The following is a 57,671-nucleotide window of genomic DNA, read 5'->3' as shown; positions in this document are numbered from 1 at the left end:
CTAACCAGGTTGCCGCCAATGTGAATCTGTCTGCCTGTCGACAGGACCAAATCCCCATTCTCAGACGCTGTACCGGCGGTGGTACTGTTTTACTCGGTCCAGGGTGTTTCATCTATTCTTTGTTTCTACGAATCACTGCTGACCAGCATCTCATCGGCATTGAAGCGACGACCAGAGAAATCTTAGAACAGATTTGTGTTTCGTTAAACAAGCGGAAACCTAATCCTAAAATTGAAGTTCAGGGTATCAGTGATTTAACTGTTCAAGGACAAAAATTTTCTGGCAATTCTCAACGCTGGTTGACTACCACGCTTTTACATCATGGCACGATTCTCTATGACTTTGATCTTGATCGTATTCCCCGCTACCTGATCAGCCCGGAGCGAGAACCAGAGTATCGATCTGGGCGCGATCACCTTGAGTTCGTTATAAACTACCCCCATAGCCTGCCAGAACTGAAAGAGGCTTTCATTGAAACCTGGAATGCCACTGCACCGGAACCTGAACTCCCCTTAGACAAGATCAATCAGTTGGTCGTAGAAAAATATGCGACGGAGAAATGGAATCTCCGCCGCTAATCTAAGCCTATTGATGACCAGACCATTAGACATTCAAGTTAATGCTTTTTGAGCTGGATGTTCTTTATCTTCAGAAATGGGGTCCGCAAAGTGATCTTCGATCACCCTCATCTTCTTCCAATGCCCTGCCTGAAATCGAATTAGATATCCCAGTCCCAGTACGCCTATATAAGAAGTACAAGCAGCCCAACTGTAAAATAGTTTTTCGTCTGAATACATCCAGATGAAAAATGTAGGAATGACCATGATTCCCCAGCCGGTCACAAGTGAATAATACAAGCAGAAGCGGGTATCTCCGGCTCCTCGAATTGCGGAACCAAAAATCACAGCCATCGCATCGAAAAATGAAAACAAAGCGGCAAATCGTAACAAGACAATGACCATCTTCTTGACTTCCAAAAACTCATCCGTGACCACTTTCGGTTCGTAAGGTCTTAGTAGTAACTCGGGTAACCCGACATAGATGACTGCGAAAAGCAACATATATGCCGCTGAAACCGCATAGGCTTTCCATGTCGTGGTCACCGCCAATTGAGGCCTGCGTTCACCAATTCTCGTCCCCACTAACGTCATCACAGCTGTCCCGACCCCCATCATGGGGATAAACGCTAAGGAGTTGAGATTAAAGGCAATAGTGGTAGCCGCCAGTTCGGTCTTTCCAATTCGACCAACTAATACGATGAATAATGTGAAACCAACGACATCGACAAAGTAGAGCATCCCATTCGGAAATCCATAGCGAATCAATCGTTTAAATAAGTCTTGATTCCAGCGACAATTATTAAATAACCCATATTCTTTTGCTTCATGATTTACAAAGATGATTACCGCGTAAAAAATGACCGTGCAAACATTTGCTAAAACAGTAGCAATGGCAGCTCCCTTGATTCCCATCTCGGGAATCGGGCCTGCACCAAAAATCAACCAGTAATCCAGAACGATGTTGACTGACACACTGGCCAGATTCACCCACATCACAACCATGGTCTTACTGCGTCCTGTATAAAAACAGGAAAGGACTGTTGAAACTAATGCAGGACCTGAAGCCAGACACAAGATGGAAAAATAATCGACTTCCAACTTCTGAACGGCTTCAACATGACCAATCCAATGGAAGAACGTTCCAGCAAATGGGATTCCCAGTAATAAAATCCCCCCCCAGATCAGAGCCATATACAACCCCTGCCAGACAGATTCCGAAACGCGCTGCTTCTGACCTGCTCCTTCATACTGAGCAACAAACGTATTTACATACGTTGCTTTGCCCATCGCAATCGACATAGCCGTCCATTGAATCATCCCTGCAGGCAATGCTGCAGCCACAGCGTCAGTAGACCACCAGGTTAAGAAAATCCGGTCCACCACATGCATAATGGAAAGTGAGCCGCAACTCAAAACCAGGGGAACAGCAACATTAGCCAATTCGCGCAGACTTCCTGGCCGCACAAGCGAATCTTGAGTATTGAGGGAAGGGTCTCCCATTACACTGATCCAATCAATGGTTTAAAGAAGCCCGAATACAATCGGAGGGATTGCAAAGAAGAAATACCGAAGCCGGGAATTTAAGCTTGCAGCATATCACATTCCGCAGGAAATACCTCTCCCATGACACATTCGATGAACAATTAGTTCGCAATAAAATAACAAATGATTCCAACGACAGGTTCGTAAAAAGTGCTCATATCAACACGTACCGAAATCTCGTCTGGACCTGAACCCCATTTCCTAGTTTAATTCGCGTTTTCCATCGCAAAACCACTCTGAAAGTGTACGCGAGAGGATTCGATACTGGAATGAGACAAAGACCATAAACCATTTATTAAAATAGACTTAACGCACACAATCTTCCTCAGATACCCGAGTAGACACTGTGAATCACATAACCAGAATCTTATCTTATGCATGGCCCTTCCGCAGACGTTTGGTCGTGTCTTTCTTTTTTGCCCTCCTGGTTGCCCTGTTATGGGGTGCCAATCTCTCCGTCACGTTCCTTGTTGTCAAAGTCTTGTTGCAGGGCGAAAGTCTAAGCGGTTACGTACAAAAAGAAATCAGCCTCACTGAAGAACTCATTCAGGAGAAACAAGACGCACTTAAAGATATCTCCCGTGCAATTCATTCACAAAATTTGGAGGCTCAACCAGACAACTCCGCAGAAGGCGAGATCACTCAAACAGATCTGGCAGCAGCACCGGTCAATCTGCTTAGTGACCAATCTCGGCAACAAAGAAAGCTAAGTAATGCCTCACGTAAGTTATTAGCCCTCAAGTGGATTCAATCTACAATTATCACGCGCATTCCAGACGACCAGTTTGATACGTTCGCACTCATTCTGGGACTTTTGTTACTGACAACCCTCGTTAAAGGTCTCTGTATTTTCACACAAGATGTATTGGTGGGGGGCGTCGTAGAATTAGTGACGATGTCAGTCCGAAAGGAATGCTTTCGCAAAGTTCTTGATTTGGATTATCAAAGCATATCCGATGAGGGAACCGCCTCGCTCATGTCACGCTTCACGTTTGATATGCAACAACTCTCTCAAGGTTTGACATTGATGGGAGGAAAAATCATTCGGGAACCTCTCAAAGCGCTGGCCTGTATGATCTTCGCCTTTATGGTCAACTGGCGTTTGACACTTCTTTCATTTGTATTTGCTCCCCTGATCGCAATTGTCTTCTATAAAATTGGAAAGACCTTGAAACATGCTAGCCAGAAAATGATGGAAAGCATGTCTCGGATCTATAAAACGCTTGAGGAGTCCTTTGAAAGTTCAAAAGTGATCATCGCGTTTAACGGCGCCCGAAAACACCGCAGTCGGTTTCATCATGAGAATAAAGAGTATTTCAAAAAAGCATTAAGTATTGTCCGCATTGATTCATTAACGAGCCCGACAACAGAAATGTTGGGATTGATGGCTATTTTTATAGCCTTAATTCCCGGTTCCTATCTTGTATTGCGTGGCAAAACCGAGATCTGGGGGATTCAACTGGCTTCGGCCCCCATGGATATTGCGACTCTCTCAATGATGTACGCTTTGCTCGCTGGAATCTCTGATCCTGCTCGAAAAATGTCATCGGTCTATTCAAAACTGAAAAAAACCATTGCTGCTGCGGAACGCATCTTCTCGGTCATTGACCGCGAAACACTGGTAAAGGAAGCTGATGCACCTCAACGTTTTCCTCAGAAACTGGAATCGGTCCATTTCAAAAAGATCGACTTCACTTATGCACAACGTAAAGAGTCGACAAGAAATAATGAACCGATCCTCGATGGTGTGAATCTGGAAATTTCCGCGGGAGAAGTCGTACTGGTTGTCGGTGAAAACGGTTCTGGAAAATCGACGTTAGTCAACTTGCTGCCTCGCTTTTATGATCCCGATAAGGGCAGTGTTTTTATTAACGAAATTGACGCCCGTGATATTCGGTTAAGGGATCTTAGAAACCATATCGGTGTCGTCTCACAGGAAACGATGTTGTTTGATGATTCCATTCTGGAAAATATTCGTTACGGTCGGCCAAATGCAACACGTCTTGAAATAGAAGCTGTTGCCAGAAAAGCGCATGTATTACAGTTCGCCGAGCAGCTTCCCGGTGGTTTGCAATATGATGTCGGTGAACGAGGACAGGAATTATCAGGTGGGCAAAGGCAACGCATTGCTTTGGCACGTGCGATTCTACGAAATCCTGAAATTCTGATTCTCGATGAAGCAACATCAGCCATTGACTCACAAAGTGAAATTCTGATTCACAAAGCGTTAAAAGAATTCGCCCCCGGGCGAACCGTATTCATCATTACACACTCTGTCGGTCAAAGCCTGCTTGAATTCGCAACACGAATTGTTGTGATGGATTCCGGGAAAGTAGTTGCCACTGGTCCTCATCACACTCTCGTAGAAACCTGTCCTCAATATCAAAATCTGTTGAGCGCACAAGTTCGACAACGCTCTGCCTAGAGATCCACTTGAAGGGAGAGAGAAGTTTTAGTCTTCATTCCCTGCTGTCGTTTCGTATAGAGAAATTAGATTGAAGTTCTCGACTCTATAGTCTTTAAAAGGTATCATGATCTTAACGTAAAATGACGCTACTTATTTCATAACCTGTCTTCCCTTACACTCTTATAGAAACAGGAAATAAAAATGCTCAAATCAACACTCTCCGCTTTTCTGATTATCCTTTTTGTTGTCTGCTGGATAAGAATTGACTCATTTTTCCCACCCGAAGCACATGCCGATACACAAACATCACCAAGTGACAGCAATGAACAGGATCGAAGGTTTCTTGAGCAATATCATGAAAAGCAATTTGATCTGGAAGATCGACTTCATAAAGCAAGACAAGCAAAAAATGAACGAGAAGTTGAAAAGGCAGAACGACAATTACAAAAACTCCACCGACAAATTCGTGAACACCACCGCGATCACTCTCATGATGCACATCGAGACCGAGAGCAGCAGATTGATCAACACAAACATCGCATCCAGAAAATGCATCTCGCAGCGGAGCACTTAGAAGAGGCAGGCTTGAGCAAACTGGCAGATCAGGTACATCGACAAGCCAAACAGCAGGAAATCCATCTGCGAGAACAGATTGAACGTGCAATGCACCATGAACATAGATCGATTTCACATCACGAAACACACGAATTACTGCATCAGTTAAGAAATGAAGTTCGAGAATTGAAAATCGAAGTACAGGAGCTCAAAGAAGTTATTTCGGATAGATCTTCAGATTCCGAAGAGTGAACTGGGACTTCAACTCAGTCATTTTTTTAAATAAATTGAGTAAAAACCACCATTTGCAACGTATATAAACATATCGTAAAATAGTTGCTTTATGCCTCAATTCCTTTGTTTTGATGACTGAGCTGAAACTCCACAACTTCGAAAACTCCATCTATGACAAATCCATTTTCGATTAAATGCCCGCATTGCACTGCGTCTTTTAAAATTAAAAATAAGTCTGCTTTTGGAAAAAAGGTGAAATGCCCTAAGTGTGAGGCTCCTTTTGTGATTCAAAAGCAATCCTCAGATCAATCAACACGTCCCAAGACAAAATTAAAAAAAGTAATCCCGGAAGAGAATTTCTTTGAGGACGAATCAAACTCGTCTATTGACATGTTCAATGACGATTTTGAGGACTGGGAAGATGACTTGAGTGGCGGTTCCGTAGTCAAACCAGGTGCGAAAAAAAAGAACAAAACACCAAAGAAGAAAAAGAAATCGCCATCTGATTATTCTTTAAAAAAGTATGGATTGACTCCCTTTATCGCTGTTACGTCTATAGGATTAATCCTGTTAAACCTGTTTCTCTTTCTGATGCAGAGCCATTTTTTAATGTTGGCTTTTATGCTGACATGTATTGTTGCTATTGGCTATGTCTTTGCTGGTGGTCTGGGGTTACTGATCGAAGCCGGCAAAGAAAGTGGCACCGAACTAATTCTCTGCCTGATTGTTCCTCTATACAACGTGTATTTTGCAATCTCCCGTATTGAACAAACCAAGCAGTCACTGGCAACGTTTGTGACAGGAGCATTCTTATTGCTCATTTCTTTCACCCTGACATTTGGAAGCTTAATTAGTATTTCCTCAAGCCGAAGTCCCAGTTTTACTGCTCCCGATGCTGCCGAATTCAATGAAACCTCTCAATCTAGTCCAACATCGATTAGCGACATCAACAGTCAACTAAGTAGTGACTCTCGAGGCCAATTTCCCAAGACCAGGCAACCAAACTCTCCGACTCGTTCTTCAAATCAAACACAGCGCTCCAAATTCGATCTATCTCAGATAAAACCAATGTTAATGAGTTGGCCAGCAGAAGGCGCCTCAGGCTTTAGCGTTTATAGAGAGAGAAAAACAGCGTCTATCGGCAAAGTCTATGAGGCACAAAATTCGAGAAGCTTCGAAGGAGAATCTCCAGCTGGTGCCAATATGAAATTCAGGGTATATCTGCCACCAGATATTAATCCGGCATCACCGGTCCCTTGTATTCTAGTGCCTCCAGCCGGATCAAATCTGCTTACTGGAATGGAGATCGACCCTCCAGATTTAATACCAAACCCGGAACACGAACCCTACCTCAAAGCCGGATTCGCTGTGATTACCTTTTCTCTGGACGGCCACTTGTGGAGACGTGAACAATCGACAAATTTCGAAGTAAAAAACGCTCATAGCGATTTCAGGAAAAGTAAAGCAGGACTGGTTAATTGTGTACACGCGTTTTTGGAAACTCAGGCTGTAATTCCGGGAATTGATAAAAACAACGTCTTTATCGCAGGTCATAGTTCAGCGGGAACACTCTCGCTGTTATTCGCAGAGCATTACCCTCAAATCAAAGGCTGTCTGGCTTATGCCGCTTCAGTTGATCTTAAAAAATCTATGGCAGAATATCTGCCTACAATAAAAGCGGTCATTCCAGATGTGGAAGACTTCCTCAGACTCAGTTCACCTCAATCGCATATTAGTAATCTTACCTGCCCCGTATTTATATTTCATTCACGTGAAGATCCTGTTACGTCTTTTACAAATTCACAGAATTTTGCCTCACAATTAAAAACACAAGGAACTGAAGTCGAATTCGTAGCAGGAAATGGTAACGATCACTACCAGACCATGATTGACGAAGGTCTTCCAAAGGGAATTGAATGGATTAAAAAACAAATCGCAAAGTCGAGCTCCTCACAGACTGATACACAAATGGCTGCCAGCAAAGGACAGAACCAAACAGCCCTTCAAAATGCAAAAAATCTGATCGATGTCACCAGACGAAAAGCCACTTTTAAAGTAAACGGTTTTGATGAATTCTATGAAAAAACACTGAAAGAGAAGCCTGACTTTTGGAAAAGTTCAATTGTCGACAAGATTCAGCTTGGACTAGGAGAAATTGTTCCCGGTCATGCAAGAGGCTCAGCGAATCTGAATCTGGAACAGATGACTCTTAGTTTTGAGTTTACTGGGGACCTGCCTTCAGATATTCCCCAAAAATTTGCAGATAACATCTTTGCCAAATCCATCATATTGGCTGAAGAAGCCCCTAAAATTGAAGAAGCCAGTAGTAATCCTAACTCTCGAATCATGGATTCTAATTATCTTACGTTTCGCATCAGAACATTAAATCGTCTCAGGTTCAACAAAAACTCTTCGCCTAAAGTCGCGGAAGTCAATCTTCAACAAATTAATCGCTATGTTCCTAATTCATTGATCATCAATTATGCTGACAAGTGGATCTATATCAAGTTGAAAGGTTTAGGAGATAAATCTGAAGTCGAACGAGCAGCAGTCAATGCATTCTCGACTGCTGGCCTATTTGTGTCTCCTAAAAAATTTGACCTTTCTCCAGCAGACCTAGCAATGCATCGGGCTTCAAACTCCCCAAACACCGCATCAGGAAAGAGGACGACAGAAAAGACTTCTACGAACGATCCGCAATCAGATAAGAAACAGAAATACGTGATTCACTATGGTGTTTACAGCGGCAAGTCCATCAAAGAATCTGTCAAACGAAGTTTAAAAGGATTTGTGTGGGTAGATCAGAAATCGATTCAGTTCAATCCCGATGCCAAAGAAATTTCATTTATCAACAGGAGTCCTGTGGATGATGGTGCACTGGAACGCGCATTAACGCGCAATAAATTTTACCAGCTCAATATCACTAAAGAGGCAATTCCGGAAGTAGAACCAACACCAAAGAAAGAAGAAACGAAAGCCGGGACGTAAGAAACTCGTTTTTCTTAGTTCACCTTCACCCTCTGATCAGGATGTTCCTACAATCTGGGAAATGTCGATCAGATGCAATTGTCGTCCTTCATTCTTGTGTGGGCTATCGATGCACACATAACGTGAGTCGGGGCTGAATCGAGGGTGTGTATCAACGCGCCATTCACCGGTATAAACTTTCGGCGAGGGAAAATGCCCGAGATCAATTCGCTTGCCTTTTTCCACATGATACAAGTGGGGTGTCTGAATGCGATCTTTTCCTTTAGGATAGGTATCGTTCAAGATCCACTCGTTGCCGGGGAGATAAGTTAAATGTCCGCCGCTATCGAGAACCCCTTTTCCGATTTCCTCAAGTTTAGATTGAGTGACATCACGCACCAGAAAATCACCCCAGGAACGACTCTCGGGAGTTGCTTTGGACTGAGCAAGAATATGAGAGGGATCTCGCCAGATAAAATGCGAAACAAAGCCATTGTCGATCACAACTCGTACATCACTACCATCAGGTCTGGCAGTAATCATCCGGGAGAGTCGTTTTCCATTCGGATACTGCCAACGGTGCAGAGTAATAAATCGAGAACCATCGGGGCTGAAGAGTAAATGGTTAAAATAATGTTTGATGCCCTTTTGCTGTTTCGGAATGGTCCCCATTCTGGAAATCTCATCTAAAGAAAGAATCATTTTCGTTTTTCCCGTTTCAAGATCGACATGAAAAATCCCGGAATCCTTGGGAGCCAGATCTTTAAAATGAGGATCAGGAAAACCGGGATAGCCATAACCGGGGCGCACATCCTGAATTCTGCGAAAATCAGGAGTCACCGCAGTCTTGCCATCAGGGCTTACCGAATAAATGGGCGAAGGTATGGTACGCCCCTTGCCCGATTTGACATCCAGAATACGACTGACAAACTGACCATCTTCACGATCATTCCATATTATTTCGGAATCAGAGCCAGGTAACCATTGCAGCATGCATCCCTGCTGCCAGGCCCAGGCGGAGGATTCTCCCAGTTCAATCCAGCGGTCTTGATCCTGTAGATCAACCATCCCGATTTTGATGACATCATCTGCCCTTGGTGAGCGATGTTCGAATGCGACTTCCATTCCCAGCACATAACGGCTACTCGGATCAAACTGTAACTTATCATAATACCCAAACCAGTGGTGGCGTGGTCCCCTGGTGATGACACGCGTTGGTGGGAACTTGGCAGCTTTTGCAAATGCAGGATGAGACAGAGCAACTGCTCCTACACCACTTAGTAATTGAGCTAAAAAATCGCGACGATCGTATTGTAGGTTATGCATGACTCGGTTTCTCGGTAGTAAGAATGACACAATTTGAAAAGAACCTGCCGACTCTTCTCTTTCTTGATTCCAGAGTAGAAAAATGATAATGGAAAATCAACCAGTAATTGCTATGAGGTCATCAACGACTCAAATTGATCCTTGAAGAGAGTTTTACTCGTCTTCATCAGGAGCCATTAATGAGTCATTTCTTCGAATCTGAAAACAGGTCTGTTATAATTTAACAGCATTCTGTGGTACTCAGCTTGATTATTCTGATTCCGCGAATATAACAAGATACGGGCAAACTTATTTCTTTGGGTACTCTCTCAAAACAGAAGCCCCTTATTAATCAGATACCTGAATGCACTGGTATTAACACAAGCAGGCTCAACAAACCTCATGAACAAACCCCTCATTCCCGACAATCCAGCAAAACTACTAGACTCAAACGTGCCCATTACTGATGTAGACGTGCAGAACATTCTTTCCGAAATTGGTTTTACAGACCAGGAACGAGCACTGATCCGCTTAAGGGAAATGTGCTCAACTGATCGCATTCGCACAGAATTAAAACTGATCCTCCCTACTCTCTTGCAATCTCTTTCTGATGCAGCCACTCCCGATGGTTCATTAATTAACTTTGAACGTTTTGTCAACAGTGTCTCCAATCCGGAAGCAATGCTCAGCTTTCTGACAGAAAATCCGCGTGCTGTCGAAATACTGGTAAAGTTATTTGTGGGTAGTCAGTTTTTATCAGAAATCCTTTTAAAAAATCCGGATTATCTGGAGCGACTGACCAGTTACAATCGCATTGCTGAGTTTAAGAGCCAACAGCAGTTCTATTCAGAAGCAATGACTGCGGTGCGATTGGAATCCAAATCAACGGCAGAAAAATTCGATGTACTCCGACGGTTCCAACGCTGGGAACTGTTGCGAATTGGAGCCTGTGACACATTTGGTTTGATGGATCTGAAAAACATCACTGTTCAACTCTCTTTGCTCGCCGACGGTTTGGTCCAAACCTGCCTGACAATTATTTCAGAAGAACTGGAGTTGCCAGTAGATGATTTTGCAGTCCTGGCGTTTGGGAAGCTGGGAGGCGAAGAGTTAAATTATAGCTCGGATATTGATCTCGTATTTATTGCAGGAGCGAACTCGACTCAATACTGGCAACTGGGGCAGCGTCTCATTAAATCACTGATGGAATCAACGTCTGAAGGATTTCTGTATCGTGTGGATATGCGTTTGCGTCCCTGGGGTCGATCAGGTGCCCTCGTCACGACAGTTGATGCTTATGTTGATTACTTTGCTAAACATGGACGTCTCTGGGAAAAACAGGCGATGTTAAAAGCACGCATCATTGCTGGAAATCAGAAACTGGGTATTGAATTCTTTCGTCGGATTGAACCACAAATCTATAACTGTGATCAGGAAGCGGTTAGAAAAAATGTACTGGAGATGAAACAACGTATTGAGAAAGAACTCAAAAAGAAGGGGAAAAACTGGGGCGAAGTCAAATCCGGAAAAGGATCAATCCGGGATGTCGAGTTTACCACTCAATATTTGCAAATGTCCAATGGTGCAGATTATCCTGCTGTTCGCAGTATCAATACGTTAGATGGCCTCGTAAGACTGGTTGATCATGGATTAATTCAAGCAGATGAATATCAACACTTAACCAGCGGTTATGTGTTTTTCCGAAAAATCGAGCACGCTCTTCAGTTGATGCATTATAACCAGGAACACCTTATGCCAACTGATGAACGCGAACTGGCATACCTCGCCCGACGACTCGATTTTCGTGATGGTCAACAACTGGTTCAATTCTATGAACAGCATCGCAAAGCAGTGAGAAAAATATACAAAAAATACATCTATGACCCAGTTGTACCCCACTCAGAAAATGACTCGGCTGACTCAGAACAAGAAAACCATCTGATCGAAATGATGTCTGCTTCCTATTCTAAAGTGTTTAACGAAATAGAAATCGAAAAACACAGTAAGATGGCCAAGAAACTGGGTGATTCCAACATAGTAGAAATTGAAACGGAAAACTTACCTGAGTCACAGATCCGACTCACGATGGTTGGATTTGATCAAATTGGAGACTTATCTTTAATTTGCGGTCTTCTGTTTGTATATGGTTTTGATATTCAAAAAGGCCATCTGTTTACGAATCAGAAAGTCAGATCCGTTGTGGCCTCACAAGGTAGATCCGCAAAAGTCTCTGAAAAATCGAAAAACCCTCGTAAGTTTGTCATTGTACTTGACGTCAAATCACCAGCCGTAGCTACAGAGCCAACCGTTTGGGTAAACTATAAAAATGATTTATCGGAACTGTTAAATAAAGTTGAGTCGGGAAAAAAACGAGAAGCAGTAGGTGAACTCGCAAAGCGGGTCGCAGGTGCGTTACGCGATCTATCACATGCCAGCCAGGTTCTTTATCCCGTCGAGATTGAATTAGATAATGAGTCAGACAGCAGATACACCATTTTACGAATTCAATCCGAAGACACCATTGGATTCCTTTACGAACTCACCAATGCACTTTCCATGAGCGGTTTCGACATTGTGCGAATGGTCATTGATTCAGAGGGGGCGAAAGTCAGTGACTTACTTTACGTAACTGATGAAAAAGGAGAGAAAATTAACTCAGAGGAACAACAACAGGGCTTACGAGCCGCTGTCGTGTTAATCAAACATTTCACTCACTTATTACCACGATCTCCCAATCCGGAATCTGCCTTATTACATTTTAGAGAATTTCTGGAACAGCTTTTCAAGCAACCGAACTGGGTCGAAGAAATCTCGTCACTCGAACGTACGAGCGTTCTCAGTGCGTTAGCAAAACTGCTCGGTGTAAGTGATTTTCTATGGGAAGATTTTCTGCGATTGCAACATTCTAATCTGTTCCCGGTTGTGGCCAATGTGGAAGAATTACAAAATCGCCTCTCCATAGAAGATCTGAGAGCCGAACTTGCCAGTGAATTGGAACAAGCAAATTCCCGCGAAGAGCTATCGGAAAAATTGAACGCCTTCAAAGATCGGGCAATGTTGCGCAAGGATATGAGACATATTTTAGGTCACATTTCTGAATTTGGGCAATTTTCCGAAGAACTGACAGACGTAGCAGAAGTTGTTGTTCAGGGAGCTTATGAAATCTGTGATCAACAACTCCAAGAACGATATGGAATTCCCAACTTAGAATCAGGCGAACCCTGTTCCCTTTCTATTTGTGCTTTAGGAAAATGTGGAGGTCGTGAGCTCGGCTTTGCTTCAGATATCGAACTCATGTTTATCTATGAAGGCTCCGGTCAAACAACAGGCCCCGAGGTGATTACTAATAATGAATTCTATCTAAAACTAGTCGAAAAGTTCACCAAGATGATTAAAGCACGTAGCGAAGGAATTTTTCAAATTGACCTGCGACTTCGTCCTTACGGACAAGCCGGTAGCTTGGCCGTTTCTGCGGAAGCATTTCAGAGTTATTTTTCCTATGGAGGGGCAAGCTGGCCGTATGAGCGACAGGCTCTCGTTAAGTTGCGTCCAATTGCAGCTGACGAAGAATTCGGAAATCGTGTCGTTAGAATGCGTGATGCAATCCTGTATTCAGGAAAACCATTTGATGTAGCGGCTATGTTGGCCATGCGCGAAAAGCAGATCCAACAATTGGTAAAAGGGGGCACAATCAACGCTAAACTCGGCGATGGAGGCCTTGTCGATTGCGAATATCTCATTCAGGGGCTGCAAATCACCTATGGACACCGTAATCCGATGCTACGCACAACGAATACATTGGAAGGGATTACGGCTTTAAAGGAACTGGGATTAATCAGCCCGGATGATTTTCAAAACTTACGTAACGCCTATATCTTTTTACGTAGATTAATTGATGCACTGAGGATGGTGAGAGGAAATGCAAAAGACTTAACAGTCCCCCCTCAAGACCAAGAAGAATTTGAATTTCTTGCTCGTAGACTGGGCTATGGTTCTCACACAGATAAATTGCAGGAAGAGATCACTTCGACTATGGACCGTGTTCGTGACTTCAGTCGCTTATTAGAGCCAATCAAAGCCATGACCATCCGCACAAATGGCTAAGATTCAAGACGACTCTGGTAATCCAATTCAGCGCGTCAATTTCCGGATTTCGTAGATTTTTGCCGATCGCGGTCAAAGTCTATCTTCTTTTTGATGTCACATTTATCAATTTGATTTCACATTCTTTTGTAGTCGTAAATCTAATACAACCCGCAAACCTTACCCAATAAAGCACTTAAACCTTTTTCTGTTCAATTGGCACAATCGATGCTTTTATCACTCTTTAGCAGCGGCCAAGAATTAAGACAATTTGGTAATTTCTTTTAAGGAACAGAAAGATGAAAAAATTATTGATCGTATGCGTCGCCGTAGCAGGATTCACATTGGTTGGAAATACTTCCACAGCAGATGCGGGTGTCAGGTTCAACGTTCAGTTTGGTCATGGATTTGGCGGATATTATGGTAACCGTAATTGCTTTAACCGACCGTATTACTATGGAAGGCGACACTCGTTCTGGCATGATACCAGTCACTATGATTACCGTCCCGGTGGATTCTACCGACATGGAAACCATTTCCACTATCAGCCCGGGCGTTACTATTTTCACCGAACCGGACACTGGGATACGATTCACCACCATTGAGTTCAACATCCCTGTTCTTTGAGAGTGGTTGAATGAACAAAGGCAGGTCTGGAAGAGCAGACCTGCCTTTTACTCTGTTCACTGATAACAACTCTATTTTTCAGAACCATCCCACCATGCATTGGTTAGCTTCAATAACTGATGCGCCTTCTCAGGATACTCAGTTGCGAGGTTCTTTTTCTCAAAAGGATCTTTCGAAAGATTAAATAACTCCACTTTCTCGTTTGCGAGTCGAGGTCCGGGAATAATGGCCTTCCAATTTCCTTCAATACACCAACGATACTTGAGACTCGAAGCGGGATCATCAATGTCTACCATATCATGCTCATAAATATCGCCGAAGATGGCTTTTCGCTGTGTTTTCCCTCCATGCTCCATTACCTTTAACAGGTCAATTCCTTGCATCGACTTAGTTGGTTTCAGACCGACTGCATATAACAAAGTCGGTACGATATCAATACTGCTGACGAGTGTGTCATATTCAGCCGGCTTTATTTTTTCAGGCCAGCGAAACATAATTGGAGTTCGAATTCCTCCGTCATAGGGACTGCGTTTTGATTTGGGTGCATATCGAAACCTGCGTTTCATTTTTTTTCGTTCCTGATTGGACTCAGGAACATATTGAATCCAGCCATTATCGGTCACATAAACGACAATCGTATTTTGGGAAAGCCCTTTTTGATCAAGATAATCTAATAGCTGTCCACAAGTCTCATCAAACCATTCACACATCGCGTAATAATAGGATAGTTCAATCGGTAGCTCAGAATTACGATATTTATCCAATAATCGCTTAGGTGGATTATGGGGAGTGTGAGGCAAAAAAGGAGCGTACCATAAGTAAAAGGGATCTTTTCCACATTGATCAATAAACTCAAAAACAGGAGCCATCCCCTCTCGGCCAACTTTAAGTCCTAGATCTCCGTGTCTTCCTCCCCGTTTGGGATCGCCATGAGTCATGGCAGACGTAAAACCGGCTAGCTCCGGTTTACCTTCCCACCATTTTCCCGATTGGAAGCTCTGATAGCCTAGCTTTCCTAACATCGCAGGCAAACAATCTACACTCTGCACATGTTTTAACAACTTCTGTCGGTTCATTCCCTTAGGCGGATCGTTTCCTGTAATTTTATGTTGGTAAGGGTATAAGCCAGTCACAAGAGTCATCAGGCTGGGTCGACACAAGCTAGTAGGAACGTAGCCTCTTTTAAATACGGCACTTTCTGATGCCAATTTATCTAAGTTAGGAGAGTGTATGACTTCATGCCCCATAAACCGATAATCGTTCCATGCCTGATCGTCAGAGATAATCATCACAATATTTGGATGATCGGCCTTCGATTCTGCCCTTACAACATGGCGCGAACTTGTTAAGCATAAAAAAAGAATCAGTAATGTTGTTGACTTCCTCAATAAATTCACATTTCACTCCTCTGGTCTGAAGCAAGAAGACTTGTTTTAGTAACAAAATCCTCGCAATATTTTCCAAGTTCATCATCAAGTTTTGAGAGTACATTATTGATGTGGGGAAAAGCAGAATTATTTTCAAATAATTCTTTAAATCACCCAACACAAGGCATTATAATAACGTAACAGATTGCAGCAGAAATACATACTTACGCAAACCACATTCAATTCATCCCACCAAGTACTTCACTAAGGCCAATATTCCAAACAACTTACAGGAAAATGTGCAATTGAACATCAAGGTGAATCTGCACAAATTTTCTTCCTGTAATTTCATAAACAGTTAGATAACCAGAGGTGGCTTATTTGAGATTATTTTTCATATTTGTCATTCTTGATTCGAGTACCTTGGAAGCGTTGACAGCATAGAAACGGATAATTCTAATGTAGTTAGAACCATAGAGGTTTTGTGGTTCAAAAGTTGAGTTTTTTTAATCGGGGCAACCACATCTTGATGCCTCAGGTTGGCTCTAACCTGAGTATCAGAAGTTAGATGTCACTTACTTTTTGGAAGAAGATGAGGAAATTTATGCGGAACATAATTAACATTAAAACGGCTTTATTATTTGGCTTTGCTGTAGCAGGTTTATCTCTGATCTACACATCGAATGAAGTTGAAGCACGACCTAATTTTAAAAAGATCTGGGCTGAAACCTATCCAGATTCTAAGATGCTGGTCGCTAAGAAATGTGGTGTTTGCCATCCTGGAAAAACCAAAAAAGAGAAAAATGCTTATGCACAAGCAGTTGGTAAAGGTCTGGGAAAGCGGAAGCAAACTGACAAAGAGATCATTGTAAAGGCATTGAAAGCTGCTGAAAATATGCCAAGCCCCGTTGAAGGGAAAACATTCGGCGATTTCATCAAAGCGGATGAGCAACCACCGTCGAAAAAAGGATAGACTGAGAGAATTCAACACTTCAAATCGAATTGTTGAATCTTCACTGACAGGTTCAAAGCAGGGCATTGATCAATGCCCTGCTTTTTTTATAAAGTCTTTTGCGTGATGGTTTAAATGAAAATCGACCACCAGCGGTAAATGGTCTGAAGCTTCTCTTGAAAGTTTCGAGCGAGACAGCTTCACATTTCTCACACCGATCTCTCCACGAATAAATGCCTTATCCAAAGTACCAACGGGCATATAGGCAGGAAACGAACGAAATTTTGAAGGGGGATGGGTGACTTCCTGAAAATCATGTTGCGAAAATTGTGCTTTCGCTAATGTGTTCCTCCAGTCATTTGTATCACCAACTACGACAGTCGGATAGCCATTCCCTTCCTCAAACAACCGATGTGTCAACAAATGGTTAATCTGCCAGTGCCTTTCTTTCTCAGCTAGTCCCAAGTGGAAATTGACTAATTGAAATGCACCTTCCGGGGAATCAACAATCGCAATTTGTGCACCGCGCGATTTACGCCTTTTCATAGTCAGAGAGATCTGATGTTGAGAAATAAAGGGCCAACGTGAAAGGATTAAATTTCCATAGCCACCGGTCTTCAGTTTTACATTTAACTGGAAGAGAGACTCTGTCATATTGAAATACTCAGCAAAAATTTTAGGCTGATTATTAAACCGGGAGCGTTTTACATTTCGATCTACTTCATGTAAACAAATGATGTCAGGATTCTCTGATTCAATCACACTCAGAACTCGTTCCAAGCGATAACGCCGGTCTCTTCCACCAATTCCCTTATGAATATTATAGCTTAATAAACGCATGCTCGATTCGCTTTTATTTTCCTGCGAACATTTGCGGAGTGACTTTGATCACGCCCAGATCATTTTTACCAGGTGCGATCTTCATCTTAATTCGTCCCCGCTTCCATTCATCCTTCGCAACAAGATACCCTGCTTTTTCTTGCCATAGTTGAAATTCCCAGTCACCCACAGGCAAATTCTTAATGAAGAATAAACCAGACTTATCTGTCGTTGTAAAATAAGGATGGTTGAGGGCAACCAGCCACCCTTCCTGCCAGGGATGAATACTGCAACTCATGCGCAAAGGGAGCTTTTCACCATATTCAAAACGATGCGTCATTTTTTCACCAGGAGGTAATACCTGATTAAGGCTGTGGTTTCGATAAGCCTTCACTTGGAAACCGTGTGCACAAAGATCCTGATTCGTTGCCACTAATTGCTGTTTTTTTACCCAAAGCCCCGATACGTGTGGTTGAAAAATACACCCCTTGTTTTGAATCGTGACTTTCTCAGGTAATTTATGGTAGCTTGAGTGGATTTGTGCATCGTTCAGCTTTGAAGCCCTTAAATAGATAAAAATGTTCTTGACCCCGCCATTTTTACCAATGACCAATGATTGATCTACGATCTGATCACTGAACTGGCCACAAATTTCTTGGTCTCGACTAATATCGAGTTTTTGAGGCTTCGTCGGTTTACCTGTATAGAGAAATTGCCCTGTCAGTGTCCCCCATTCTGCGGCCTGGATTGGTTGAATAATCAACAGAATCAGCCCCAAGTATAATAGACACTGATTGAAATTTGATTCACGTCGATTCAAAATTATCGTCTCCCGGAAGCCTGTAGCTTTAAAATAATCCTTCAGTAAAATCTGACACTAATATCTTACCTCCCATCAATTGCAGATGAAAGAATAGTAGGGATAGCTCAACAATAAAAAACCCTCTGCAAATTGAACTTACTTGCAGAGGGTGGTGTAAACGTATTATGAAACTACTTAATCACTAAAGAGAAATCTTAAAGAAGCGGACCTTCCCAGTTAGTAAAGGCGTCATCCATTGATTCCAGATCATCATCAAAATCATCAGTGAGATCAAATTCAGAGTCATTTGCAGAATGAGCAAACACTAATTGTCGGTCATCTGGTTCTGCTCCTGTTAAACTGTCATCGAAATCAGACTCCGAATAGAGATCTTCAAAGGCTGATCCATCAATCTCGATTCCATCTTTAGCAATGCTTAGTTCAAATAACGGTGGTTGAATCACATCAAAGGTCATTAACTGTTGAACGCTATTGAGCGAATGATCTTCTTCTGTAGTCTTAATTGCAGCAGGTGCCACAAAACCGACTGTTGATTCCTCAACGAATGTCTGAGCAGCCTCAGGGCTTTGAATCACTATTGGATTAGCAACGGCGGCTGGTGACACATTCGTTCCCATGAGTGGGTTCGCTCCACCATTATTACTGGCCCCGGATTGAGCACTCGCATAAGACTCCAGTAACATTTGAATGTTAATGGCCGATGGTGTCTTTCGAACGCCTGGATCAAGCGTGGCATTCATCAAGTCATCAGGAAACGAGGGATCTTCGATATGTAATCCTGCAGAATCAAGGGCGACGGTAAAGTCAGATCCAACAAAGACCAAATCACCGTTATTGTCAGTTTCAACATGATCACCAAAGCCAGAATAATAACGAGTGAAACCAAGAACGTGTCCAATTTCATGTAACAAGACTGTATAGAGGTCATAGCCACCACCAGGAGGCAGCTCTGTTGAATCAACATGCCAACCCAAACCGTTTGCATCATCGTCAATCACAACACGGCCAGCAACGGGAATGCCATCAGCACTGATTTCTGTTGTCTGTCCTGAACCAAGCTGAGCGGTACCGAAATCGCGAACGATAACTTGTACTTCCAACGGTTCTTCCAAACCAAGGGCGGTCTCCCAAGTATCAACGGCAGCTTCAACGACTTGATCAATGTTATCATCACCACTGACGACATCCAGTGACGTTCCAATCCATTTCTGGCCAAAGTTCAACGGGAAATTAACCTGGGTATTTCCGCTCTTACTCTTATTATAATTCGAGGCAAGATAAGTCAGATCTTTAAAGTTAACCTGACCACTCTTGTCGAAGTCCATCGCTGCTGCAAATGCTGAAGAAGAACTATAAACTTCTTGACTATAAGTTGATGCAAAAATCATGAGATCGCGGAAATTGATCGCATCGTCATCGTTAATATCATAGATAACAGGATACAAATCGGTTTCAGGTAGTGCCCCTACATTGGCAGTCACTTCTCCTACACCGGCAACATCAATTTCTGTATCCACAACATCTAGACCAAGTTGAAGCGGACCGAAATTCGAAGCATCTGGATCAACTTCCACCTGATCTCCCGCCAATGCTTCAAACTTGATACGGGCTAACAGAGCATGCCCTGTTCCGCCTACATTAGATTCAATCGTGCTACCACCAAGATTTCGAACAATCCCCGCTTCATCATCAATCTCGATGGTTCGATTGAATGCGAAGTTGGAACCAAACTCGAATGAAGTCGCAGTAAAGTAAGCTGTATTGTAAACAAGATTAGTTAAAACATCGGTAATACCAAACCCACTGGCTGTATCAACCCAGACTTCAACCCAGAACGATTCCCATTCGTGAATCCAGTCTTCATTTGCTGGCAATGCAAATGTGTGCCCGTCACTAGAAACCACTGTTCGTTCTGTTACTACTGAAATCTGAATATTCGTTTGTTCTTCAGCAACATCAGAATCGCCTCCCGTTCCAAACAAAGGAGCAGGAAGAGGAGCTTGCAACTCCACAGCTCCGATATCTGTGATATCAGCGCCACCTAAAGTACCGGCAACGGGTCGCGTTAGACCACGTTGATCAACAAGAGGCGCTCCATTGTTTCGACCAGTATCGATTGCCAGACTTCCAAACAATAAAGAATGCGTTTTAGTCGGACCACCATTATCGAGTAGAATCCCCAGATTAGGATCTACAGGAGCAATTAAGGAACCAACAATATTTCCATTGTCACCATCCGTCAAACCAGTTGCCGAACCAATATTTCCAATCAGGTTATTAAAGCTTGTAGCGTTAACATAGTCTCCGTCTAGGTCATCATTGCCTAAGGCACCACTATTTCCTGCTACGATCGTATTCACCAATTCAACAACCGCACTTGGATTTAACGCAGATTCATTAGAAATACCACCGCCTGATTGATCTGCAGTATTCAGCGTGATGGTATTATTAAGAACATTCAAATCTCCGTCATTAAAGATCGCACCACCGCGAGATCCTGAATGATTTGCTGAGAATGTTGTATTTGTTAACGTCGTAATTCCCTCGTTATAAACGGCTCCACCACGGCTACCAGCGTCGTTCTGGTTGAATAATGACGCTGAAACATCCAAGGTTGCACCGCTGGCTACATACACTGCCCCGGCACGTCCATCTGATGTATTATCCGTAAATATGGAACGAGATATCGTAGCGGTATCCTGGAATTGATAGATGGCCCCACCCTGGAAACCAGCATGGTTGTTTAAGAACTGAGTATCTGAAATATCGATTTGGTCTCCACTGACAATCGCACCACCCAGGAAGTCAGAATTATTGTCTCTGAAGATCAACTGATTGATTGTTGTTGGTCCTTGCGCAAATAACGCACCACCATTATCAGCATCGCCGTTAATCAACTGCATATTCGAAAGATTCAGCTCAACTCCGAAGTCGGTATGGAAGATTCGATCCAATCCATTGGCATCGATGATGGTTGAGTTCGAGCCTTGGCCAAAAATGTTGACATCATCAAGAATATCAAAGTCACCTGTGGCGTTACCATCTTCTCCCACTCCTACGATTGAGATATCATAAGTCCCTGGTAACAGAATGATATTATCAGTTCCTGGTGTGTTATTTGCTTCAGTAATTGCTTCACGTAATGAAGTGAAAGGATCAGAAGAGTCTACAATATCATCAAATGTAGTGACGACAATCCCATCTTCTACGATGGTCCCTAGTCCCTGGCCATCGGCAATATTTGCGTTGACGGCGCTAGAAAGATTCACAAAGAATGTTTCATTCCCCTCACCTGTTAACGCATCTGAATTAACAGTAACAGTAAATGTTTGCTCGGTAACAAAAGGATTAAACGTTAAAGTTTGAGAAGCAGCCAGATAGTCATTCCCTAATACGGTTGCCGTACCATCCATTGTCGCAACATCGACTGTAACAGTAGAACTAGTTCCCTGAGACAAAGATACCGTAAAGTTGAAGCTTGTGGTTGCACCACCAAAGTCTTCGGTTAATGTCACATCACTGATCGAAAGTAACGCTTTATCATCATTTTCAATCGTGCCCGTTCCTGTGGGAGTTAATATCGTCGCATCACCAACCGTATTTGTGGCATTTGACAACTCGACCTGGAAGGTCTCATCACCCTCAATATTTGAATCACCATTGACTACAACGGTTACCGTTTTACTGGTTTCACCCGGATTAAAAGTAATTGTTTGTAATGGTAATTCGCTATAATCAGAATCAGCCAATGTAGCAGAACCATCCAAAGTTCGAAGATCAACAGTCACGATTCCCGCAACAGGATAAGCCAATGAGACAGTAAAATCGAAATTGGCTGTCGTTCCAACAGGGCCTTCCAATTTGGTCACATCGCTGATAGAAATCTCAGCTTCATCATTCAGAATTGTTCCCAGAGACTGATTATCGACAATCAGCGCCCCGACGGCGTCAAACAGATTGACGAAGAATGTCTCATTATCCTCAACAAGCGTATCTCCGTTTACGATCACTTCGATGATCTGTGTTGTTTCTCCAGGAGAGAACGTCACAGTTCCCGTAGTGAATTCATAGTCAATGCCCGCGATAGCCGAACCATTTGAAGTTTCGAAATCAACGGTAACCTCATCGACATTCACATTTGACAATGAAACCAGAATTTCGAAGACAGTTGTACCAGAGTTGGTTTCAACCTGACTGATATCCGCAATGCTAATTGATGGTGTTACAATTTCGAAAGCACCAATGTCACTTGTTGTATCTGTAGGTCGCGCAGCCCCACGTTGATCGGTAACAACACCATCCGTATTATCACCGGCGTCAATTGCCAGACTTCCGACTAATAATGCATGAGTCAAAGTAGGTCCGCCGTTATCCTGAAGTGGGCTTAAGGCGGGATCAATGCGTTGCGCTTCGGACCCGACAATATCATTATTAAATCCATCAATAAAACCAGTCGATGAACCATTAGTTCCAATCAGGTTATTACCTTGTGAGTTGAAAGTACCTTGAACGTCAGAACCACTAACGAATGCGTTATTTCCTCCAACGATCGTATTCTTAACATTCACGGTGGCAGTGTCGGCCACAGAATAAATACCACCACCTGACCCTTCAGTGAAGTTATCATAGATCGTCGTGTTATTGATGGTTAATTCACCAGTATTGTGAATCGCTCCCCCTTCTTTTCCAGCTTCGTTACCAGAGAAGGTCACATTCGAAATACTCATGGGATCTTCGTTAAGTAAACCACCGCCACGCGTCCCTGCAAAGTTGTTGGAAACGGTACTGTTGGCAATCGTAACGGTTCCAGCACCTGCTTCAACAGAAACAAAAGCACTTTCGTCCAAGACAATGAAAGGATCAACATCCAGCATTTCGCCGAGTGGAATAAGATTTACGGCAGGTGCCTGGAGAGGGAAAGTATCAGCGGCATTTAGATCGACAACGTATCCTAGATCTGCCAGACTTCCAATCGTAATCGTACTGATCGGATTTGCCACACCAGAATTGAGGAATCCGGTCATCAATTCATTAGTCAAATCGGATTCACGCCAGTGGGAACCAAACGTGCCAGGCCCACCTGTATTTGCAACAGGAATATCAACCACATTACGTCCCAGTAACGCGTTGTATTGAGTGATTGCTTCCGTACCCACGAACCGTGGATCCTGAGTATCCAAGTCAATGACTAAGCCCAGCCTTTCCCAGATCGTTCCGATACCAAGTACATGTCCCATTTCGTGCAGAATCACATCTATTAGCTGGCCACTGGCTTCCAAATTTGCCAAATCAGCACTATCAAAACGCATGACTCCCGTCGCCGGAATAAATGACCCAGTGCGAAGTGCTCGAGGACCAGCCGACCCAAGAATTCCTCCAACACCGTCAATAAACGGAGCAGTTGCTTCAATACGTAGATCATCCACAAGACCGATTCCAGCAATAACCACATCGGGAACATCGGCGATAATAATCTCGCTCCAACGGTCAGCTGCCTGCTGGAAAATTGCCTGCTGACTGGCTGATAAACTCGAGTCAGTAAAGACAACATCGATGGTAAATTCAGGTACTGGTGGTGGTGGTGGTGGCGGTGGGGGGTCTCCGCTGTCATCTCCACCTTCACCATTTCCTACAGTGAGTTCAGAAGAATTGTAGATCGCTCCACCAGCTATCGTTGCTGTGTTACTGTCGAGGGTAGTATCGATGATTTCCAAAGTTCCGGTGAGCGTATTATAAATAGCACCACCATTTTCAGCATTATTATTTGAAATGTTACTCATGGTGAGAGTAACCGTTCCACCATTCGTATTGAAGATCGCACCACCACCGGCAATCGCAGTATTCTGTATGAATTCACTCTCGGTAATCGTGACAACACCATTGTTGAAAAGTGCACCACCACGATTTGCCAGACTATTTCTGATTTCAACATCTTCCAGAGTCAAATTACCATAGTTGAGAATTGCACCACCATCTTCGACACGAGTCACATCACCATTGACGAGAGTCACACCACGAATAGAAACATTAATTCCAGTTAGGATATGGAAAATACGATCCAGAAAATCGGCATCGATAATCGTTCTGCCTGATCCAGCACCGATAATTGTTAAGTCATCTGTAATATCCAGATCACCCCAAAGCCCATTGTCTTCGCCTTGACCAAACAGGGAGAGAGTATAAACCCCCGCCCCCAATAGAATCGTATCTGCTCCGGAACGGGCATTTGCTTCGTTAATCGCTGCCCGTAACGTGCTTTGCCCATTGATATCAACACTCACTCCATCACCAGGATCAGCATCAACAGAATCACCAAAGGCAGTCACAATATAACCAGATTCAAAAGCTCCGATGTCGACGATCAAAGAACCATTTCCATCACCGTCAAACAAACGAGCGAATCCACGTTGGTCGTCTGTTGGTGCGAAGAAATTATTCCCTGCATCACGTGCTAAACTACCACCTAAAAGCTCATGCGTGAAAGTAGCACCACCGTTATCTTGCAATCCTCCTAAACCTGGGCTGACGGGTGTCGCAAACGATCCCACCTGGTCTCCATTGACTCCATCCGTAAAGCCGGTAGAAATCCCTTCGACACCAATCAGGTTATTTCCACGAGAAACAAAGTCTCCACTGACGTCGGGTCCGGGAGAAACACTGAAATTACCGGCAACGATTGTATTTGCAACGCTGACAAAACCATCAGTTGCATTCAGAATACCGCCTCCGGTGATGGCAGAATTATTAAAGATGGTGGCATTCGTAACTTCCATGCTACCTTCTTCGTCATTATAAATTCCACCACCACTCGAAGCCTCGTTTCCTGAAATTGTGGCGTTCACAATGTCCGCTAATGTGATTGAGTTATTGTAAACTCCGCCACCGAAACGGGTAGCTATATTATTTGATACAGTGCTACTGAATAAATTCAATTGCGCATTTTCTTCATTATAAATCCCCGCTCCGTCATTCGCAGCAACATTACCATCAATCGTCGTTCGTTGAACTGTAAGCGTGGCGTCAGCAGTATTAAAGATTCCAGCACCATTAGTACTTGACAGGTTATGCATCACATTGGAAAGATCGAGAGTAATGTTCCCCAGTTCCTGGTTATAAATCCCCCCACCGGCTACTGCTTCGTTGTTAATCAACGTAGTTGAGACCAGCGAAACAGTTCCTTCTTCTTGATCATTGAAGAGACCTCCACCATTCCTCAAGGCTTCGCTATCTCTGATCGTCGTCCCAGTAATTGAGAGGCTGACTCCAAAGTTGGCGATGGCACCACCATCACGATTGGCGGTGTTATCGTCAAAGAAACTATTTGAAATCGTCACATCTCCGGCAGAAGCATTATAAAAACCACCACCGTCACTATTGGCCGTATTCGTTAAGATAGAAACATCACTCAGCGTGACAACACCTTCATCGTTATAAATTCCGCCACCATGGAGTAATGCATTATTACCTGAAACAGTAGTGCGATTTACTGTTAGAGAAGCAGCTTCTTCATTAAAGAGACCGGCACCTTGATCTGCTGTATTATTATTTACTTTACTGTCATTGAGTGTCAGGTTCGCTAAATCGTTATTATAAATCCCGCCTCCGTCCAGTGTAGCAGTATTACCAGAAATCGTACTTCTGGTAATATCAATCGTGGCTTGGAGATCGTTGAAGATACCACCGCCATCATTGGATGCCGTATTATTCGTCACTTCAGAATCAATAATTGTCACTTGAGACTGATCATTGTTGAAGATACCAGCACCATCTACAGCACTATTATTTGAAACGAAACTATTTGTCAGATTTAAAGTTCCTTGCTGATCAAGCAGCCCATTAAGAATCCCCCCACCATTAACATCGGCTGTATTACCATCTACAGCAGCATTCAATAGCGAAACAGTACCAATGTTACGGATGCCACCACCACTGCCATTGATGGCAGTCCCGCCTGTCACAGTTAATGAATCGAGAGTTAAATCAGCACCGGAAAGTACGTCAAATACACGGTCATCGAGACCACTGATGGCGTCAACGTCAGAAGGATCCTGAGCAGCACTAATGATCGTTTGGCCGTTACCGGCACCTACGATTCTCAGACTTCCTGTTGTATCTGTGATATCTAAATCGCCAGTTGCGGCGTCATCTAATGGAAGACCTTCCATGTTGAGGATATTCAGATAATATGTTCCTGATTCCAATACAATCAAAGAATCACCGGTCAACGCGTTGGCTTCCATGATCGCAGCACGCAAAGTGAGATTTCCATCGACATCAGCGGCAATTCCATCTCCAGGAGTCTCATCAACCGTATCCAGAAAACTGTTCACAAAGAAGGTACCAAATTCCACAGCTCCTATATCAACATTAGTTCCCAGAATTCGTGATGTTCCTCGCTGTTCTAAAGCAGCGACATTGGTGGTATCGACGGCACCCGCATCAATGGCAATACTTCCCAGGATCAAAGCGTGAGTAAGCGTAGGACCACCATTATCTGCTAATGTCGAATCGAGCACTGTCGTTGGATCTAATACATCCACAATGTCAAATGCTCCAAACCCGGTTGCCGTTCCAAGTAGCCCCGTTAAGTTACCACCCAGGCTCACATAGTCTCCTTGCAGTTCAGCACCGACTGCTCCTGTATTTCCAATGATCAGGTTATTCTGAAGAGTGGAAGTACCAGTATTGGAAATTGCGCCTCCATCTGTTCCCGCACCATTGAGCGTAAACGTATTATTTGTCGCATTCAGCGTAGCTGTATTTCTGATTGCACCACCACTGCGATCAGAAAGGTTACCCGAGAATGTGGAATTATCTAATGTGACAATGCCAACTCCCGCATTGAAAATTGCACCGCCATCTCGTTCAGTGGAGTTACCACTAATTGTACTTCGCGAGACTTGTAATGTTCCGGTATTTCGAATACCACCACCACTTCCACCGGCTGTGTTATTTGAAATAGTACTATCAACAATGATCATCAATCCGGTGTTATTTAGACCACCGGCACTGTCTTCGGCTACATTTCCAGTCACTTCCACATTTGTCAAAGTAGTCGTACCACTGTTACGAATCCCAGCACCATCTGCACTACCAGTCAAGGCCCCGTTGGTAATGGTCAGATTTTCCAGATTCAAAGTCACTCCAGCAAAGACCTGAAAGATTCGATCTAGCGCACCAGCATCAATAACCGTACCACTGATCAGGTTGCCATCAACATCATATACGGCAACGCCCTGACCACGAATTGTCAGATTATCACGAATATCCAAGTCACCTGTTGCCGACACATCTTCATCAATACCAGCAATACTTAAAACATAAGTTCCTGCGGCCAATTCAATAGTATTGGAGCCAGCCAGTGCGTTGGCTTCCTGGATTGCGGCACGTAGCGTTTGCGTTCCCGCAGTCCCGTTTCCAATGACTCCATCACCGGCAACAGAATCGACGCCATCTGTCAATACAGGTGATGGTAAATTCAAATCAATGGTTGAGCTGGTCACCCACGATTCAGAGGAATTATTCAACACAGGATCGCTTGAAATATTTCGAATATTTGATCCTGCTGCAACCAGAGTCAGCTCATAGTTTCCAAACACATTCGTGACAGAACTTAAATCGATAGAGTATTCTGTTCCACTAATAGGATTTACAGTCAGACCGGCCAATGAGACATCCTGACCATTGAGTGTCAGTCGGAAATCGGTAATGTCGACACCAGTCACAGCCTGATTGAACGTCACATTCACAACACCGGCATTAGTTAGTAAAACATCCGGTAGGTCTTCAATCGTTGCCACAGGGCCTGAACCGCCTGTTCGCCAACTATCAGAAGTAGGAGTCGCAAATGTATTCCCGGCAAGGTCCTGAATCGATCCATCCGCCAGTAAGTTCAGCGTATAGTCGCCATCAATTCCCGTCACCGTACTAAGATCGATCTGATAAGTGGATGCATTCAGTGATGTAACAAGTAAGGCTCCTATCGCCACACTAGTCTGACCACTACCGTCATCAAACAATAATTCAAAATCGGTAATATCGACACCTGTGACCTCTTCGGAGAAATTGATTGTCACGATCCCTACTGCATCCCCAGAGGGACGAGGGTCAGGCGTAATATCTTGGATCCCTGCGGTTGGTGCTATGACTTCGGTTCCCTTTTGCCAGGATTCAGAAGTGGACCCGGCCACATCGTTACCAGAAGCATCCTGCACAGCAGATCCACCAGCGTTATAGGTAATAGTGTAAATCGCATTCGCATCAGCCAGAGTTCCCAACACAATTTCGTATCGAGCAGGCGTAATTTGGTTAATCACCGCAGTCGTTGTAGAAAGGTTCACAGGACCGCTACCATCATTGAGAGTGAAATCAGAAAGCGCCAAACCTGTTACATTTTCAGAGAAATTCAATACGACAGTAAACGTGGGATCAGTGCCAGAAGGCACAGGATCTGTCACATTTTCAAATTGTGCAATCGGAGCTAATGTGTCATTAACCCACATGTCAACGGCATCGGCTGCCAATGCATTTCCAGCTAAGTCAGTAATAGAAGAACCGGCGGCATTCAAGGTCAAAGTGTAGTCACCCGACAAGCTCGTCACTTTACTGAGATCAAGCACAAACTGACTACCAGTGACTTGTCTCAAGGTGGCAGGCGTTGTTGATAAAAGGACCACAGGTCCGCCATCGATGCTGATTGAAAAATCACTGAGATCAACACCCGTCACATCTTCGGTAAAGTTCACAACCACTTCACCGGCTGCATCACTACGAGGATCAGGTGAGACATCGACAATATCTGCTACTGGATCAGTCGTATCGACAATGAATCGCTCAACATCACCGAATGACAGGAAATTGGAAGGAATATTTCCAAACAACGGTGAAAAGGGATCGACATACTTCGCATCGGAAATAGAACCATCTGTAAGCAGACGTAAATCATATTCCCCTTCGATACCAGTGACAGAACTCAAATCCAACTCAAATGTTCGAGCATCAATCTGAGTGAGCATACCAGCGTTTAATGCAACGACAACATTATTTCGCAACAATACGAAATCAGAGATATCGACACCGTTCACATCTTCTGTAAATGAAATGATCAAGGGGTCGGTAATCGCTCCAGAAGTTGGATCAGGAACTGCTACCGAGATATCTGCAGTGAGGAAAGTACTGGTGACGGGGGCCAAGAAAGTATCAGCATCAGGAGTCCAAATATCCCAGTCAAAGTTGAGTTCACCAAAGATCGTTCCCGGACGATTTGCTTCAAACAAAAACGAGTCACCTTGCTGAAAACCACCACTACCAATGCCCGAACCATCTACGCCATCAAAGCCTTGAGCAATCCTGAATGTACTCACTCCCATTCCATCATAAAGGAAGGCTCCATTATCATTAGACGACCAGGTTCCGAAGTTCTGGAATACGTTACCGAGTACAGCTCCTTCCGTACTTCTCAATGAGAAGTTGAGTGCATCAATCACATCAATCACAAACACACCATTTGCTGCACTCAGACTATTATTAAAGAACCCAAGTTCATCCGAAAAGACGTCTGTAATTTCAACAGTCGCCCCGGAGGTCAGACCATGTGCGGTTGTTGTGGTAATATTGATGGGTCCTCCCGGAAATAAGAGGAACGCATCTGCTACCGTTCCCACAGCGGTGGGAGCTGGATTGGGTGCAGAAAATGGTGCCAAATTCGTTCTAGAAGCAACACGCTGCGCGTTTCGACGTCGTGTAGCAGAACTAAATGGACCATCCGGGTTGGGAGCTGGAGCACCATTGTTAAGTCGAGACTTAAATACCGGCTCTGCGTTGTTGTAGAACGCACCCACATTGGTCACATTCAAACCATTTCCGGTGTTCCCCTCGAACACCAAATTTAAACGAGCTAATGGATCACGTCGGTAGCCACCTGTCACACGAAATTGTGGGTTGTTAGCAATATCCCAGTTGCTGGCCGTTGTTGGTGGGTCAACTGTTGAGGTAAAAGATTCCACATAAAAATCTTCACCAAAGTTTCCTTCAAATTCGTTGTTTGTGATCGAGACATTCGAACGACCATTACCAAAGTTACTACTGTCTTCATCTCCCACGCTAGCTGTTGATCCAGGAGTTTGACTTGTGAAACTTGTACTAGAAGCCGCAGTACCAATTCTTAAGATTAAACCAGTAGTAGTGAAGTTACTATTGACTCCATTATCCTGGATAAAGTTTGTGTCTAATTGAAGAACCATATCTGTAGTTGTACCGTTCACACTTCCCGTCGCATCCAAGGCAGCCGTACTATCGGCATCCTGGTTTTGACCGCGAGAAGCCGTGGTCACAACATAGAATCCTTCCAGGGCATTCGATACGATTCGGTTGGCCCCTTTTTCTGTACCATCACCAAATATAAAATCAGAATTCGCATTTTCTTCAGTTTGCAGATCGACACCACGACCACCGTTGTTATCAATAAAGTTTCCGATAGCAGTTAAACTCGAAATTGCGCCACCAATTCCACGAGATGTGGTTATATTGTTTTCACTATGAGTTATGAAAACCGCGTTAAGAAACTCCAGTCCATCCAATGTATTTTCTGTGATGATATTATCGCGTAAGAATACCGTTTGGCCGTTTGAGTTGATATCAACACCTTTGCCGTTGTTAAAAGCAATCAGGTTATTATCAATGGATGAGGAAAGACTTTCACCTAAAAGCTCTATCCCCCCAGTCGCATTAGAAAGAATCGAGTTATTGGCAATTTTTACATTACCTTGCACACGATCTAGATGTGCTGCGATTTGAATTCCATCGAGGCCGTTGCCTTCAATCACGTTCCCACGATTCATGCCTGTTACAGGATCGACTCCATTCAGACCAATGAACAAAAAGTGGGGATTGATCGGGACATCATTTACAGTCTCAACACGATTTCCAATTCGTCCGGAAATTCGGACTCCATGTTGAGTATTGTTACTGATATCGTTTTGGATCCAGGTTCCAGCGACATCACGACGGTCAGTACCAAAGTAACTTGTCGTCCGTGTTGTTGATTCAACACCATTCAGTGAATTTAAAGTAATCTGGTTATGAATAATATCAGCAAAAATCGTCGCATCTGCTTCTGCATGGAGACTGATACCATCCCGTATGTTACTAGAGATAATGTTGTCTTTAATTTCGAAATCAGTCGTTGTGAGAGAACCATTTTGTGCGAGAATATCAATACCATCGCTGTTACCTGAAATTGTATTGCTATAAATCATTACAGCACGTTCTTCACCCACAATTGGATCAACAATGGCCCGTCCTACGCGTGCATCATCTTCACGATGGAAGAAGATACCATCACCGCTGTTATTCGAAATCACATTATTGGAGATTTGAGTTCGATCAATAATCGTCGATTCTTCAATATGGATTGTTATACCATTTTGAACATTCCCCAGGCCACCAGTGTTGGCTGCATCGGTTCCAATGAAGTTACCATCAATTGTCAGATCACGTAGTTGGCTGAATGCTTCAAAACTGACATCCGTACCTAACAAATGAACATAGATGGCAGCCCCGGCAAAGGGAGTGGTAGTATCATTGTCATTGCGTGATTCAGTAATTGTATTATTAGTGATACTGACATCACCGGTTGCTGTATCTTGTAGAAAGACCACGATACCTGCACCGCGGTTGTCATTCATAGTATTCCCATCGACGGACAGGCTGAAATCGATGCTATGCAGAATTGTAGTATCGGCGGCAGTTAATTTCACACCGACTGCTTCATTGGAACTGATCGTATTACCAGAGATATCTCCATAGAAGGAAGTAAACATCGCCAGATCAATTTCCACACCCGCACCCGAGTTACCAGTGATGGTATTGCCTCGAATTCCTCTTAAAAACCCACCAACAGAAGTTGTCTTTGTCGTAATTGAGGGAGTTGTCCCTCCCGTTAAGCCAGTTGCATCAGCGGTAATCTGAGGGGTGTTGACTGATGTAAATGAGCCGACAAATTCAATTTCGAATCCATTAACGGCATCACCACGCACCATCACTTCTCCCGGAGCGATTGTACTCAGTGCTTGTAAAGCAGCAATAATCGCTGCTGCGTCTGCATTAAAGGCAATCGGCCCAGTCGTAGCACCATCAAAAGTTAAAGTAAAATCTCCACCAGTTGGTGCCCCATTAATCACTACTTCCTGTACTTCATTCTGAGTCGTGCCTTCAGTAACCGTCGTCACCGTAGGAACAACAATCAAAATCCCTGTGTCGTCAATCACAATCAGATCGCCAGGTGAGTCGGCCCGAAAGGTTCCAATGAACTCTACATCAAAACCACCAGTAGCGACAGAGCCTGTGACAGACACATCACCAACATTAATCTCATCCAGGCTTTCCAACGCGGCTTGCACTTCGGCTGCGGTAGCATTATGTGGGAGCGTCACGGGCCCCGTAGTACTATTGCGGAAGTCAAGAGTAAATGTTCCACCTCCAGGATTATTGGGAATCGAAATCGTCTGAACTTCATTAACCCCAATTCCATCTTGTGTGGTTGATGGCACTACGTCTACAAATGGCTCAAGAGGCCCTGAAAGCACATCACCCGTAATGAGGTTCACATTATCAATAACGAAATTACCAAGCCGTGTAGAAGGTTCTACGTCTACCGGAAAAACATTGGCTTGTATGAGTGGTACATTTAGTGCGGCGAAATCACCCTGAAATGTAATCAAAAAACCAGCAGTAAAGTTACCTGTCACAATGAAACTATCGGGGTCTACAGCCGATGGTAGAGCTTCTAACGCATTTTCAATATTGGTTATCGTTTCAGCAGGTGTTGCGCCGATAGTTATGCCTGCTGTAGTTTCTCCTTGAAATGTCAATGTAAATGAAGGTCCTGCAGGAGCGTCAATAATATCTGTGCCATTCACATCAAAAGTAAATGGAAAAGCTAAACCAGATGAATCTACAAATCTCAATAATTGTTGCTCATCCGTATTGCCAGCACCGGTTGTGAATTCGGTGATCACAACATCAAATCTAAGCCCCGAAGCATCTGTCGTAATCTGAGGAATGTCGACATTAGCCAAGGTGCCAGAATCCAAGAAAATGACATCAAATCCATTTCCATTGACAACAACACTAACTGGATTCAGTCCAAAACCTAAATTACTGGCGATTTGGTTTAAGGCAAGCTCTATCGTTGCTGCAGAAGCAGGGTTAGCTATTGCAGCGCTAAAAGGTAAGGTGACTGATTGCCCCAGGAATGTCAGTTGGAAGCTACCAAAAGTAGGTAAGTTTGAACCGATAATAGCCAGGTGTTGAATTTCATTGAATTCCACAACAAAACCATTTGTAAAATCGCCAGTCACTATGAAGTCACCTTCGATACCTGTCCTCGTTGTGGCTGAAGGCAGTGCCTGCAATGCAGCGTCAATATTTGCTGCAGTAATCGCTGGATCAGGATCTACAGCTATATCGCCTGTAGTTTCTCCTTGAAATGTCAGTCGGAATGAACCACCGGTGGGAGTAACAGTATTCCCAAACACATCTTGAAAGAGGATTGTCTGAGAGGGTGGCTTGTTTGGATTGACCTCTGGAGGACCTTGAACGACGTTTACAAACAGCCGTAATCCCGCAGCATCTACTGTAATTGGTGGGATATCAAAATCATGTAATGTTCCGGAGTCAAGAAAAATAATATCAAAACCGGTTCCTGTACTAACAACGTCAATGGGAGTACCAGTAAAACCTAAAGAGTTGGCAATGAAATTCAATGCAGCAGCAATATTAATTTCTGCGTTAGGATTTGTTGGATCTGCGTCAGTAAATGGTAAAGTAACCGTTTGCCCAAAAAACGTAAGTTGAAAAGTACCGAACGTAGGAATGGCAGGATTGCCGAATACATCTAAAACTTCAAGATTTTGTATTTCGCTCTGATTCCCAACCGTAGATGCAGTGATGGTGACACTCGCAGGAAAACCAGTAAATCCACTTGTATCGACAGTGAATGGATTCACATTCATTCCACTCAAACTATTGACAAATTCAACTTCAAATCCATCTTGAAAATTTCCGTTTATCAGAATATCGCCAACACCAATTTCACTGAAGGCAGCTACCATTGCCGCTTTTACTTGAGCGGCAGTTGCAGTGGAAAGAATTCCCGCAGTCGTTTCCGTAATTCCATTTCCACCTGTATAAGAAATGGTATATGTTCCACCAGAGGGATTACCAGCAAACGAAATAAGCTGAACTTCATTTCGAGGGGCAGCAAAGTCAATTTTGTCAGTTGGACCAGGTACTCCCGCAAAAGGAGGAACACCTGGCGCACCATCACCAGTTGGAGGAGGATTCGTCGTAGTCGGAGTGAAGAAAATACCGTGACCTGTGTTATTGGCGATCACGTTATCAGAGATATCACCACTCAAGTCGCCGTCGGTCTGGTCAAATACAATCCCGTGGCCAGAATTTGCGGTAATGGAGTTTTCAGTAATTGAAGCAAACAAGTCAACATTGTTCAAATCAATTCGAACACCATCGCCAACAGTGTTGCCGGTAATGATATTGCTATGTAAGAACAACTCTGTTAACAAAGCAGCACCACCAGCAGCAGTATCATCGACATTGATTGCGACACCTTGAATACTGTTGTTATTGGTGAGCCGTAATTCCTCAGCAAGAGAATCAATAATATTGACACTGACACCATCATCTCCAGATGTACCTGAAATGGTATTGTCAGCCATTGTCGTATGACGCAAAACCGACCCATTGGTCACGTCGATAGAAACACCATCAATTGTCGAACGCCGCACAGAAGTCTCTTCAACAACCGAAGCGTTGACGGCAGCCGTAATGCCAGCGCCTAACTGACCGGACAAAGTAGAGTCAATGACGTTAAACTCATTGAGTGTTACATTAGTAAGATCAACATTAAAAGCATTTCCCACCCCTCCCGTAATGGTCGAACTATCAACGGCAATCGTATCCACTAATAGATTGGAAAGCTCAATATCGATTCCAACTCCAGCGGTGGAAGAAATGGAAACATTATCAAACAAAATTGTGAAAGGATCACTAAATGTCAAATTATCAAGATCGATTGAGACACCCGCGCCTGAAGTTGCATCGAATGTCAGATCTTCAAATATAATCGAGTCAAAATTCGAGACGCCATCTGCATCTGGGTCCAAAACGGAATTGTCAAGCGTCACTCCCAGACCAGGGGTAAGCTGATTGATGATTAGCGATGTCAGAAGTGTTCGGTCTTCTAGTTGCTCGATCGCAACCTTGCGCTGAATTTTCTGACGTGCTGAAGAAGGAACACTTCGAAGCTGAAGTCGGCGACGAGGATTTAAAGTTGCCTTGCGGCTTTTCTCGAACGCAACTCGCATCGACTCAACCCAAGATGTCAGTAACATCTGCTGTCTCCCATAAACTCTAATTTACTATGGCATTTTAATGCGAATTAAGAGCGATATCACTACCACACTCACGCTTTTACAACAAATCCAAATGCCAATATGTTCTATAGTTAGTTGTGATTCTCAGATTTTAATAATTCCGTTTGAAACAATGTCAAACTTGAGAACAAACGTTTGATCACTAATTCATTTCAAGATGCTTCTACACAAATACAGAAACGCAGTCTCTGATGCTAAAAACTACTCTGAACCGATGTCAAAGAAAATTGCACAAAATAGGCAAAATATAACTACTAGATTCCACTTGTAACAATCATACATGTAACCCAAAAACAGTGAATCATCCACATGAATGAAAGCTAAAGAGTCTTTGAATCTTGATCTTCAATTCTGTTCGCAATTCGAAAATATCACAGTACAGACGAATGACATCCTCAAAACTAACATTGAAACATTTTCAGTCAGCAGCATTTCTTAAATTTTTTGATAGACACAACTTATTTTCCAGAAAGATCTTAGCGGGTATCATACCGAAATAGATCTCCGAATTGTGAAGGGGATCTTGCTAAATCAAACTATACATACATATCTTGCTAAATCAAAAATTGTTCTGTTTTTTCAAGATATGCCGTTTTTAATGGTCTTCTGGGCAATAGCGAGCCGATCAATTATGACAACGGGTTATTTATATAGCCCCCACCTGCTGCTGTACTTACGAACAAGGCACTCTGAATTCTAAAAAATGTGCTTTGTTGGAGGGGTTAGTTTTTAATTAGCATCTTTCAGTCATAGGGATCATAAAAGACTCTATTGAACTGAAATGGAGAGATTAGGCTATGAGAACGAACGGATTCGTTGGCTTGATAATTGCGGGAATCTGCTGCCTTCCATCACAGGCACTTTATTCTCAATCAGATTTTCCTGTCGAACCATCAAATGAATCTGAAGGAGTCTTCAGAATTTCAAATGCCTCGGATGATTTTGAGTCAAACGTTGACGCCGTTTCATTTGCACCAGCGTCACCGCGGACTTCCGATTTAGCTCCCATTGCCATGCCAGATAATTATGGTAATGAAGAGTACTATGGACCTGTAGAAGAATATACTCAGGGCGACTGGATTGAAGACCCCTATCTAGATGACACTTCTTACGAGCGTTTAGGAATTGTTGCCGGAGCCGCAGCAGTCTTTCTAAAACCTGGTTTTGATACTGACACTGCTTTCTTTACTGAAGATCAATCCGGAATGACCACGATAACCACCTCAAATGATTTCCCTTATAATTATCAAACTGCACCTCGTATCAATCTCGGAGTTATTGATAATGAAGGACTCAGTGCACAAGTCCGTTGGTTCCAACTTGAAGATAATTCTAGTAACGGAGCAACTTCTCCCAACAACTTTATCTTCTTTAATGGTCTTCCCACACAAACAGTTACTGGAGGATTACGAGCCGGTGGTCAAGCAGGCGATTTCATCAGCACATCCAGTAACCTGAAATTATACACAATTGATGTGGATATGAGTCAGGAACTGAACTTTGAGCGCTGGCAAACAACATTCGGCGGTGGTTACCGTCACGCTTCAGTCAGTCAAACATATCGTGCAGTGGGTACTGCAAGTGGTGCTCCCGTATCTTCGGATGTAGGGCACCGATTTGACGGAAACGGTTTGGTGATCTTTGGTGAAGCACGACGTCCTCTGGGACTTTTTGATAGACGTTCCAAGGGAACATCCAGTGTGTCCTTAATTTCCAGCGTAAAATATTCCGCCTTGTGGGGAAGATCAAAATACTCTGCAGAAGACAGAACCCCTGGCCCTACTGTCGCAGTAGCACAAACTGATAATAAAAAGTCATTGAGTATCGTTGAGCTCCAAGTAGGTGCACAAGCAGATTTTGTACTACAAACCGGCGCGCTCGTCTGGGTACGAGCTGCCTGGGATGGCATGTGGTGGAATGGAGCTGGCTCGGCTGCCAGCGAATCAGGTGACCTGAGTCTGCTCGGGGGGTCTATCACCCTGGGGATGGATTGGTGAAATATTCTCGTCTGAATATTAAATAAAGAAAAGCCCTCTTAGAATGTTCTAAGAGGGCTTTTAGCATGTAGTAGCTAAAGGTTTACCGTTACTTTTTCAGAGGAGCTTCCAAAGTCTTGATATACTGTAGTAAATCTGCCATCTGCTGCTGATTAATCTCCTTCTCAAGCCCGTTAGGCATTAACGAGATTCCGTTGGAAAGCAATGTATCGATGTTATTTCGTAAAATAATATCTTCTTTACCTTCTGCTCTTCGAATTGTATAACTCGTCGCCGTTTCTGCAGCAATAATCCCTGTGAAGAGTTTGCCCTGTTCAGTAACAATCGTGTAAGTATTGTAATTTGATTGGGCTTCACGACTGGGATCCAGAATCGCAATCAACAAATCATTATTCGACTTATTTTTCGTTGTTGCCAGATTAGGGCCTACATTATGCCCCTGGTCACCCACTTTATGACAGGATGCACAGTTTTTGAGGTAGACCTTCTTACCTGCCTCTACATCTCCCTTTAATTCTAAGGCAGCTTCATAAGCAAGCACAATCTTGGCACGATCACTGTTGACTTCATTACCCAGTACTTTTCGGGCTTGTTTTCGAATTTTTTGATTGGGGTGATTCATCAGCAAATCTTTTTTATCGCGAGAAATCTCGTTGAGTTTCACCCGCTTTTCTTTGATTGCGATCAACAAACTGTCGATCCTCTCTGATGATCCCAACAAGGCATCAACCACTTCCGAACGAACGGCTGGACTGAATCCAGACCAGTTCTGCAATAGAGCAGCACTCACATCATTGTGTCTCATCCGGGATAACGCTTCGACAGCAGCCAGTTGGATTTTAGGCGATGATCTAGGATTCAGGACCTCAGACAGAACTTTACCAGCCACGCTATAATCAATGAATCCGAGTAGCTTGACAGCGGCTACCCGTTTAGCAACCGGTTTGTCTTCATCCTCGACCGTTCGAACCGCATCAGCAATCGTTTTACTAAATCGTTCCTTGACATCAACGTCAAGTTTGCTGTCATTAAGCAAGCTGGCGAGTGAGGCCCCTCTTCGCACGAGCCCTCTACCCAAGGCACCTAAAATCTTTTGCTTCGACTGTAACGAAATAGAATCATCTGAAATAAATGACAGCACAGCTAAAGCGTCGTCTGTTTCTTTTTTAGCACCTGCAATCATCAATAATTCTGTAATCAGAGAGCCTTGGTTTCCTGACTGCGTTTCTGGTGACTTCTTAAGAAAACTAATCGACAAAGGCCCCGCAATCTTTGAGGAAGAGGTGAGGACCGCCATCTTCATATCACTATCAAAATTTTTGGAATCTACTAATTTCGTTAAACCAGCGATTGCTGTTTGATTGTTAAATTCTCCTAATGAAAAGGCCAATTGCAATTGAACCCGATAATCCGGATCGCTCGTGAGTTCCAACACGATTTGTGCCAGTTCAGAGTCTTTTTCAACATATTTTTCTGAGAGCCGGATAGCTTGCTCTCGAATCCCGGGAACAGGGTCCTTTAATGCCTGTTTTAGTATTTCTGAAGTCAACGCGTTCAAACCATCCAAAGTCCACAAAGCATGTAAGCGCCCCAATGGTTGTGTTGAAGATCGAAACAGGTGCTGTAAATTTGAGATTGCTGCCTGATCCTGACGTTCCCAGATTAAACGCTGTGCCGTTTCTCGGTTCCAGCTATTAGGTGAATCCAATTGCTTAACCAGTTGATCGATGGGCATCTTGCCTAATTTTTGAACTCTGAATTGATTCCCTTCTGGATGAACCAAGCGATAAATGCGTCCGCGGTCGAAACCACTTTCCAAATCCAGATGACGTTTAATGTCTTCCGGTATTGAAAAAGGATGCTCGATCGTCTCGCGGTACATATCGAGTACCCAAAGTGTCCCATCAGGAGCATTGACAAAGTTAACAGGTCGAAACCAGTTATCTTTCGATGTCACGAACTCTGTCTGCTCATCAGCACGCGTTGCTATATATGTCGCGCCCTTAGAATCCATTGTTTTACGATGAATCAGGTTTCCGCCCACATCACCAATAAAGGCATTTCCCTGAAACGCTTTTGGATAGGCACTACCACGGTATATGGTGACCCCTGTAGCAGAGGTAAAGAAACCAGTCGCTACTAACTCGGTTGGAGAGAGACGCTTTCGAAAATTAGGATCCGCGGCCCGACGGGCAGTCCGAACTTCTCGGTATGGCTCCGGAGGACTACGACGAAAAACAGGTGCCGCGGCACCTCTACGGGCGGCGGTCCGCAAAACACTGGGAACAGCCAAATAAGCGTTTCGCTTTAAATAATGACTGGGAAAGATAACGTGCTGAATATGATTGCTATTGCTGCATACAAAACGATTTCCCCAATCATCCATTGAATGACCAAACTGAGAACCACCAGAAATGGCTTCCAGCTTACGAGTCTTTGGATTTAATTTCAGGTCACGACGTCCCGATGGAATTACTTCTTTACCATCTTTTAAAATCGAACCACCATTCGTTCCCCCGGCAAAATAGATATGATTATCTAATCCCCATTTCAAATTATTGGCTAGACCCTGTACGTTTTTGGTTGGTAGTCCCGTAAAAACAGTTTCTCTGATATCGGCTTTGTGATCACCGTCGGTATCTTTAAAGTAATAAATATTTGGCGGTGCAATTACGAAGACTCCGCCATCAAAACAACAAACCGAAGTCGGCCAGGTAATCGTGTCTGCGAAGACGAAACTTTCATTCATCTTCCCATCTCCATTGGTGTCTTTTAATAATCGAATGACACCAGCATTCTTCCTGACGGGACCAGAAATATAATCGGGACGCTGCTCAGGCAGATATGGATACCCCCGCATTTCGGCAACATACATTTGCCCGTTTTCATCGAAACAGGCGTCAACAGGGTCCATCACGTCGGGTTCAGCAGCCACTAATTCCAACTGAAAACCGTGCTCCAACTGAAATCCTTTTAAAGATTCTTTAGGAGACGTGGCGGGAATTCGCTTCAAACGCTTGGCTAAATCACCTTCATTGGCCAATGGTTTTTGAGCAATGACCGATGATTCATGATGGCTTGTCAGCAACACAATACTTGAGCAACAAATCACAGCCAGACAAAGCAATTTGCTCTTAGGAACCGAACTCATTTTTTCCGACTTTCTATGTCAAATAGTACGATACAGATCAGGAAGGAAACCGAAGGAGGGAGCAGCCCTCTTTTTTGACCTTAAAAGAGCTGCATTGAATACAGGGTATCAAACCTCTGAATCAAACCACACAAATTATAAAGAATGTTAACGAATGAATCCAGCATACCCGGATCATACCCAAAATCAAGGGCATTTACCCCTAATCAGAAAACCTTATCGCTGATGACAAAGTTAACTACGACGTTCCATTCGCTTTCAAGAGAACAAAAAAGGAACTTAAGCGACATTACTCCCACTCAATCGTGCTAGGTGGTTTTGAGCTGATGTCATAAACCACACGGTTAATTCCCCGTACATTATTCGTTATTCTGGTCGACATTCTTTCCAGAACGTCATGGGGCAAAGGGGACCAGTTAGCAGTCATGAAATCGTCTGTTTCGACAGCGCGAATTGCTGCGACATCCTCATAAGTTCGCCCATCCCCCATCACGCCGACAGATCGAATAGGAAGTAAGACGGCAAAAGCCTGTTTGGTCTTTCGATACAGGTTTGCCTTATGCAGCTCTTCAATCACAATCAAATCTGCTTCTCTCAGCACGTTCAAACGTTCTTCCGTCACTTCTCCCAGGCATCGTACAGCTAAACCTGGCCCGGGAAAGGGATGTCTGTAAATCAAATCGTCTGGTAATCCAAGCTCATGACCCATTTCCCGAACTTCGTCTTTAAACAGTTCGCGTAATGGTTCAATCAGTTCGAATCCCAGTTTTTCAGGTAACCCCCCCACATTATGATGGGACTTAATTGTCGCGGCAGGTCCATCTGGATTGGCACCAGATTCGATCACGTCAGGATAGAGTGTTCCTTGTGCGAGAAAGTGAGCATTCTCAATGGATGCAGCTTCCTTTTGAAAAACTTCAATGAAGAGTCTGCCGATTATTTTCCGCTTTTCCTGAGGATCTGAAACACCTGCTAATTCAGATAAAAATAATTGCCGTGCATCTACCACATGTAAATCGGTTTTAAAATGTTCTCCAAAACGATGAGAAACTTCATCGGCTTCCCCCTTTCTCAATAATCCATTATCAACAAAGATACACGATAATTGAGAACCGATTGCGCGATATAATAACGCTGCAACCACCGAAGAATCCACACCTCCTGATAATCCACAAATGACGCGTTGATCACCAACCCGATCACGGATGGATTCCACTTCCTGCTCTATTAAATTAGAGATCTTCCATGTTCCCTTACACCCACACACTTTTTGAACAAAGTTAGCTAAAAGCGCTCCACCAAATTCAGTATGTGTTACCTCGGGATGGAACTGAAGACCAAACAGGGGCTTACTATGATGTTTCACTGCTGCAAATCGGCAAGTTTCCGTCGAGGCCAGAGAGGAAAATTGTTCACTTAGATTTTCAACTTGATCTCCATGACTCATCCAGGCAACAAAATGCGAGGGTACGCCTGAGAATAAGTTAGAGTGGTCACTCACAGTACAAGGTGTTCGACCGAATTCTCTTGATGCGCCTCCTTTGACTTCACACCCCTGCGAGTCACATACAAGTTGCATTCCGTAACAGATACCGAGAATAGGAATTCCGAGGTTAAAAATTTCGGGGTCGGCCTGTGGGGCATTTTCTCCATAAACACTTGCCGGTCCTCCAGAAAGAATAATCCCTTTCGGATTGAGTTCTTTGATTCGCTCTGCAGAGAGATTGGGACGAGCCAATTGGCTAAAAACATTCTGTTCACGTACACGTCGGGTAATCAGTTGGGCAGTTTGAGACCCAAAATCGAGGACTAGAATGAGTTCTTCTTGTTTCGTATTAATTAAACTCTGAGAAAGAGCATCTTGCTCAGTGACATGGGGATTGGTCATTATGTTCTCGAAATAATAAATCTTCTGGAGAGTCATTTGAGAAACTAGCACGAGGTCCTCAAATGAATGATTTGCTATAGAATTTAGCGTGGCTTAAGAACACGATTCTGTGCAAAAACCAAATCGCCATCTTAGCGATTCCATTTTCGAAATCCAATTCAGCACGTTAAATTCAAAAAGGAAAGCAGGAAAGTGTGCGGGTTAGTTAAAACAAGAAAAATGCAGAGACTATATGTTTGCTACGACTAAAAATCGGCACGTCGGTTTGAACTTTCCCTTACAGATAAATGCTTAAAATTGAGACGAAGCAAGACCTTACAGCAAATCGAACATATCAAGATAATTTGAATCATTTCTATCGATCTATCCGATAATTCCAATAAGTACGATAAATGCGGGCAAGCTGTACTGAACAGAGATGGAATTTTGCCCCACTATCACGAATGTGCTCCTAATGTCAGGGTCTAAAAACCTATTCCCTCTCTTTTCACATATTACCAGGGACAGAAAACCATGTTTCTCCAATGGAATCGTTTTTTCTCCAGATACTGTCTGGCTCTTCTTGCCGGAACTTCTATTCTCATAGCAGGCGTTGAATTACATGCTCAGGTCACCCCTGGTACGGGAACACGGGTAGATGGATGCTGGGATGACTTTGAAGACGAATCCTGGGAGTTCATCACAAATCTTCCTAAAAGTAGCACCAATGTCGATAAGCAGACTCGTTATCCATTAGGTCAGTCGACAAATAGTATTTGGACTGAGAGTGCCAAACGCGGACAACCAGATGTGATTCAACGAATTCCCACACCTGCAGGTGGTCTTCCCGGCAGCAAAGGTGCTTTGTTGCTGAAAACACTTCATACAGGAGTTCCAGGGCAAGGTAGCCGCGGTAGTAATCAAGATGACCTGATCATGCAAGGATCGATGATCTCAGTAAGCTATTCTCCCAGTGTTGTGACACGTGTTTACATTCCACCCTTTGAAGAGTGGGAAGATAAAACCGGCACTTCATTTGGGTTTCGTGCTGCTGTGAAAGCGCCCATGAAATCAAAACGCTCCCGTTCGAAACGTAGGTTCTTTTCGCGTAGCAGTGGTTACAGTACAAAAATAGAAACTATTTATCTGGGAATGTTCATCCAGTTTAATAGCAAAACGGACAGTCCCAACGGTGAAGATTCCGCTATGTTTGTAGTGCGAGCAGATACAATGGGCCAGGATTTTATCGGCCCCGAAATCAAACAAACAGGGTGGTGGACTCTCGGAATGTCATTTACTCCCGATGGGCGTACGCACTATTACGCCAGTCCAGGAGTAGATCCTTTGACTCCCGCTGATCGCTTTGCTTCACATCTTCCTTATGGAACCCGGATTCAGTCATTTCACACCGCCTTCTTTAATGTCTGCAATCAGGACAATGGACGTACCTGGTCAACCGAGTGGATCATCGATGATCCAGGCATGTATTATATTGGCAGATAGTCAAACAGCTGACAAAAAAGCAGAATTCATAAACGGCATACTCTCCGAGGGTATGCCGTTTCTACTTTTCCGCTTATCATGCGATTTGGTTTTCAACAAGCTCACCCCCTTCAATCAGACCTCTTCTTTTTTCTGGACGCAACAATGTTCGAAAATAAAATCAAAACGCTGCTTTCTCAAGGAGATATTGCCTTGGGAGTCGCTATGCCGGATGCGTCAGAAATTCTAGCCAAACTCTCCGTTGATACGGGCATCGACTTTTTGTGGGTCGATCTGGAGCATCGTCCTTATGGCGTAAATGAAGTCAAACATATTCCTGAGATCGCGCGCAGAAAGGGATGCATGCCTATGATTCGAGTTCCTGGTTTGGACCCCATTTTCTTCAAAAAAGCATTAGATATCGGAGCCAACACAATCATGGTACCTCAGATCAATAATGCTGAGGAAGCCCGACTAGCTGTCCAATATGCAAAATATCCCCCCGAAGGAACACGTGGTGTATCTCCTGATTGGACGATGTTCATGGACTTTTCCTTTGACGATTATCTGCCACACGCTAACGAGGAAACAGCAATCGTCGCTCAAATCGAATCACCTGAAGGAATTGAAAATATCGAAGAAATCGCGGCTGTAGACGGTATTGATGTCCTCTTTGCCGGACCGATGGACCTTTCTGCTTCCCTGGGAATCATCGGTCAAATAGAACATCCAAAGCTTCTGGAATTATTGGCTGAGTTCCCCAAACGAGTTGCGACAGCAAATAAACCTGCGGGAATTACTTTTGGTGACCTGGACCGGTGCCGTCAGGCAATTGACGAAGGTTACCGATTCGTAAACATTGGTACGATTGCAACCTTGGGAACAAATGGAATTCGTGCGGCCCTGCCTGAATTGCGAGAGAGAGCCAGAAACTGAAGATTTATAGAATCTTTTCAAGCCCCTCTGGAACACATAAGCAAAAATTGATACAATCTGTCTGCGATTAAAGATTCAAACCGCAGCAGGAGACAGATCAGATATGCTGACATTATTAGGTCACGGCCAATCAAAACCCTCATTTTGTGATGGATTAACGCGGCGTAATTTCCTTCAAATTGGTAGTCTTGGCTTCTCTGGTCTGACTTTACCCCACATCCTGCAGGCAGAATCAAACCCTGCCAACAAAAAACGTCAAAAATCTGTCATCATGATTTATCTGGTGGGTGGGCCACCACATCAGGACATGATTGATCTCAAACCAGAAGCCCCCAAAGAAATCGCAGGCCCCTGGCGTCCCATCGCTACCAATGTTCCTGGAATCGAAATCTGTGAAGCCTTTCCACGCATGGCTCAACTCATGGATAAAATGGTTTTAGTGCGTTCGATTGTGGGATCTCAAAGTGGTCATGATGCCATTCAGTGCTTCAACGGTCACAATCCCCGTAAACCTACACCACAAGGCGGCTGGCCTCAATTCGGTTCGACTGTTTCGAAACTCCAGGGTGCACATGTGGAATCAGCACCTCCCTTCATCAGCCTCTGTTATCCTTGTACTCACGGTCCTTACAATGAACCCGGTCCCGGTTTCCTTGGCCTTTCCGAGTCCCCCTTCCGACCGATGGGGCCAACTCGGCATGACATGGTTCTGAATGGGATTTCTTTGGAACGGCTTTCTGATCGAAAAAAGCTACTTCAGAGCATCGACAATTTCAAACGAGAGGCAGATGCTTCGGGCATGATGAATGGTTTGGATACATTCAACGAACAGGCCATGGGCGTTCTGACTTCTTCTCAACTGGCAGAAGCTCTGGACCTTTCCAAAGAAGATCCTAAAACCGTTGAACGTTACGGTACCGGGGACCCAACAAAATTCATCGACAGCAATGGCGCACCTCGTGTACCGCAAAGTATGCTTGTCGCACGAAGACTGATTGAAGCCGGTGCACGCGTTGTCACTTTGAATTATAGCAAATGGGACTGGCACGGCGGGAAAAACAATTCCATCTTTAAACGAGAAGCAGAAGACTTTCCGATATTCGACCAATGTGTGAGTGCGTTATTAGAAGATCTTCATCAAAGAGGTTTAGACCAGGATTGCACTGTCGCCATCTGGGGTGAATTTGGACGTACTCCCAAAATCAGTGCACAAGTAGGTCGAGATCATTGGCCTCGAGTGAATTCTGCGATTCTCTTTGGAGGGGGCATGAAAACCGGTCAGGTCATTGGTGCGACTGACCAACTGGCTGGAGAAGCCGTTGATCGTCCTGTTACATTCCCGGAACTCTTTGCGACCCTTTATCATAATGTCGGTATTGAAACAGAGCAGACGACGATTGAAGATTTCAGTGGTCGTCCTCAATATCTGGTCGAAGATCATGCCAGACCCTTACCTGAATTAGTTAATTAGTTTAAGGTTCCCATCGAATCCGACTGTCTGGCTCCGCATTGCTATTTAAACCTTGAATCGCTTCAACTGAAAGCATTAAAATAGCTTATGGCAATATTCATTAATCGGATATTGTTCCCACCACCTTGGAGTGTCCTCAACAATCGTGAGTTGTTGCCTAAAGATCCTCAAGATGAATCACGAGCCAAACCCGGGAAAAAAGCATGAAACATATTCTCCGAATCATATCTGTTTTATTGCTTTTAGTCGGGTTCGTCAGTTTTTCAACCAGGGCTGAGGAACCAAAATCGCAAGCAGATTCCGTTCCCTTGTTTTCTGCTCAACAGTTGGAATTCTTTGAAAAATCAATTCGTCCGTTGCTTGCTGAACACTGCTACCAATGCCACAGCGGCAAAGCCAAACGGCTGGAAGGTGGACTTCGGTTAGACTCGCGCGACCTGATTCTAAAAGGTGGCGATTCAGGGCCTTCTGTTGAATTCAAAAAACCGCATGCGAGTCTTCTCCTGGAAGCCATACGCTATGAATCATTCGAGATGCCTCCTGATACCAGACTGAAGAAAGAACAAATCGGGCTTTTAACACACTGGGTTGAAATGGGACTCCCCTGGCCCAACGAAGAACCACCGGTCGAATCTGGAAACGCAGAAATTTTTGATCTAAAAAAACGACGAGCCGAACATTGGGTATGGCAGCCAATCCAAGATGTATCTCCTCCTAAAGTGAAAAATAAAAGCTGGTCTCATCACCCGGTTGATCACTTTATTCTAGCAAGGCTTGAAGAAAAAAATTTGAGGCCCAGCCATGCTGCCGACAAACGGACAATTATTCGCCGATTATATTATGACTTAATTGGACTCCCCCCTACTCCAGAACAAATCCACTCTTATCTGAATGACAAATCTGAAAATGCAACAGAAAAGTTAGTCGATCAACTTCTGGCTTCTCCCCAATTCGGAGAACGCTGGGCACGACACTGGCTGGACTTGATGCGGTATGCGGAATCTCGGGGTCACGAATTTGATAATGATGCGCCGAATGCTTACCAATATCGCGACTATGTCATCCGAGCTTTGAACGCCGATCTCTCTTACGATCAATTCGTGACAGAGCATATTGCCGGTGACTTAGTGGAACATCCCCGTCTCCATCCTGACAAACAATTCAATGAATCCGTGCTGGCAACTGCGTTCTGGTATTTGGGAGAATGGGTCCACTCTCCTGTCGATATTCGCAAGGATGAAACGGACCGATTTGACAATGCAATAGATGTCATGACCAAATCATTTATTGGCATGACTGTTTCTTGTGCACGCTGTCACGATCACAAGTTTGATGCAATCTCAACCAAAGACTATTACGCTCTGTATGGATACTTGCAAAGCAGCAATTATCATCAGGTTCGCTTTGAGTCGATGCTACACAATCAAAAAATCGCACATCAGGCAGAACAACTTTATCAACAGAAACAAAAGATTTTAAAGACTAAAATAAAAAATGCGTTCGCTGGTCAGATGAAAAACTTCTTAGCTTATTATCAGACTGCCGATTTACTTGTTCGCCAAAGTTCATCAAATGTTGATCAAGAAATCAACCGGCAAGCTTCAGCGAAAAAACTAAATGCCTCGATTCTCAAACACTGGATTCTTTTTTTGCAGAGCAACCAAGGCAAAGAGAACAGTCTGACCACGACACTTTTTATGGATTCTGGTTCAAAAGCCTCTCCCGCACAGTTCAATTCAAAGACACACCCAAAGTCCGGGTCTGATGACAGAACCATCATTGATTATGGCAATTGCGATCTAAAAGATTTTATTACTGATGGGTTTACCTTTGGACTTGCACCACAACCACGGGGGACTCTGGTTTTGGATCCATCAAATCAACACAACCCACTTAGTTTGCTTTTAGAAGGTGCCGCCAAGCGTGATTCCCTCTGGGATGACATAGCCGATACTCCCTCACCAAAGATGAATCAAAAAAACAAACTGCGATCCTTCCCTCGCTCGGGTCGCACTTTACGGACTCCCACCTTCGAAGTGCGCGGACCGGTCTCCTACAGAGTGAAAGGAAGCTGCTGGGTTTACGCTTGTGTAGACTCGCATCGCATGTTGTTTGGCCCGCTGCATGGTTCGACATTGAAAAAAGTTTCTGCAAATGCCCAACATCAGCCGCAGTGGATCACTCATGATTTATCAAGATACAAAGGTCACCGTATTCACCTGGAATTCACTCCTCTTGAGAAAGAACCACTGGAAGTCTATCAGGTAAAACACGCGGCACCGCATCCCGAACAATCTTTAACCTCAGTCAGCCTGAAGACCGTCAAAGTACAAAAAGCGTTCGAAACTGCTTTTGAAGAATATTTTGACAGTGACCAGCAACCCAGTTCACAAACCGTTTCGCTTATTAACTGGGTACTCATTCACCCGGAATTATTCTCAGAATCGGGAAGTAAAGAACGACAGGCACTTTCTAAGGAAATAGAAGAATACAAAAAACAACGCGAACAACTAAAGCATTCTATCCAAACAAAGTCACAAACTGCGATGGCGATAATGGATGGGAGTACTGAAAATGACCATGTCCTGATCCGGGGCAGCCACCAGAATCTCGGCCCCGTAATCAAACGTCGGTTTCTGGAAGCGCTGGATGGTAAGTCACCGGTGAATAATTCGGGAAGCGGACGACTCCAGTTAGCACAAGCCATTAATGATCCTGCTAACCCTTTAACCCATCGCGTAATTGTAAATCGTATTTGGGCACATCTATTCAGTCGTGGGATTGTTCCCAGCGTCGATAATTTTGGTGTTTTGGGAGAACGCCCTTCACATCCTGAACTATTAGATTTCCTCGCTCTCAAATTCTTAAGAGAGGGGCGTTCTATCAAGCAAATGATTAAGTACATCGTGCTTACAAAAACCTATCAACAGTCCAGTCAGACAACATTGGATGTATCAGAAGTCGATCCCAAAAATATATATCTCCATAAAATGCCGTTAAAGCGTCTGGAGGGTGAAGCAATCCGTGATGCTCTGTTAGAGATTTCGGGAAGAATCGATTTAAAAATGTATGGCCCATCCATACCAATTCATCTGACCAAATTTATGGATGGACGTGGTAAACCACCTAAAAACGGTCCACTGGACGGCAACGGTAGACGATCCATCTATATCCAGGTCCGCCGTAACTTTCTCTCTCCCATGATGTTGGCCTATGACACCCCCAGCCCCTTCAGCACAATGGGACGTCGTAATGTATCCAATGTTCCTGCACAAGCCCTGATTATGATGAATGATCCATTCGTGATTCAACAGTCTGGGCTTTGGGGAGAACGTGTGACCAAACAATTGAAACAGCAAACAACCGATGACCGAATTCGCTGGATGTATGAATCGGCATTAAGTCGGCTTCCAACCTCAGAAGAATTATCGGCAGCACGTCAATTTATTATCGCACGTACCAAACAAAATTCTAATTCAGCCCTTGTTTGGGCAGAGTTAGGACATGTTATTTTTAATCTTAAAGAGTTTATATACGTTTTTTAGTTTCAAGATGTTCCTCAGAAGGTCATTAACATGCACTGCGGTCAATTCCGACAACAATTTACGCGACGTGACATGCTGAAACAATGCGCTAACGGTTTTGGTGCAGCTGCATTGACTGCACTCTTGCAAGACCGGGCGTTTTCGGGAGAAGCAACAGATAAAACGCATTTTCCCCCCAAAGCGAAAAATGTGATCTTCTTATATATGGACGGAGGACCTTCGCAAGTCGATACATTTGACCCCAAACCATTACTGACCAAATATAATGGTAAAAGTCCCAGCGACTTTTTTAAGGTCGAAGCAACGCAATTTGATAATGTGGGTAAGGTTCTTGAAAGCCCCTGGAAATTTAAACCATACGGTGAAAGCGGTAATCCAGTCAGCGATCTCTTCCCAAATATCGGTGAGTGTGTCGACGACCTCGCTGTGATTCGTTCTGTGGTTTCGCAATTCCCTGAACACACTTTTGCTAACTACTTTCTCCATACAGGTAGTGGCTTACAAGGACGTCCCAGTATGGGTGCGTGGGTCAACTATGGCTTAGGCAGTGAATGTCAGAACTTACCTGGCTTTGTTGTCATTAACGGTGGCCTCATTCCGCCGGGTGGACTGGACTGCTTTAATAGTGGTTTCCTGCCTGCCAGCTTTCAGGGATCCGTATTCAAGCCAGGTGGCAGTGGCATCGCCAATGTAAAACGGCAGGAAAAACTGGCCCAAACCCAACAACAAAAACTGAAACTTATGCAGCAGCTCGACAGATTTAAACAACTGCAATCCGGTGTGCATGATGAAATAGAATCAGCCATCTCTAACTATGAACTTGCCTACAAAATGCAATTGGCGATTCCTGATTTAATGTCGTTCACCAGAGAAAGCCAATCAACACTGGACTTGTACGGCTTCAATGCAAAATACAAACCCACGCAAATCTATGCCGCAGAGTGCCTGTTAGCGAGAAGGCTTATCGAACGAGGAGTACGATTTGTCGAATTAACTTGCACCAGTGTTAGCAGTGATCGCTGGGACCAGCACAGTAACTTGAAACGTGATCATGAAAATAATGCCCGCGCAGTTGATCAACCCATCGCAGGACTACTCAAAGATCTCAAACAACGAGGGCTGCTGGAATCAACACTGGTTATCTGGGGAGGTGAGTTTGGTAGAACACCTTTTGCACAAGGGAAAAATGGACGTGATCATAATCCATTCGGCTTCACCATGTGGATGGCTGGAGGGGGAGTGAAAGGCGGTGTCACTTATGGGGCCACCGACGAATGGGGTTACAAAGTCGTAGAAAATCGTGTGGAAATCCACGATATCCACGCTACGATGTTGCACCTACTGGGGTTAGATCATACAAAATCGACCTTTCGCTTTGGTGGTCGTGACATGCGTCTGACCGACGTACACGGACACGTCATTCATGACGTGATAAGTTAACCAGGATCGTTCAAAGCGAATCAATTTCGTATTTGAAAAGGCTTTAAGATGAAACAATTCTTACAAATTTTATTTTTGGCTTTTTCATCTTCTCTCGTTCTTGGTTCCACTAAACTCACCGCCGAAGACTGGCCTGCGTTTCGTGGGCCACGGGGAAATGGAATCTCTCTCGAAAAGGATGTCCCCATTAGATGGAGTCCGTCTCAAAACATTCTCTGGAAAGTACCACTCCCGGCTCCTGGAAACAGCAGCCCTATCGTCTCGAACGGACGCGTCTTTGTAACCTGTGCAGAAAACAAAGGACGCAAACGAAGTCTATATTGCTATGATCGTACTAACGGACGAGAACTCTGGGTTCGAACTGTAAACTTCGATAAAGTCATGCCCACTCATAAAACAAACAATTATTGTGGCTCAACACCTGTTGCAGATGGAAAGCGGGTTGTCGTCTGGCACGCTTCTGCAGGCTTGTATTGTTATGACTTCGCCGGTAATGAACTCTGGAATCGGAATCTGGGAGAGTTTGAACATATATGGGGTTATGGTGCCTCTCCTATTCTGCACGAAGGAAAGGTGATTCTGCACTGTGGGCCTGGAAAACGGGTCTTTATGACAAGCATTGATCTGGAGAATGGGAAAACCCTGTGGGAAACCACAGAACCAGTTGAAGGGAATGGCTCGCGAAATAAAGAACGGAAATATATGGGGTCCTGGAGCACTCCAGTTGTAACAGAGATAGACGGTCAAAAGCTCATCATTTGCAGTATGTCATTACGTGTGAATGCCTATGATCCCAAAACGGGAAAAATTATCTGGAGTTGTTACGGCTTACGAGGCCAGAAGGGAGACCTGGCTTATACATCCCCGGTCATTGCAAGTGATATTTGTGTGGCGATGGGAGGCTTTAATGGACCTGCAATCGGTTTTCGCATGCGAGGAACAGGAGACATCACTTCAGCACAGCGTCTCTGGCAAAAGGAGCCCAATCCTCAACGAATTTCTTCTGGAATTATTTCCGAAGATCATCTTTACATGGCAAATGCCGGCCCCAACACATTCCAATGCCTCAATCCGGAGACCGGAGAAATCATCTGGCAGGAACGCTCAGGAGGCGCAGCTTGCTGGGGTTCTTTGGTATTGGTAAATGGGCATTTTTATGTAACCGATCAAAATGGCACAACGCACGTCTTCAAACCTAACCAGAAGCATCTCGAAAAAATTGCTCAGAATGAACTTCACGAAAAAAGCAACTCTACACCCGCCTTTTCTGAAGGACAAGTCTTCCTGCGAACATTTAATCACGTTTATTGCATCGGAAAATAATGAGAAAATCCGATTACCAGAGTTCAATTTCTAACTCAAGCTCGACACCAAACTTTTCAGAAACGGTATTCTGCGCCAAGTTGATCAGATCGAGTACGTTCTCTGTCGTCGCATTTTCATCATTGATGATATAATTTGCATGCCGATCACTGATTTCAGCACCACCAATCCGAGTCCCCTTCAAACCTGCTTGTTCGATTAAGGCTCCTGCATGCATACCACGTGGATTCTTGAAGATGCAACCCGCTGACTGATGTGTCAAAGGTTGATTGGACTTCTTCATGATCCAATTCTTTTTCATCCGATTCGTTACCTCTTCGGAATCATCCTGTTTTAATTCAAAAGTGGCTTCTAGAATCGCTAACTCATTCACACTGCTTTCACGGTAGCTGAAACTCAATTCGTCTGCAGTCCTTACAAATTTTTCTCCTCGGGCTGTCAACACAGACACCGAAGTAACGTACTGGCCAATATCACCATGAGTTCCGCCAGCATTCCCGTGTAATGCCCCGCCGATCGTTCCGGGAATGCCAACCAACCCCTCCATACCAGCTAGACCGGCTTTTACGGTTTGCGAAACAAGGTTCGACAACAAGACTCCCGCCCCGGCGGTCACAGTGGTCCCTTCAATTTGAACCTTGGCGAACTCATCTCCATAGATTCTGATGACCGCTCCCTGTACGCCAGAATCCTTGATGAGCACATTAGATGCGCCACCAAGTACACGCATGGGTATTTCATTTTCAACACAACACAAAACGACCTGCTGCAATTCATCTGCGTCGCGTGGTTCAAGCAAAAACTGGGCAGGTCCTCCTATTTTAAAATAGGAATATTTTGCCAGTGGTTCAGAACATTTAAGAATCGCTTTGAAGTCTTCGATTGAGCTCATAATGAATCCGATTTATCTCGCCCGCTCCCATAGTAATGATAATATCACCAGATTGAGCCTCAGTCTCTAAAGTTGAGACCATCTGGTCAAGGGAACTGCTGAATCTAGTCGAATCATTATGCCGAAGAGTTCGTTTGACGAGCTCTTTTGATATATCAAAGGGTTCTTGTTCGAGCTTTTCGCGAGCGGCATACACAGGGGAGATCAGAACCTCATCTGCTGATTTAAAGCTTCGAGCATAATATTCCATTAACGCCTGAGTGCGAGAGACTTGATGCGGTTCATATAGACACCAGATTTTTCGATCTGGATACTCCTGTCGCAACATTTTCAGCGTAGACTGGATTGCCGTAGGGTGATGAGCATAATCATCGAATAAAGTCAGACCTTTATACGATCCCATTCGTTCAAAGCGGCGATGGATACCAGGAAACTCATAAATCCCTTCTCGAATGTCCTCAACAGCAATACCGGCTGTATGGCAGAGAATCGCTGCGACCATTGCATTGGAAACATTGTGTTTCCCTTTTTTTTGAAGGGAGATTTCCGAAAAATAATCACCTTGGTGAAAGAGCCGAAATCTGAGGCCAAAAGCAGTTTGTTTAATATCTGTGGCCCACCAGTCTGCACCTCTTTCCAGAGAAAACGTGGAGACTTTTGCCTGACAGGAACTCTGAATTTTTTCCAGCCCCAGGCAGTTCCCTGGAAGCAATAAATGACCTCTTACGGGAATTCGGGAGACAAACTCGGCATAAGCGGACGTCATATCATCCTGATTTTTGAAATAATCAAAATGGTCGGGTTCAATATTTGTAATGGCGGCATAATAAGGGAATAAATCCAGAAAACTACGTTGATATTCACAACTCTCAGCAACAAAAAGTGAACCTTCCCCTGCCCAGCCATTTAAGTTCTTACTACAGAGCTCTGCTCCAATCACCGCCGATGGAGAAACTCCTGAATTTTGCAGCACATATGCGGTGAGAGCCGAGGTAGTACTTTTCCCGTGTGTGCCAGCCACACAGACACCTTGTTTCTGCCGCATCAGACGACCCAGCATCTGAGAATAAGATAACTGTGGAATTCCCATCCGTTGGGCAAAGCGACGTTCTGGGTTTGCCAGACCAATGGCAGGACTGTAAATTAAAACGCTCGTTCCTTCAGGAACAAATCGTTTATCATGGCCCTGATGAACTCGATATCCCCCCTCGCGCAAGGCATTTTCTGTGGGAAGTGAGGGACTTAAATCAGACCCAGTCACACGGCAACCTGCACTCGAAAGATACTCTGCAAGCGCTTTCATTCCCGAACCACGGATACCCACGAGATGAGCAGATGCAGGTAATGCGGCAGAATCCGTTCGAGATTCATTTGCTGATCGGCGTTGTTGATTTGTACTCGCGTTTGACAGGATCATAGCCGCCTTAATGTCTATCTGAAGTTCCCCATGAGTTAGCCTGGAAGGGATGTTCCCAAACAAGCCCTGATTTCGGTTGGATTGTTCTCCAACCCTTCGTCTTTTTCATCGGGAATCAACGCGTTCTGAATCCATTGGTTATGACTTTTGTTTCGACTGGATAAACATTATCGAATAGGAAGATCCTGTTGCATCAAGCCGGCTGCTTGGTGAAAACTGAGAAAATAGACAAAATAAGGCCGAAGATTTCTAGAGGTTTCCTCAGTTCTCAAACTTCTATTCATTTTTTCGAAGTTCTTATAATTCTTCTCTGGCTTCGATACAATGCATTATGCCTTGAAATCCAATCCGCCTGAAGGGCAATTTTCCATGGCCTCTCGACACAATGGTCCAACCAAATTCAATCCTATTTAAGGAGTTATGTAGCATGCAGCCACCAGCATTTGACGTTCAAGCTGCGCATCACTTTTTTGCCACTGACTGTTTTAACCAGGCTTGGAGCTATATCGAAAAAGAAGATCGTACTTCAGAAGAGAATTTACTGATGATTTCGGCCAGTCATGCCTCATATTGGCACTGGACACAATTCGAGGAACATACTCCTATCAACCTTTCGATTGCTTATTGGCAACTTTCTCGAGTCTATGCCATTACTAATCAGCCCAGCCTGGCAATCAGCTACGGCACACTTTGCCTCAAAGTAAGTCAAATGAACCACTTAAGCCCTTTTTACATTGCTTATGCTTACGAAGCATTAGCACGAGCCACTTCGGCCGCAAATAAACAAGATGAGGTCTCAACATACCTGGAACAGGCAAAAAAAATTGCAGAATCGGAGCTGGAAGAAGATGAAAAACAACAATTGCTGGCAGATCTGAATACAATATAAGTAACTGAAGAGATCTGAATGTTCTGAAGAATTGAGTCAGAATATCAAATTGTCGAATTTTGATATAAATTCATGGATTATCTGAAACACCTGTTAGAATCCTATTTTAAAATCCCTCCAGCGAGTCCTGGACAGGGAACGGCGTGGAGCTTCCAGTGGAATACTCCCTGGCCTACATGGCTCCCAGATTGGGTTGTTTTCATTTTGGGAGTGGGAATCATTTTCCTGCTGATGTACGCGTACCTGAAGGATACAGCGCACCTTAATCTGCAGAAGCGTGCCGTATTATTAAGTATTCGCCTGGCATTGTTTTTGTTTGTGTTATTGTTCCTCACAAAAGTCACGTTTTCCATTCACCGAACCGGTTTACCTTTTGTCGCTTTATTAATTGACGACTCGGCAAGCATGGGACTCGCAGATGACTACTCTCAAATCGCTTCTACCAAGAACAGAGCAATAGCCAAGCAGCAGGTCCAAGGCAAGGATCGGCTTGGTCTGGTCAAAACAATGTTACTCCAAAAAGATGCACGATTTTTGCGTGAGCTGCAAAAAAAACACAAATTGAAGCTTTACCATTTTTCGGAAGAGTGTATTCCATTGGGAGAACAGGGACTGCTTGACAAAACGGATACTGCACAAGCTCAGGAATTAATCAAACAACTCGAACCAATAGGGAATGAAACACGACCTTTCCACGCAGTACAAAAAGTATTGAACGATTTTCGAGGAACGCTTCCCACTGCGATTATTGTCCTCAGTGATGGAATCTCCAGTACCGGCGATATGGATCTATTGTCCCGTGCCGGTACATTGGCGAAATCGAAGCTCGTTCCCATCTACCCCGTTGGAGTTGGCAGCGAACAGCCAGTCAGAGATCTGCAATTGTACGACTTGCTGGTTGATGATGTCGCCTTTGTTAATGATCCGGTTAATCTGTCAGCCAAAGTAAAAAGCTTTGGTATCACTGCCGGTTCAGTCTCTGTTTCCCTCAAAGACGCCAAAACAGGAAATCCGCTGATCACTAGAAAATTGTCAATTAACCCTAACAAAGAATTTCAAAAGATTGATCTCACCTTCACTCCGAACAAGCCAGGGCTTTTGGAATATATATTTGAAGTAGAACCAGTCAAAGGAGAAGTCAATCGCAATAACAACCAGCAAAGCGGTCAGGTCTCAGTTCTCGATCAAAAAATTCGTGTGTTATTGGTAGATTCAGTCCCTCGTTATGAATACCGCTACCTTAAGCATTTATTGGAAAGAGACAAAACCATCGAACTCCGAAGCATTTTACAGGAATCAGATCTGGAATATTCGTCCGAAGATGCCACTGCTCTGGATTATTTCCCGGTGAAAAAAGAAGATCTTTATCAATACGATGTTGTCATTCTGGGTGACGCCGATCCTGCTTATTTCAGTCAGGCTGTTTTTGAAAACCTCGATCAGTTTGTGCGCGAAAAAGGAGGAGGCCTAGTAGTCGTCGCTGGTCCCCGCTTTTCTCCTCATGCCTATGCCAATACCAAACTGGAAACTCTATTGCCTATCGAGATTTCTAAAACGAAGGAATCAA

General features: G+C 44.0%; 26 protein-coding genes and 1 pseudogene (2 of these 27 running past the window's edge). 17 read left to right on the top strand and 10 right to left on the bottom strand.

Features of this window, described 5'->3' with window-relative positions:
* A protein-coding gene (locus V202x_RS06040) for a biotin/lipoate A/B protein ligase family protein (RefSeq protein WP_145172152.1) crosses the window boundary here: on the top strand, positions 1 to 578 show its 3' portion. 160 nt of this gene lie to the left of the window's left edge; 578 of the gene's 738 nt are visible here — the last part of the coding sequence; its start codon lies beyond the left edge, outside the window; it ends in the stop codon at positions 576 to 578.
* A gap of 33 nt (positions 579 to 611) precedes the next feature.
* Here the strand turns inward: V202x_RS06040 and V202x_RS06035 are convergent, their stop codons facing one another.
* Positions 612 to 2,060, bottom strand: coding sequence for an MATE family efflux transporter (locus V202x_RS06035; RefSeq protein WP_145172150.1), 1,449 nt, complete (start codon positions 2,058 to 2,060; stop codon positions 612 to 614).
* Positions 2,061 to 2,505: 445 nt separating this feature from the next.
* Here V202x_RS06035 and V202x_RS06030 point away from each other — a divergent pair, with 445 nt between their 5' ends.
* The 4 genes and pseudogenes from V202x_RS06030 to V202x_RS06020 all read left to right on the top strand — a co-directional run bounded on the left by V202x_RS06030 (position 2,506) and on the right by V202x_RS06020 (position 8,286).
* Positions 2,506 to 4,527: an ABC transporter ATP-binding protein gene (locus V202x_RS06030; RefSeq protein WP_197993254.1), complete on the top strand. Its 2,022-nt coding sequence runs from the start codon at positions 2,506 to 2,508 to the stop codon at positions 4,525 to 4,527.
* Between the two features lie 183 nt (positions 4,528 to 4,710).
* Positions 4,711 to 5,316: a hypothetical protein gene (locus tag V202x_RS06025; protein ID WP_145172146.1), complete on the top strand. Its 606-nt coding sequence runs from the start codon at positions 4,711 to 4,713 to the stop codon at positions 5,314 to 5,316.
* Between the two features lie 153 nt (positions 5,317 to 5,469).
* A pseudogene (locus V202x_RS28100) lies at positions 5,470 to 5,562 on the top strand (MJ0042-type zinc finger domain-containing protein); the annotation flags it as partial.
* An 18-nt stretch (positions 5,563 to 5,580) separates the two neighbouring features.
* Complete coding sequence (locus tag V202x_RS06020; RefSeq protein ID WP_197993444.1) at positions 5,581 to 8,286, top strand: alpha/beta hydrolase family protein; 2,706 nt, start codon at positions 5,581 to 5,583, stop codon at positions 8,284 to 8,286.
* Between the two features lie 36 nt (positions 8,287 to 8,322).
* Here V202x_RS06020 and V202x_RS06015 read toward each other — a convergent pair whose 3' ends face one another.
* On the bottom strand, positions 8,323 to 9,591 hold the full coding sequence (locus V202x_RS06015) for a hypothetical protein (RefSeq protein WP_145172142.1): 1,269 nt from the start codon (positions 9,589 to 9,591) through the stop codon (positions 8,323 to 8,325).
* 381 nt (positions 9,592 to 9,972) lie between these two features.
* On the opposite strand from V202x_RS06015, the gene V202x_RS06010 reads away from it, so the two are divergent.
* On the top strand, positions 9,973 to 13,674 hold the full coding sequence (locus V202x_RS06010) for a glutamine synthetase adenylyltransferase (RefSeq protein WP_232098874.1): 3,702 nt from the start codon (positions 9,973 to 9,975) through the stop codon (positions 13,672 to 13,674).
* A 278-nt stretch (positions 13,675 to 13,952) separates the two neighbouring features.
* Positions 13,953 to 14,258 (top strand): hypothetical protein, encoded by a 306-nt coding sequence (locus tag V202x_RS06005; protein WP_145172140.1) that lies wholly within the window; start codon positions 13,953 to 13,955, stop codon positions 14,256 to 14,258.
* A gap of 93 nt (positions 14,259 to 14,351) precedes the next feature.
* Here the strand turns inward: V202x_RS06005 and V202x_RS06000 are convergent, their stop codons facing one another.
* Positions 14,352 to 15,677 carry a sulfatase gene (locus tag V202x_RS06000; protein WP_197993253.1) on the bottom strand — a complete coding sequence of 442 codons (1,326 nt, stop codon included), beginning with the start codon at positions 15,675 to 15,677 and terminating at the stop codon, positions 14,352 to 14,354.
* Positions 15,678 to 16,251: 574 nt separating this feature from the next.
* Between V202x_RS06000 and V202x_RS05995 the strand changes: the two genes are divergently transcribed.
* Positions 16,252 to 16,620 (top strand): hypothetical protein, encoded by a 369-nt coding sequence (locus tag V202x_RS05995; RefSeq protein WP_145172138.1) that lies wholly within the window; start codon positions 16,252 to 16,254, stop codon positions 16,618 to 16,620.
* A 69-nt stretch (positions 16,621 to 16,689) separates the two neighbouring features.
* Here V202x_RS05995 and V202x_RS05990 read toward each other — a convergent pair whose 3' ends face one another.
* The 3 genes from V202x_RS05990 to V202x_RS05980 form a co-directional block, all read right to left on the bottom strand.
* Positions 16,690 to 17,439 (bottom strand): endonuclease/exonuclease/phosphatase family protein, encoded by a 750-nt coding sequence (locus V202x_RS05990; protein WP_145172136.1) that lies wholly within the window; start codon positions 17,437 to 17,439, stop codon positions 16,690 to 16,692.
* A 13-nt stretch (positions 17,440 to 17,452) separates the two neighbouring features.
* A complete protein-coding gene (locus V202x_RS05985; protein WP_145172134.1) occupies positions 17,453 to 18,238 on the bottom strand; it encodes a hypothetical protein in 786 nt (261 codons plus the stop codon).
* 197 nt (positions 18,239 to 18,435) lie between these two features.
* Entirely contained in the window at positions 18,436 to 35,652 is a 17,217-nt protein-coding gene (locus tag V202x_RS05980) for a choice-of-anchor Q domain-containing protein (protein WP_145172132.1), read from the bottom strand.
* An 839-nt stretch (positions 35,653 to 36,491) separates the two neighbouring features.
* Between V202x_RS05980 and V202x_RS05975 the strand changes: the two genes are divergently transcribed.
* Positions 36,492 to 37,691, top strand: a complete 1,200-nt coding sequence (locus tag V202x_RS05975) for an Lpg1974 family pore-forming outer membrane protein (protein WP_145172130.1) — start codon at positions 36,492 to 36,494, stop codon at positions 37,689 to 37,691.
* A gap of 88 nt (positions 37,692 to 37,779) precedes the next feature.
* Here V202x_RS05975 and V202x_RS05970 read toward each other — a convergent pair whose 3' ends face one another.
* Both V202x_RS05970 and guaA read right to left on the bottom strand, forming a co-directional pair.
* Positions 37,780 to 40,842: a PVC-type heme-binding CxxCH protein gene (locus V202x_RS05970; protein WP_145172128.1), complete on the bottom strand. Its 3,063-nt coding sequence runs from the start codon at positions 40,840 to 40,842 to the stop codon at positions 37,780 to 37,782.
* A gap of 289 nt (positions 40,843 to 41,131) precedes the next feature.
* Entirely contained in the window at positions 41,132 to 42,730 is a 1,599-nt protein-coding gene (guaA, locus tag V202x_RS05965; RefSeq protein WP_197993252.1) for a glutamine-hydrolyzing GMP synthase, read from the bottom strand.
* A gap of 513 nt (positions 42,731 to 43,243) precedes the next feature.
* Here guaA and V202x_RS05960 point away from each other — a divergent pair.
* From V202x_RS05960 to V202x_RS05935, 6 genes are all read left to right on the top strand, one after another.
* Positions 43,244 to 44,212, top strand: coding sequence for a hypothetical protein (locus tag V202x_RS05960; protein ID WP_145172126.1), 969 nt, complete (start codon positions 43,244 to 43,246; stop codon positions 44,210 to 44,212).
* A 144-nt stretch (positions 44,213 to 44,356) separates the two neighbouring features.
* Entirely contained in the window at positions 44,357 to 45,127 is a 771-nt protein-coding gene (locus V202x_RS05955; protein WP_197993251.1) for an HpcH/HpaI aldolase family protein, read from the top strand.
* A gap of 103 nt (positions 45,128 to 45,230) precedes the next feature.
* Positions 45,231 to 46,598, top strand: a complete 1,368-nt coding sequence (locus V202x_RS05950; protein WP_145172123.1) for a DUF1501 domain-containing protein — start codon at positions 45,231 to 45,233, stop codon at positions 46,596 to 46,598.
* 203 nt (positions 46,599 to 46,801) lie between these two features.
* Entirely contained in the window at positions 46,802 to 50,143 is a 3,342-nt protein-coding gene (locus V202x_RS05945) for a PSD1 and planctomycete cytochrome C domain-containing protein (RefSeq protein ID WP_145172121.1), read from the top strand.
* A gap of 30 nt (positions 50,144 to 50,173) precedes the next feature.
* A complete protein-coding gene (locus V202x_RS05940) occupies positions 50,174 to 51,583 on the top strand; it encodes a DUF1501 domain-containing protein (protein ID WP_145172119.1) in 1,410 nt (469 codons plus the stop codon).
* Positions 51,584 to 51,631: 48 nt separating this feature from the next.
* Positions 51,632 to 52,906, top strand: a complete 1,275-nt coding sequence (locus tag V202x_RS05935; RefSeq protein ID WP_145172117.1) for a PQQ-binding-like beta-propeller repeat protein — start codon at positions 51,632 to 51,634, stop codon at positions 52,904 to 52,906.
* Positions 52,907 to 52,919: 13 nt separating this feature from the next.
* Here V202x_RS05935 and murB read toward each other — a convergent pair whose 3' ends face one another.
* Positions 52,920 to 53,798 carry a UDP-N-acetylmuramate dehydrogenase gene (gene murB / locus V202x_RS05930; protein ID WP_145172115.1) on the bottom strand — a complete coding sequence of 293 codons (879 nt, stop codon included), beginning with the start codon at positions 53,796 to 53,798 and terminating at the stop codon, positions 52,920 to 52,922.
* Positions 53,764 to 55,215 carry a UDP-N-acetylmuramate--L-alanine ligase gene (gene murC, locus V202x_RS05925; protein ID WP_145172112.1) on the bottom strand — a complete coding sequence of 484 codons (1,452 nt, stop codon included), beginning with the start codon at positions 55,213 to 55,215 and terminating at the stop codon, positions 53,764 to 53,766. Before murC ends, murB begins: the two co-directional genes overlap by 35 nt.
* Before the next feature lie 427 nt (positions 55,216 to 55,642).
* Here murC and V202x_RS05920 point away from each other — a divergent pair, with 427 nt between their 5' ends.
* Positions 55,643 to 56,104: a hypothetical protein gene (locus V202x_RS05920; protein WP_145172110.1), complete on the top strand. Its 462-nt coding sequence runs from the start codon at positions 55,643 to 55,645 to the stop codon at positions 56,102 to 56,104.
* 72 nt (positions 56,105 to 56,176) lie between these two features.
* Positions 56,177 to 57,671, top strand: partial view of a vWA domain-containing protein gene (locus V202x_RS05915; RefSeq protein ID WP_145172108.1) — the 5' portion only. Its footprint extends 920 nt past the window's final position; only the first 1,495 of its 2,415 coding nucleotides appear in the window; its start codon is at positions 56,177 to 56,179; its stop codon lies off the right edge, out of view.

Origin of the sequence: Gimesia aquarii, assembly GCF_007748175.1 — a bacterium.
Classification (GTDB): domain Bacteria; phylum Planctomycetota; class Planctomycetia; order Planctomycetales; family Planctomycetaceae; genus Gimesia; species Gimesia aquarii_A.
Note: the sequence above shows the minus strand (reverse complement) of the source record. Positions and strands in the feature narration are given on the sequence as shown.

Bases quoted from the DNA above. Each gene is read 5' to 3' on its own strand.
- V202x_RS06035 (WP_145172150.1), bottom strand. From the start codon at position 2,060: ATGGGAGACCCTTCCCTCAATACTCAAGATTCGCTTGTGCGGCCAGGA.
- V202x_RS06025 (WP_145172146.1), top strand. From the start codon at position 4,711: ATGCTCAAATCAACACTCTCCGCTTTTCTGATTATCCTTTTTGTTGTC.
- V202x_RS06015 (WP_145172142.1), bottom strand. From the start codon at position 9,591: ATGCATAACCTACAATACGATCGTCGCGATTTTTTAGCTCAATTACTA.
- V202x_RS06010 (WP_232098874.1), top strand. From the start codon at position 9,973: ATGAACAAACCCCTCATTCCCGACAATCCAGCAAAACTACTAGACTCA.
- V202x_RS06005 (WP_145172140.1), top strand. From the start codon at position 13,953: ATGAAAAAATTATTGATCGTATGCGTCGCCGTAGCAGGATTCACATTG.
- V202x_RS05995 (WP_145172138.1), top strand. From the start codon at position 16,252: ATGCGGAACATAATTAACATTAAAACGGCTTTATTATTTGGCTTTGCT.
- V202x_RS05990 (WP_145172136.1), bottom strand. From the start codon at position 17,439: ATGCGTTTATTAAGCTATAATATTCATAAGGGAATTGGTGGAAGAGAC.
- V202x_RS05980 (WP_145172132.1), bottom strand. From the start codon at position 35,652: ATGTTACTGACATCTTGGGTTGAGTCGATGCGAGTTGCGTTCGAGAAA.
- V202x_RS05975 (WP_145172130.1), top strand. From the start codon at position 36,492: ATGAGAACGAACGGATTCGTTGGCTTGATAATTGCGGGAATCTGCTGC.
- V202x_RS05970 (WP_145172128.1), bottom strand. From the start codon at position 40,842: ATGAGTTCGGTTCCTAAGAGCAAATTGCTTTGTCTGGCTGTGATTTGT.
- guaA (WP_197993252.1), bottom strand. From the start codon at position 42,730: ATGACCAATCCCCATGTCACTGAGCAAGATGCTCTTTCTCAGAGTTTA.
- V202x_RS05960 (WP_145172126.1), top strand. From the start codon at position 43,244: ATGTTTCTCCAATGGAATCGTTTTTTCTCCAGATACTGTCTGGCTCTT.
- V202x_RS05955 (WP_197993251.1), top strand. From the start codon at position 44,357: ATGTTCGAAAATAAAATCAAAACGCTGCTTTCTCAAGGAGATATTGCC.
- V202x_RS05950 (WP_145172123.1), top strand. From the start codon at position 45,231: ATGCTGACATTATTAGGTCACGGCCAATCAAAACCCTCATTTTGTGAT.
- V202x_RS05945 (WP_145172121.1), top strand. From the start codon at position 46,802: ATGAAACATATTCTCCGAATCATATCTGTTTTATTGCTTTTAGTCGGG.
- V202x_RS05940 (WP_145172119.1), top strand. From the start codon at position 50,174: ATGCACTGCGGTCAATTCCGACAACAATTTACGCGACGTGACATGCTG.
- V202x_RS05935 (WP_145172117.1), top strand. From the start codon at position 51,632: ATGAAACAATTCTTACAAATTTTATTTTTGGCTTTTTCATCTTCTCTC.
- murB (WP_145172115.1), bottom strand. From the start codon at position 53,798: ATGAGCTCAATCGAAGACTTCAAAGCGATTCTTAAATGTTCTGAACCA.
- murC (WP_145172112.1), bottom strand. From the start codon at position 55,215: ATGATCCTGTCAAACGCGAGTACAAATCAACAACGCCGATCAGCAAAT.
- V202x_RS05920 (WP_145172110.1), top strand. From the start codon at position 55,643: ATGCAGCCACCAGCATTTGACGTTCAAGCTGCGCATCACTTTTTTGCC.